This window comes from Bradyrhizobium semiaridum (assembly GCF_020329505.1).
GTDB classification, from domain to species: Bacteria; Pseudomonadota; Alphaproteobacteria; order Rhizobiales; family Xanthobacteraceae; genus Bradyrhizobium; species Bradyrhizobium semiaridum.
Map to the genome: position 1 here is coordinate 57,179 of NZ_JAGKJJ010000005.1, position 57,671 is coordinate 114,849.

General features: G+C 64.6%; 53 protein-coding genes (2 of these 53 running past the window's edge). 14 read left to right on the top strand and 39 right to left on the bottom strand.

Annotated elements, in window-relative coordinates:
* The 4 genes from J6500_RS07830 to J6500_RS07845 form a co-directional block, all read right to left on the bottom strand.
* On the bottom strand, positions 1–960 hold the 5' portion of the coding sequence (locus J6500_RS07830; RefSeq protein ID WP_225712110.1) for a DegT/DnrJ/EryC1/StrS family aminotransferase. It extends 138 nt beyond the left edge of the window; 960 of the gene's 1,098 nt are visible here — the first part of the coding sequence; the start codon lies at positions 958–960; the stop codon falls past the left edge of the window.
* A 10-nt stretch (positions 961–970) separates the two neighbouring features.
* Positions 971–1,438 carry an acyltransferase gene (locus tag J6500_RS07835; protein ID WP_225712111.1) on the bottom strand — a complete coding sequence of 156 codons (468 nt, stop codon included), beginning with the start codon at positions 1,436–1,438 and terminating at the stop codon, positions 971–973.
* The gene (locus tag J6500_RS07840; protein ID WP_225712112.1) at positions 1,435–2,496 is read right to left on the bottom strand and encodes a Gfo/Idh/MocA family protein; all 1,062 of its coding nucleotides are present in this window, start codon (positions 2,494–2,496) and stop codon (positions 1,435–1,437) included. The genes J6500_RS07835 and J6500_RS07840 overlap by 4 nt, the downstream gene beginning before the upstream one ends.
* Before the next feature lie 217 nt (positions 2,497–2,713).
* Entirely contained in the window at positions 2,714–4,141 is a 1,428-nt protein-coding gene (locus J6500_RS07845; RefSeq protein WP_225712113.1) for a hypothetical protein, read from the bottom strand.
* 437 nt (positions 4,142–4,578) lie between these two features.
* Here J6500_RS07845 and J6500_RS07850 point away from each other — a divergent pair, with 437 nt between their 5' ends.
* Entirely contained in the window at positions 4,579–5,892 is a 1,314-nt protein-coding gene (locus tag J6500_RS07850) for an aminotransferase class III-fold pyridoxal phosphate-dependent enzyme (RefSeq protein WP_225712114.1), read from the top strand.
* Here the strand turns inward: J6500_RS07850 and J6500_RS07855 are convergent, their stop codons facing one another.
* From J6500_RS07855 to neuB, 8 genes are read right to left on the bottom strand one after another with little or no spacing between them, the layout of a single operon-like run.
* Positions 5,893–6,558, bottom strand: coding sequence for an LbetaH domain-containing protein (locus J6500_RS07855; protein WP_225712115.1), 666 nt, complete (start codon positions 6,556–6,558; stop codon positions 5,893–5,895).
* A 4-nt stretch (positions 6,559–6,562) separates the two neighbouring features.
* The gene (locus J6500_RS07860) at positions 6,563–7,339 is read right to left on the bottom strand and encodes an imidazole glycerol phosphate synthase cyclase subunit (RefSeq protein WP_225712116.1); all 777 of its coding nucleotides are present in this window, start codon (positions 7,337–7,339) and stop codon (positions 6,563–6,565) included.
* Between the two features lie 13 nt (positions 7,340–7,352).
* A complete protein-coding gene (gene hisH, locus J6500_RS07865; RefSeq protein WP_225712117.1) occupies positions 7,353–7,991 on the bottom strand; it encodes an imidazole glycerol phosphate synthase subunit HisH in 639 nt (212 codons plus the stop codon).
* Positions 7,992–8,037: 46 nt separating this feature from the next.
* Positions 8,038–9,219 carry an N-acetyl sugar amidotransferase gene (locus J6500_RS07870; RefSeq protein ID WP_225712118.1) on the bottom strand — a complete coding sequence of 394 codons (1,182 nt, stop codon included), beginning with the start codon at positions 9,217–9,219 and terminating at the stop codon, positions 8,038–8,040.
* 39 nt (positions 9,220–9,258) lie between these two features.
* Positions 9,259–10,071, bottom strand: a complete 813-nt coding sequence (locus tag J6500_RS07875; protein ID WP_225712119.1) for an SDR family oxidoreductase — start codon at positions 10,069–10,071, stop codon at positions 9,259–9,261.
* Complete coding sequence (locus tag J6500_RS07880; protein ID WP_225712120.1) at positions 10,068–11,108, bottom strand: nucleotidyltransferase family protein; 1,041 nt, start codon at positions 11,106–11,108, stop codon at positions 10,068–10,070. Before J6500_RS07880 ends, J6500_RS07875 begins: the two co-directional genes overlap by 4 nt.
* Positions 11,109–11,114: 6 nt before the next feature.
* Positions 11,115–11,747 carry a NeuD/PglB/VioB family sugar acetyltransferase gene (locus J6500_RS07885; protein WP_225712121.1) on the bottom strand — a complete coding sequence of 211 codons (633 nt, stop codon included), beginning with the start codon at positions 11,745–11,747 and terminating at the stop codon, positions 11,115–11,117.
* On the bottom strand, positions 11,744–12,826 hold the full coding sequence (neuB, locus tag J6500_RS07890; RefSeq protein WP_225712122.1) for an N-acetylneuraminate synthase: 1,083 nt from the start codon (positions 12,824–12,826) through the stop codon (positions 11,744–11,746). Before neuB ends, J6500_RS07885 begins: the two co-directional genes overlap by 4 nt.
* 180 nt (positions 12,827–13,006) lie before the next feature.
* Between neuB and J6500_RS07895 the strand changes: the two genes are divergently transcribed.
* From J6500_RS07895 to J6500_RS07925, 7 genes are all read left to right on the top strand, one after another.
* The gene (locus J6500_RS07895) at positions 13,007–13,747 is read left to right on the top strand and encodes an acylneuraminate cytidylyltransferase family protein (protein WP_225712123.1); all 741 of its coding nucleotides are present in this window, start codon (positions 13,007–13,009) and stop codon (positions 13,745–13,747) included.
* Between the two features lie 2 nt (positions 13,748–13,749).
* Positions 13,750–14,943, top strand: a complete 1,194-nt coding sequence (neuC, locus tag J6500_RS07900; protein WP_225712124.1) for a UDP-N-acetylglucosamine 2-epimerase — start codon at positions 13,750–13,752, stop codon at positions 14,941–14,943.
* A 35-nt stretch (positions 14,944–14,978) separates the two neighbouring features.
* Positions 14,979–16,271 carry a lipopolysaccharide biosynthesis protein gene (locus J6500_RS07905; RefSeq protein ID WP_225712125.1) on the top strand — a complete coding sequence of 431 codons (1,293 nt, stop codon included), beginning with the start codon at positions 14,979–14,981 and terminating at the stop codon, positions 16,269–16,271.
* 116 nt (positions 16,272–16,387) lie between these two features.
* Entirely contained in the window at positions 16,388–17,284 is an 897-nt protein-coding gene (locus J6500_RS07910; protein ID WP_225712126.1) for a phytanoyl-CoA dioxygenase family protein, read from the top strand.
* A gap of 281 nt (positions 17,285–17,565) precedes the next feature.
* Entirely contained in the window at positions 17,566–19,113 is a 1,548-nt protein-coding gene (locus J6500_RS07915) for an MBOAT family O-acyltransferase (protein ID WP_225712127.1), read from the top strand.
* Entirely contained in the window at positions 19,088–20,008 is a 921-nt protein-coding gene (locus J6500_RS07920; protein ID WP_225712128.1) for an SGNH/GDSL hydrolase family protein, read from the top strand. The genes J6500_RS07915 and J6500_RS07920 overlap by 26 nt, the downstream gene beginning before the upstream one ends.
* Positions 20,009–20,066: 58 nt before the next feature.
* Positions 20,067–20,456 carry a hypothetical protein gene (locus J6500_RS07925; protein WP_225712129.1) on the top strand — a complete coding sequence of 130 codons (390 nt, stop codon included), beginning with the start codon at positions 20,067–20,069 and terminating at the stop codon, positions 20,454–20,456.
* On the opposite strand, the gene J6500_RS07930 is transcribed toward J6500_RS07925, so the two are convergent.
* The 5 genes from J6500_RS07930 to J6500_RS07950 all read right to left on the bottom strand — a co-directional run bounded on the left by J6500_RS07930 (position 20,438) and on the right by J6500_RS07950 (position 26,859).
* Complete coding sequence (locus J6500_RS07930) at positions 20,438–21,751, bottom strand: hypothetical protein (RefSeq protein WP_225712130.1); 1,314 nt, start codon at positions 21,749–21,751, stop codon at positions 20,438–20,440. The two genes, J6500_RS07925 and J6500_RS07930, sit on opposite strands and share 19 nt — an antisense overlap.
* Positions 21,744–23,063 (bottom strand): hypothetical protein, encoded by a 1,320-nt coding sequence (locus J6500_RS07935; RefSeq protein WP_225712131.1) that lies wholly within the window; start codon positions 23,061–23,063, stop codon positions 21,744–21,746. The genes J6500_RS07930 and J6500_RS07935 overlap by 8 nt, the downstream gene beginning before the upstream one ends.
* A 144-nt stretch (positions 23,064–23,207) precedes the next feature.
* Positions 23,208–24,623, bottom strand: a complete 1,416-nt coding sequence (locus J6500_RS07940; protein WP_225712132.1) for a hypothetical protein — start codon at positions 24,621–24,623, stop codon at positions 23,208–23,210.
* On the bottom strand, positions 24,623–25,855 hold the full coding sequence (locus J6500_RS07945; protein WP_225712133.1) for a LegC family aminotransferase: 1,233 nt from the start codon (positions 25,853–25,855) through the stop codon (positions 24,623–24,625). The genes J6500_RS07940 and J6500_RS07945 overlap by 1 nt, the downstream gene beginning before the upstream one ends.
* 5 nt (positions 25,856–25,860) lie before the next feature.
* The gene (locus J6500_RS07950; protein WP_225712298.1) at positions 25,861–26,859 is read right to left on the bottom strand and encodes an NAD-dependent 4,6-dehydratase LegB; all 999 of its coding nucleotides are present in this window, start codon (positions 26,857–26,859) and stop codon (positions 25,861–25,863) included.
* A gap of 465 nt (positions 26,860–27,324) precedes the next feature.
* Here J6500_RS07950 and J6500_RS07955 point away from each other — a divergent pair, with 465 nt between their 5' ends.
* Positions 27,325–28,662 carry a hypothetical protein gene (locus J6500_RS07955; protein WP_225712134.1) on the top strand — a complete coding sequence of 446 codons (1,338 nt, stop codon included), beginning with the start codon at positions 27,325–27,327 and terminating at the stop codon, positions 28,660–28,662.
* Here the strand turns inward: J6500_RS07955 and J6500_RS07960 are convergent.
* The 7 genes from J6500_RS07960 to J6500_RS07990 are packed head-to-tail and all read right to left on the bottom strand — an operon-like array spanning position 28,629 to position 36,682.
* On the bottom strand, positions 28,629–29,798 hold the full coding sequence (locus J6500_RS07960; RefSeq protein ID WP_225712135.1) for a glycosyltransferase family 4 protein: 1,170 nt from the start codon (positions 29,796–29,798) through the stop codon (positions 28,629–28,631). The two genes, J6500_RS07955 and J6500_RS07960, sit on opposite strands and share 34 nt — an antisense overlap.
* A 14-nt stretch (positions 29,799–29,812) precedes the next feature.
* Positions 29,813–30,742: an NAD-dependent epimerase/dehydratase family protein gene (locus J6500_RS07965; protein ID WP_225712136.1), complete on the bottom strand. Its 930-nt coding sequence runs from the start codon at positions 30,740–30,742 to the stop codon at positions 29,813–29,815.
* A gap of 3 nt (positions 30,743–30,745) precedes the next feature.
* Positions 30,746–31,597, bottom strand: a complete 852-nt coding sequence (locus J6500_RS07970) for a class I SAM-dependent methyltransferase (RefSeq protein ID WP_225712137.1) — start codon at positions 31,595–31,597, stop codon at positions 30,746–30,748.
* A gap of 25 nt (positions 31,598–31,622) precedes the next feature.
* Positions 31,623–32,696 carry a glycosyltransferase family protein gene (locus J6500_RS07975; RefSeq protein WP_225712138.1) on the bottom strand — a complete coding sequence of 358 codons (1,074 nt, stop codon included), beginning with the start codon at positions 32,694–32,696 and terminating at the stop codon, positions 31,623–31,625.
* Entirely contained in the window at positions 32,696–33,289 is a 594-nt protein-coding gene (locus J6500_RS07980; RefSeq protein ID WP_225712139.1) for an acyltransferase, read from the bottom strand. The genes J6500_RS07975 and J6500_RS07980 overlap by 1 nt, the downstream gene beginning before the upstream one ends.
* Before the next feature lies 1 nt (position 33,290).
* Entirely contained in the window at positions 33,291–35,126 is a 1,836-nt protein-coding gene (gene asnB / locus J6500_RS07985) for an asparagine synthase (glutamine-hydrolyzing) (protein WP_225712140.1), read from the bottom strand.
* Positions 35,127–35,128: 2 nt separating this feature from the next.
* Positions 35,129–36,682, bottom strand: coding sequence for a lipopolysaccharide biosynthesis protein (locus J6500_RS07990; protein ID WP_225712141.1), 1,554 nt, complete (start codon positions 36,680–36,682; stop codon positions 35,129–35,131).
* A 224-nt stretch (positions 36,683–36,906) separates the two neighbouring features.
* Here J6500_RS07990 and rffA point away from each other — a divergent pair, with 224 nt between their 5' ends.
* Entirely contained in the window at positions 36,907–38,049 is a 1,143-nt protein-coding gene (gene rffA, locus J6500_RS07995) for a dTDP-4-amino-4,6-dideoxygalactose transaminase (protein ID WP_225712142.1), read from the top strand.
* A gap of 18 nt (positions 38,050–38,067) precedes the next feature.
* Here the strand turns inward: rffA and J6500_RS08000 are convergent, their stop codons facing one another.
* The 10 genes from J6500_RS08000 to J6500_RS08045 form a co-directional block, all read right to left on the bottom strand.
* A complete protein-coding gene (locus J6500_RS08000) occupies positions 38,068–38,790 on the bottom strand; it encodes a hypothetical protein (RefSeq protein WP_225712143.1) in 723 nt (240 codons plus the stop codon).
* A 109-nt stretch (positions 38,791–38,899) separates the two neighbouring features.
* Positions 38,900–39,460: a type II secretion system protein GspM gene (gene gspM, locus J6500_RS08005; RefSeq protein WP_225712144.1), complete on the bottom strand. Its 561-nt coding sequence runs from the start codon at positions 39,458–39,460 to the stop codon at positions 38,900–38,902.
* Positions 39,457–40,512 (bottom strand): PilN domain-containing protein, encoded by a 1,056-nt coding sequence (locus J6500_RS08010; RefSeq protein ID WP_225712145.1) that lies wholly within the window; start codon positions 40,510–40,512, stop codon positions 39,457–39,459. The genes gspM and J6500_RS08010 overlap by 4 nt, the downstream gene beginning before the upstream one ends.
* 2 nt (positions 40,513–40,514) lie before the next feature.
* Entirely contained in the window at positions 40,515–41,444 is a 930-nt protein-coding gene (locus tag J6500_RS08015) for a type II secretion system minor pseudopilin (protein WP_225712146.1), read from the bottom strand.
* Entirely contained in the window at positions 41,441–42,163 is a 723-nt protein-coding gene (locus J6500_RS08020) for a prepilin-type N-terminal cleavage/methylation domain-containing protein (protein ID WP_225712147.1), read from the bottom strand. Before J6500_RS08020 ends, J6500_RS08015 begins: the two co-directional genes overlap by 4 nt.
* Positions 42,160–42,561: a prepilin-type N-terminal cleavage/methylation domain-containing protein gene (locus tag J6500_RS08025; RefSeq protein WP_225712148.1), complete on the bottom strand. Its 402-nt coding sequence runs from the start codon at positions 42,559–42,561 to the stop codon at positions 42,160–42,162. The genes J6500_RS08020 and J6500_RS08025 overlap by 4 nt, the downstream gene beginning before the upstream one ends.
* Positions 42,533–43,033, bottom strand: coding sequence for a prepilin-type N-terminal cleavage/methylation domain-containing protein (locus J6500_RS08030; protein ID WP_225712149.1), 501 nt, complete (start codon positions 43,031–43,033; stop codon positions 42,533–42,535). Before J6500_RS08030 ends, J6500_RS08025 begins: the two co-directional genes overlap by 29 nt.
* A complete protein-coding gene (gene gspG / locus J6500_RS08035) occupies positions 42,996–43,451 on the bottom strand; it encodes a type II secretion system major pseudopilin GspG (protein ID WP_225712150.1) in 456 nt (151 codons plus the stop codon). The genes J6500_RS08030 and gspG overlap by 38 nt, the downstream gene beginning before the upstream one ends.
* A 10-nt stretch (positions 43,452–43,461) precedes the next feature.
* Entirely contained in the window at positions 43,462–44,673 is a 1,212-nt protein-coding gene (locus J6500_RS08040; protein ID WP_225712151.1) for a type II secretion system F family protein, read from the bottom strand.
* A 4-nt stretch (positions 44,674–44,677) separates the two neighbouring features.
* The gene (locus tag J6500_RS08045) at positions 44,678–46,366 is read right to left on the bottom strand and encodes a GspE/PulE family protein (RefSeq protein WP_225712299.1); all 1,689 of its coding nucleotides are present in this window, start codon (positions 46,364–46,366) and stop codon (positions 44,678–44,680) included.
* A gap of 185 nt (positions 46,367–46,551) precedes the next feature.
* Here J6500_RS08045 and gspD point away from each other — a divergent pair, with 185 nt between their 5' ends.
* Positions 46,552–48,879, top strand: coding sequence for a type II secretion system secretin GspD (gene gspD / locus J6500_RS08050; protein ID WP_446479908.1), 2,328 nt, complete (start codon positions 46,552–46,554; stop codon positions 48,877–48,879).
* A 191-nt stretch (positions 48,880–49,070) separates the two neighbouring features.
* Here gspD and J6500_RS08055 read toward each other — a convergent pair whose 3' ends face one another.
* A complete protein-coding gene (locus J6500_RS08055; RefSeq protein WP_225712153.1) occupies positions 49,071–49,562 on the bottom strand; it encodes a tetratricopeptide repeat protein in 492 nt (163 codons plus the stop codon).
* Between the two features lie 227 nt (positions 49,563–49,789).
* Between J6500_RS08055 and J6500_RS08060 the strand changes: the two genes are divergently transcribed.
* A complete protein-coding gene (locus tag J6500_RS08060) occupies positions 49,790–50,116 on the top strand; it encodes a hypothetical protein (RefSeq protein ID WP_225712154.1) in 327 nt (108 codons plus the stop codon).
* A gap of 313 nt (positions 50,117–50,429) precedes the next feature.
* On the opposite strand, the gene J6500_RS08065 is transcribed toward J6500_RS08060, so the two are convergent.
* Entirely contained in the window at positions 50,430–50,954 is a 525-nt protein-coding gene (locus J6500_RS08065) for a DUF8737 domain-containing protein (protein ID WP_225712155.1), read from the bottom strand.
* A gap of 10 nt (positions 50,955–50,964) precedes the next feature.
* Complete coding sequence (locus tag J6500_RS08070) at positions 50,965–51,381, bottom strand: hypothetical protein (RefSeq protein ID WP_225712156.1); 417 nt, start codon at positions 51,379–51,381, stop codon at positions 50,965–50,967.
* Between the two features lie 144 nt (positions 51,382–51,525).
* On the opposite strand from J6500_RS08070, the gene J6500_RS08075 reads away from it, so the two are divergent.
* Positions 51,526–52,440: a LysR family transcriptional regulator gene (locus tag J6500_RS08075; protein WP_225712157.1), complete on the top strand. Its 915-nt coding sequence runs from the start codon at positions 51,526–51,528 to the stop codon at positions 52,438–52,440.
* Between the two features lie 115 nt (positions 52,441–52,555).
* Here J6500_RS08075 and J6500_RS08080 read toward each other — a convergent pair whose 3' ends face one another.
* Both J6500_RS08080 and J6500_RS32080 read right to left on the bottom strand, forming a co-directional pair.
* Positions 52,556–53,527: a crotonase/enoyl-CoA hydratase family protein gene (locus tag J6500_RS08080; RefSeq protein ID WP_225712158.1), complete on the bottom strand. Its 972-nt coding sequence runs from the start codon at positions 53,525–53,527 to the stop codon at positions 52,556–52,558.
* Between the two features lie 242 nt (positions 53,528–53,769).
* Positions 53,770–55,773 (bottom strand): DCC1-like thiol-disulfide oxidoreductase family protein, encoded by a 2,004-nt coding sequence (locus J6500_RS32080; protein WP_225712159.1) that lies wholly within the window; start codon positions 55,771–55,773, stop codon positions 53,770–53,772.
* Between the two features lie 366 nt (positions 55,774–56,139).
* Between J6500_RS32080 and J6500_RS08090 the strand changes: the two genes are divergently transcribed.
* Positions 56,140–57,671, top strand: partial view of a hypothetical protein gene (locus J6500_RS08090; RefSeq protein WP_225712160.1) — the 5' portion only. It continues 106 nt past the right edge of the window; 1,532 of the gene's 1,638 nt are visible here — the first part of the coding sequence; it begins with the start codon at positions 56,140–56,142; its stop codon lies off the right edge, out of view.

The following is a 57,671-nucleotide window of genomic DNA, read 5'->3' on the forward strand; positions in this document are numbered from 1 at the left end:
GGCCGCGAGGAACGGCAACGCGGTCGGATAGTTAATCGCGGTCTGCACGCCGTTGGCGGAAAGATATGCCGCCAGTGCGTCGCGGCGCGGATGTCTGATCGTGTAGAGGTGATAGACGTGGCTGCGCTGCGGGCCGACCGCGGGCACCACGACGTCCTCGATCTGGTTCAAGCCGGCGTCGTAGACCTCGGCCGCTTGCTGCCGCGCCTTGGTCCAGCCCGCAAGATGCGGCAGTTTTGCCGACAGGATCGCGGCCTGCATGCCGTCGAGCCGGCTGTTGATGCCTTCGATGCGATGCTGGTGCTTCACCAGCCCGCCGTGCCGCGCCAGCATGGTCATGTGCTCGGCAAGCGCCGCATCGTTGGTGACGACAGCGCCGGCATCGCCCATCGCGCCGAGATTCTTGCCCGGATAGAACGAATAGGTCGCGGCCTCGCCGAATGTTCCGACCATCCGGCCCTTGTAGCGCGCAAGGTGCGCCTGGGCGCAATCCTCGATCACCCAGAGCTTGTGCTTGTTCGCAATCGCCATGATCGCGTCCATGTCGGCGGGTTGCCCGTACAGATGCACCGGAATGATGCCGACCGTGCGCGGCGTGATCGCGGCCTCGATCGCCGCCGGATCGATCGTGAAGGTGGCACCGTCAGTGTCGCAGAACACGACATTGGCGCCGGCATGGGTGATCATCGCCGCGGTCGAGATCCAGGAATGCGCCGTGGTGATCACCTCGTCGCCGGGCTTGACCTTTAGCGCCCGCATCGCGAGGTAGAGCGCATCGGTGCCGTTGGCGCAGGAGACGCAATGGGCGGTCCCGGATGCCGCCGCGAACTCTCGCTCGAAATTGTCGACATAGTGGCCGCGGATGAAGGCGTTGTCGCGGATGACGCCGGCGATCGCGGCGTCGATCTCGCCCTTGATGTTCTGATACTGCAGCTGCAGGTCGGCGAACGGCACCGGCATTGAACGTCCCCTATTGGCTCGCCAGCAGCCGGCGCGCCGGATTGCCGGCATAGGTGCCGGGCGTGGTGATGTCCTTGGTCACGACCGAGCCCGCGCCGATCACGACGTCGTCGGTGATCCGAACCGGCATAATGGTCGCGTTGGAGCCGATCGAAACGCGGTTGCCGATCACGGTCTCGCGCCACAGCTCCTTGCGGCCGCGTGCCGGTCCGCCGCTGGAGAACGTATCGTTGACGAACATCACGCCGTGGCCGACGAAACAGTCCTCGCCGATGGTGACCAGCTCGCAGACGAAGGCATGCGACTGCACGCGGGTGCGAGCGCCGATCACGACGCCCTTCTGGATCTCGGTGAAGGGGCCGACGAAACAGTCGTCGCCGATGCTACATCCGTAGAGGTTGCACGGCTCGACGACCTTGACGCGCGCGCCGAACGCGACGTCGCGAACACCGGCTTGATGCACCTCCGGCCGGTTCACGACACGACGCCCAGCCGGCTCAGCCGCGGCGTGAAGCGCAGCGCGACCTCGGCGCCGGTCTCGATCGATTCATAAAGCGCCGAGATCAGCTCCAGGCTCTTGCGGCCCTCGAGCCCGTCGACCAGCGCCGCGCGCTGGTTCACCAGGCAATCGACCACGTGGTGGTAGTACGCCTGGTGGCCGAAGCCATAGACATTGGGAGGATTGACCGAGAACTTCTCGATGACGTCCTTGTCCGACGGCAATTCGTCGATGAAGCGCCAGTGCCGGATCTGGTTGACGGCGAAGCCGGAGATTTCGACCGTGCCCCGTTCACCGAGGATCGAGAGCGAGCCCTCGAGATCGGTCGGGCGCGCCGCGGTCGTCGCCTCGATGATGCCGAGCGCGCCGTTGCGGAACTTGAGCGTCGCGACGGCGGTGTCCTCGGTCTCGATCCTGGCGAGCGCGGTGGTCGCACGCGCATGGACGCTGACGACGTCGCCGAAGAACCATTCCAGCATGTCGACATGGTGGCTCGCCTGATTGGTCAGCACGCCCCCATCATAGGCCCAGGTACCGCGCCAGTCGTCCTGGTCGTAATAGGCCTGATCGCGGCACCAGCGTACGCGCACCGTGCCGAGGATCAGCTTGCCGAAGCGGCCGGCATCGAGCGCCTCGCGCGCCTTGACCACCGGCACGTTGAAGCGGTTCTGCTTGACGATGAACATCTTCACCCCGGCCTCGTCGCAGGCCCGGACCATGTCGTCGGCGTCCTGCAGCCGCAGCGCCATCGGCTTCTCGACCACGACGTGCTTGCCGGCTTTGGCGCAGGCGATCACATGCGCCGGATGCAGGCCGCTCGGGGTCAGCACCGCGACTGCGTCGAGGTCCTTGCGCGCCAGAAACTCGTCCATGTCGTAGTGGGCCGGAACGCCGAATTTGCCTGCGATCGCATCGGCACGCGCCGGGACCGGATCGCAAACTGCAATCAGCTTGGCTCCTTCGATGTGATTGCCGCCCAGCAGGTCGGAATGACGCTTGGCGATACGCCCGCAACCGAGCAGGCCAAATCTGATCATGCAAAGGCCCTGTGTTGTCTCATTCCTGCCGGGGGAACAAGCGGCCTCCCGGGCCGCGCGAATACCGTCCATTACTCGGAAAACTCGGAGCAGCGCAAGGTATATGCACCGATGGACCAGCCAGCGGTTTCCCGGCCGCAGGGCACGATCGGCGAGCCTGACCACCGAAGGGCCAGTTGCGTCGGCACCGGACCGATCTGCGCTCGGCGGCGTCGGCTCAGCCCCTGACGCACGCTTCGCCGCGCTTCGTGCGGCGATAGACCTCGATCGCCAACGGCGGCACCATCTGGTCGAACGACCGAGTCTCGATCTTTTCAAAACATTGCGCCAGTCCCCGCTGCACGAGTGGCGCGTCCGGAGCCCAGATCAGCCAAGCCGGAAACCTGTCCGGTCGCCGCTGCACAACGAGAAACTCGTATTCGTTGCGCATCCAGCCTTCGGCTGTCGAGTCCGTCCAGCCCGACAGATCTTCGAGTTCGGCCGTCGTGACCGTCCGTTGCTCTGCCGTCAGATTGTCGTTCAGCTTCCGGTAGAACGAGGTCAGTGTCAGGGCGACGGGAGGAACGCGCATGCCCGCATCAGACAGCGCCAGCGGAATCCTCGGGTCCATGCTGACCAGTCCGACCAGCGAATCCGCCGGGGCAAAACCCTTGAGGGCGTCGCCAGCCTGGCGCACTTCGGCCGAAAGGGAGGTTTCCTGATTGCGGATCGAAGGCAGCCTGTTGCTCCCCGACAAGCTCCACGATTGCAGCGACGCCAGCACAAGCGAGACCACGATCACTCCGATCGAGACCGCTCGTCCGATCTGCTTCCGCCGGACTACCTCGGACAAACCGTTCAGCGCGAGCGCGCCGGCGAGCGCCGCCAGATAGTTGAAATAGTTCGCGTAGGCCTGGATGCAGATCGGACAGTAGGATTGCGCGCCAAAGTGATGGAACAGCAGCAGGAAGGCATAGGCTGCAACAAGGACCGCGATCCATCCCCGGTTCGGCATCGCGGGAATGGCCAATGCAACGGACGCGAAGATGGCCGCAGCGATCGGCAGGCCATGGTGCGCCACGATCCAGCTCACGCCGATATCCCAGCCAAACATGTACCCGAGCAGATCGGCCAGCGAACTGTGAACCGGAATCCCTGTTGTCACCAGTTGATGGCTCAGGCTCAGCGCGTGCGGGAACGGCATGATCCCGACGCGCGACAGCCAGTCCGTCACGAAGGGAAACCACAGCGAGATATAGACGAAGCGGCTGCCCCAGATCGCGGCTAGGATCGACCACGTCAGGACAAAGATCGCCGCGGTGATCGCATAGACCCGCCAACGGTCGCGGCCGGCCCTGATACAGACGATCGCGAGACTCAGCGCAATGAACGAAACCATGTTGATTCTGACGAAGTAAAGCATCGTCAGCACGACGCCGAACGCGACGATGACGGCGTAGTCCGCGTTCCGCCGCATCGTCAGCATCAAATGCAACGCGATCAGCTGCAGACAGACTGCGAGCGCATATGGAGTAGCGCTGCTGAAGTAGAAGATGCTGTCTTCCGTCAACGCGAAGACGATGATCGCGAGGATGATCGGCCAGACGCCGCAGTTCAACCGGCGCAACAGGCTTGCCAGCAGGCCGATGTTGACCGCCGTGATCACCACGGTCAGCGAGCGCGACGCTACGACGTCGTGACCGAAGAGCCACTGCCAGGGCCCTATCACATAATAGATCAGGGGCTGATACCAGGTCGCATCCGCGGCGGAATAGGGACGGACCGTGCCGGTGATGTACCACCACGACTTCAGGATGTAGGCGACCTCATCGCCCCACGTTCCCTCTCGGAACACCGCGATCGCCGAAACGGCGAGCCACAGCAGGACGACGCCGGCAAGCGCAATCATGCCTGCCGCCCGAAAGCGCTTCTCGCCGTCCGTGGTCATCATCGATTTGGCTCGCCCCTGCCCCCGCCCTGCCGCGATGTCTTTTGCAGGTCCTGAGCGGCGATTTCAAGCTGAAGCGACAAGCGGATAGCCTTGCCCGGGGCCGGGCCATGGGGTATTCAGCCAAAGGCTTTTCGGGGGAAGGATTTGATTTGATGTCGGGAACAGGACAGGCACTTTACCGGCGCGCCCGCAAGGTGATCCCCGGCGGAACGCAGTTGCTCTCGAAGCGGCCGGAAATGTTCCTTCCCGAGCAGTGGCCGAGCTATTTCAAATCGGCGAAGGGCGCCGAGGTCACCGATCTCGACGGTGGGACCTATCTCGACATGAGCTATTGCGGGATCGGCGCCACCATCCTGGGCTTTGCCGATCCGGATGTCGATGCGGCGGTGAAGTCCGCGATCGACAAGGGCTCGATGTCGACGCTCAATTGCGCCGAAGACATCGAACTTGCCGAGCTTCTGGTCGAGCTGCACCCCTGGGCGGATATGGTCCGCTTCGGCCGCGCCGGTGGCGAGGCGATGGCGATCGCCGTCCGGATCGCGCGCGCCGCGACCGGCCGCGACATGGTGGCGTTCTGCGGCTATCACGGCTGGCACGACTGGTATCTCAGCGCCAATCTCGGCGCCACCACCGCGCTCGACGGACACCTGCTGCCCGGTCTCGACACCAAGGGCGTGCCGCGCGGCCTCGCCGGGCTGATGCAGCCGTTCCACTTCAACAAGCTCGACGAGATCGAGGCGATCGTCGCCGAACACGGCGAGCGGCTCGCCGCGATCGTGATGGAGCCGGTGCGTTCGAGCGAGCCGGAGCCGGCCTTTATCCAGGGCATCCGGGCGCTGGCCGACCGCTGCGGCGCTGCGCTGATCTTCGACGAGGTCACCTCGGGCTTCCGCATCAATTCCGGCGGCGCCCATCTCGCCTATGGCGTCGACCCCGATATCGCTGTTTTCGCCAAGGCGATCGCCAACGGCTTTCCGATGGCCGCGATCGTCGGCCGCGCCTCCGTGATGGACGCCGCGCAGGAGACCTTCGTCAGCTCGACCGCCTGGACCGAGCGCGTCGGCCCGGTCGCCGCCCTCGCCACGCTGCGCAAGCATCGCGAGCAGAACGTCGCCAGGCACTTAATGCGGATCGGCACCCGCGTGCAGAAGGGCTGGGCGGAAGCGGCGCAGGCCACCGGCCTGCCGGTGCATATCTCCGGCATCTCGCCACTCGGCCATTTCGCGTTCGAACTGCCCGAGGCGCAGGAGACCCGCACGCTGTTCACCCAGATGATGCTCGACCGCGGCATCTTCGCCACCGGCTCATTCTACGCGATGTGGGCGCACACCGACGCCCATGTCGACCGCTACCTTGAGGCGGTGAACGAGGTGTTCCGCGAGCTGCGGGCCGCGGTTGACCAGAACGCGATCAAGCAGTTGCTGCGCGGCCCGGTCGCGCATTCCGGCTTCAAGCGGCTGACCTGATCAACTGGTGACCCCGAAGATGTCGCGCACCACGTTGCGCGACGTCGCTGAGCGGCGCGCGTTCGGGTAGATGCCGTGCAGCACGCTGTCGGCGGCGAGCGGGCCGCCGTCGATGACGATTGCGCCCGTCGAGACGAAGCTGTTGTCGCCGACCGCGGTCTTGCCGATGATCCGGCTGCCGCCGTACATCACGATGCCGCGGCCGAACGACGGATAGTCGTTCTCGAGGTTCGCGCCCACCGTGCAGTTGTGATAGCAGATGAAATAATCCGAATAGCTGGCGCGGCCGAGCACGGTGCCGACCGGGTGCTGGACTGCGAACACGTCGGGCAGTTCGACCTCGTAGAAGGCGTCGAGCGCGTGCAGTGCCTTGTTCAGCGCGTAGGCCTTGTCGGCGATCGGATGCCCCGGCTTTTCGCGAAACGCGGTGTTGGCGAGGTAGTACAGGAAGATCGCATACTGGTCGCAGTGCCAGTGCGAGAACCTCGCCTCGCCGTTCGCGGTGAATCCCTTGAGCCGAACCCGGGAAAAGCAATGTTCGATGCGGTCGAGCGCCTTGTCGACGAAGGCCGGCAGGTCGCCGAGGTCGGCGCCGTCGGGGAAAAACGTCTCGAACTGCCGCTGCACATAAAGGGCGAGTTCATGGCGGCCAAGCGAGAGCTGCACGGTGCTAGTTCCTGCTGGAAGAGCTGGAGCGCACGTCGAGGCCGCGCGAGGCGAGATGGCTGCGCAGCTTGATCGGGCTGTGATCGGTGAACAGGAACATCGACGAGATCGCCACCGCCGAGGCGCCGGCCTCCAGCGCGTCGATCGCGTGCTGCAGCGAACCGCAGCCGCCGGAGACGATCAACGGCACGCTCAGCGCGCGCGAGGCCGCGTGGATCATGTCGAGGTCGTAGCCCGACATGGTGCCGTCGCGGTCGATCGAACCGAGCAGCACCTCGCCGCAATGCAGGTCCTCGCAGCGCTTCGCCCATTCGACCGGATCGAGCGCGACGTGCTCGCGGCCGCCGTCGATGAAGACGGTGGCGTGGTGCGGCGTGATCCGCTTGTAGTCGATCGACACCGTCATGCACTGGTCGCCGAAGGTGCGCGCCGCCTCGCGCAGGAACTCCGGCCGGCGTACCGCTTCCGAGTTGACCGAAACCTTGTCGGCGCCGGCACGCAGCAGCATGTTGACGTCCTCGAGCGTCTTGACGCCGCCGCCGACCGTGAACGGCATGAAGATCTCTTCCGACATCCGCTCGATGATCTCGACGACACGGCTGCGCGAGGCCGCGCTCGGCACGATGTCGAGCACGATCAACTCGTCGACGCCGTAGTCGTTGTAGACCTTCGCCGTGGTCACCGGATTGCCGGCGGCGCGCTCGTTCTCGAAGAAGCGGACGTATTTCACCAGCCTGCCGTCGCGCAGCAGGAATTTCGGGATCAGTCTCTTCTTCAGCATCGCGGGGTTGTCTTCAGGGATTCCAGCGGAGAAAATTGCTAACCAGCTCGATCCCGCTGTCCTGGCTCTTCTCGGGATGGAACTGGGTTGCTGCGATATTGTCCCGCGCGATGATCGCGGTGACCGGCTGGCCGTACTGGGCGTAGGCGACCACGTCGCTCTCCGCATTGCAGCGCATGGCGAAGGAGTGCACGAAATAGAATGCGAGGTTGCTCTCGCGGATTCCGGCGAGGATGGGATGGCTGCGCTCCTTTGCCACCATGTTCCAGCCCATATGCGGAATCTTCAGCGCGGGATCGTTCGGCAGCAGGCGCAGCACGTCGGCATCGAACCAGCCGAGCCCGCGATGCGCGACGCCGTCATCGGCGTGCTCCTCGGAGGTCTTGGCCAGCAACTGCATGCCGAGGCAGACCGCGAGGAAGGGCTTGCCCTTCTCGCGGACGTGCCGCTCCAGCATCGCATCGATGCCGCGGGCGCGGATGTTGGTCATGGCGTCGCCGAACGCGCCGACGCCGGGCAGAATCACGTGCGAGGCGTCGGCGATCGCGTCCTCGTCATGGGTGACGACGGGGTCGAAGCCGCAATATTCGACGGCGTTGCGCACCGAGCGAACATTGTTGATGCCGTAATCGACGATCGCAACGTGTGACATTGCCCCGCTCCCGCCGCGCCCATGGCGCGGTCCCGTCAAACCCCGACTATCCCTTGCCGCCGCCGATCTCGACGCCCGGATGGTTCGGCCACGGCACCGACGTGCGATCCCACTTGTCCATGTCGGGCATCCGCCGGCCCGGCTCGACCTGGTTCGGTGAGAACTGCCATGGGCTGACCTCATGCTTGATCGCGATGCCGAGGAACTGCTCCTCGGTGAGCTGCAGATAATCGAGGAACAGATCGAGGCTCGGCGGCCGCTTGCCGTCGAATTCCCGCACCAGCGCCTCGCCCTGCTCGCGGGTCATGCGCTTGTTACGGATGTCGATGTTGGCGAGGTGGTTGGTCCGGCCCATGCCACGCTTGATGTATTTCAGGTAGTCGCGCACGCCCTGGAAGAAGCACTCGACCTTTTCGTAGTCGTACTCCGGCGGAATGCCCTCGACCTCCTGGCCCTTCCAGCCGAGCTCGCGCTTGATGATCTCGACGTGCTTCTTGGTGTCCCACTTGATGTAGCTGCCGAGGCAAATCGAGCGGCACTTGATTCGCATCAGGTCCTTGCGCGGCGGATAAACGAAAGGATAGAGGTCGCGCTTGGCTACGCGGCCGCCGAGGAATTCGTACATGTCGTCGGCGGTGATGCCGAGATTCATGGCGCGATTGAAGCGCTTCTCGTCGACCTCTTCCATCTCGTCATAGGAATAGAACGACTGGTATTCGGCGAGGCTCTCGCCCCAGAACAGCAGCGGCGTCTCGTAGCGGATCGCGATCTGCATGGTGTGGGCATAGATGCCAGTGTGGCAGTGCCAGCAGAAGTCGCCGCGGCGCTTCAGCGATTCCAGCATCAGTTCGCGGACCACATGCCAGTTCGGCGTAAAGTTGAGGACGTCGACGCCGAGCTGCTTGAACACCGAGGTGTTGTTCTCCTCGATCAGCGGACGGTAGAACCAGTGGTCGAAGCGAACCACCAGCGGCTTCAGGCCGAGCTTCTTGACGACGTACCAGAGCTGGAAAACGCTGTCCTTGCCGCCGGAATACGGCACGATGCAGTCGTACAGGCCCTTGTCACGATATTGCGCGACCAGTTCCTGCATCTGCTTGTAGCGGTCGTCCCAGTCGATCTGGGTGTCACGGACCTCGATCTGGCGGCACACGCTGCACGAACCGGCCTCGTCGAACGACGTCGCCTCCGCCGTTTCAGGCAATAAGCACTTGCTACAGCTCAACATTTCTGAGATTCCCGCAATTGCATGGATTTTGTTGACGGCTTACCACGCCGTCCAGCCGCCGTCGACCGCAATGCACTGGCCGGTGACATAGGCCGACAGATCGCTCGCCAGATAGGCCACGGCGCCCTTCATGTCGTCCTCGGTCGCCATCCGGCCGAGCGGGGTGCGGGCCACGTAGCGGCTCAGGAACGGCTCGGGCGTGGCCCGGAACACGCCGCCGGGCGCCACGGCATTGACCCGGACCCGCGGCGCCAGGGTGGTGGCGAGCCAGCGGGTCATCTGCAGCAGGCCGCCCTTGCTGGCCGCATAGGCGGCCGGATTGCCGAGGCTGGTTCCCTCATAGAGCCGCCAATCCGGGCCGGCGAGCCCGTAGATCGAGGAAATATTGATCACGCTGCCATGCCCAGAGGCCGCCAGATCCTCGGCCGCGGCCTGGACCAGGACGAATGGCGCGGTCAGGTTGACCTCCAGCGCCCGCCGCCAGGTGGTATCGGACTGCTGCGCGAACGGCACCGCCCAGCCTTCGAGCCCGCTGGTGCCGACGAAGGCGGCACAATTGACGATGACGTCGATGCGGCCGAATTTCTCGCGCACCCGCCGCGGCAGGTCCCGCACCGCGGCGGCCTGCTCGAAGTCGCAGGCGAAGCCCTCGGCGCTGACCGACCAGCGCTCGGTGAGTTTCGCGGCGGCGTCAGTGCCCGCGGACGCTGCGATGTCGACCAGCGCGATGTTGGCACCGAGTTCGGCAAGGCCGTCGGCAATCGCGCGGCCGATATGGCCCGCACCGCCGGTAACCAGCGCGACGCGCCCGCCGAGCGACATCATTTCGCGCAAGGAGCGCTCGGTGCTCATCCAAAGATCCTCTGGAATTCGTCGGAGGCGCGCTGCAGGTCGTCAAGACGTCCGACATCGATCCAGTATTCGCGGAGCGGAAACACCACCGATTGCTTGCCGCCGGCGATGGTGCGCTCGATCAGCGTCGGCATGTCGACCGCCTCGTTCGCTTCGAGATGATCCAGCACGCCGGGATCGAGCAGATAGACGCCGGCATTGACGAAGAATTTCTGGGTCGGCTTCTCGCGAATGCCGACCAGGCGGTGATCGTCGAAATCGATCACGCCGAACGGCACGGTCACGGAATGCTCGCGGACGCAGACGGTGGAGAACGCCTGGTGCTGGTGATGATATTTCAGCAATTGCTCGAAATTCACCGTCGTCAGCAGGTCGCCGTTCATGACGAAGAACGCCTGCTTCGGGCGCTCGGGCAGCAGCGACAATGCGCCCGCGGTGCCGAGCCGCTCGTTCTCCTGCAGATAACTGATCTCGACGCCCCAGGCCGAGCCGTCGCCGAAATACTCGCGGATCATCTCCGCCTTGTAGTTGACCGAGATGAAGAACTTGCCGAAGCCGGCCTTGATGAAGCCGCCCAGCACAGTTTCCAGGATCGGCTTGTCGCCGACGCGGATCAGCGGCTTGGGAAGGTCGTCGGTCAGCGGCTTCAGCCGCGAGCCGAGGCCGCCCGCCATCAGCACCACCCAGTGATCGGATTGCTGCGCCAGCGCGAGGTCGTCGATCAGCTTGATCTCGACCACCCGGCCTTCGGGGTCGACGATCGGCAACTGATGGATCGAACGCTTGCGCATCATGTTGAGTGCCGCGGCATTGGAAATGCCGACCGGCGCGGTGATCGGATTCCGGTTCATCACGAGATCGACGGACGCATCGAGGCCGACGCCGCCGAGCAGCGCGCGCCGCACGTCTCCGTCGGTGACGGTACCGACGATCTTGCCGTCGCGCTCCACCACGGCGAGTTGCAAATGTCCTTGATCGATCCGCCGCAGCGTCTCGATCAAGGGAGTATCTTCACTGACAACAAATATCTCGTTCATAATAACCTAGTCCCGGCCGCCGCCGGCGAATCCGCCGGGCTCGACGTTCCTTGCAACCACAGCGCCGGCGGCAACGATCGCTCCCGCTCCGACGCTGACCCCAACCAAAACCACTGCCCCCGCGCCGATATGCGCGCCCTCGCCGACCGAGACGCCGCCGCAGAGGATGGCACCCGGAGCAACATGCGTGTGATCGCCGACCACGCAATCATGTTCCACCACCGCGCGGGTGTTCACCAGCACGTTGCGGCCGACCCGCGCCGCCGGCTGGATCACGCCGCCGGCCATCACCTGCGCGCCGTCGCCGAGCACGGCGTCCGAGGCGATCACCGCGGAGGCGTGCGCGACCACGGGAAACCTGTAGCCCAGCGCGGCGAAACGGCCAAACAGCGCGCGGCGGCCCGCCAGGCCCGAGTCTGAACGCGAGGCGCGGTTGCCGAGACCGTTGGCGAGCTCGACCGACGTGGCGTCCATCCTCAGGATGTCCTCGTCCGGTCCGGTGATCGGAATGCCGCCGACGGATTCGCCGATGCGCGCCGCGTCACGGTCGGTCACGGCCGCGGGCCGTATGCCACGGCTCAGCAACGCGTCGATGACGACCTTGGCATGGCCGCCGGCGCAGAGCACGATCACGCTCATGGCTCCAGCGCCTCGTTGGCGGCGTAATCGCGCGGCGCGGTCTTGCCGAGATAGCTCCAGTATTCGATCGGCGGAATGCCGTCGCCGGGCCGCTTGACGCCGAGATTGTCCTCGGTGAAGCGCTCGCCGCTCCTGATCGGACGGATGGCGACGAGGCTCCGGCGCGCCACGCTGCGATTCGGCACCTCTTCGGGCGCCGGAACCTTGCGGCCATCGCCGAGCGCCAGCTCGATATCGCGGATCGAGGCGATCATCGCAGCCATCTCGTCCGGTTCGATCGAGGCGCGGTGATCGGGGCCCGGCAGGTTGCGGTCGAGCGTCATGTGCTTCTCGATCACGGTCGCGCCGAGCGCCACCGCGGCGGCGGCCATATGTATGCCGCGGCTGTGGTCGGAGAAGCCGACCGCGAGGCCGAACGCATCGCGCAGCGTCGCCATCGCGCGCAGATTGATCGATTGCGGATCGGCTGGGTATTCGGTCGTGCAGTGCAGCAGCGTGACCTTGGCGCGCAGCTCGCTCCAGGCCGCTCGATCCAGCAGGACGCGCGCAAGATCGGCGGGCGTCGGATTCGGGCCGGCATCGCCGAGATAGCCGAAGGCGATGACGCCGAGCGCCTGCTCCACCTCGGCAAGTGTCGCCATGCCGGTCGACAGGATGATCGGCAGCCGAAAGCGCGCCAGGTGCAGCAGCAGCGGCGCGTTGGTAAGATCGCCGGAACCGACCTTCAGCGTCGAGACGCCGATGCGACGGACCAGATGCGTCGCGCTGTCGGCGTCGAACGGCGTCGACATATAGGTGATGCCTGCGGCGGTGCAGGCCGCGGCAATGCGTTCCTCGTCATCGCCGCTGAGCTCCAGCGCGCGCAGCATCTCGAGCTGCGACTGCTGGTTTCCGGTCGTGGCCTGCTGATAGCTTGCCTTCGCCGCCGCGTTGGTCGCCAGCTTGTCGGCGCGGAACGACTGAAACTTGACGACGTCCGCCCCCGCGCGCGCAGCCGCATCCACGAGCGCCAGCGCGCGCGCCGGGTCTCCGTTGTGGTTTACGCCAGCCTCGGCAATGATCAGGGTTCGGCGCTGCATCAGGGTTTCGTCGGGGACTGCGGTGGGTAACCGAAATCACCCTCCAATCAAGCGGTTGTCTTAGTCGAGTACACTGGTAAAAGCAACGCAAGCGGGCGGCTTGTGTGATGTTCCACAGCCGCCTGACCGAGATGGAATTTGCGCCTGTTTTCCGGCGCAATGCAGGGGGCTGTCGAGCAAATGGCTGATACGGCGCAGATCTTGTTTCTTCTGGTGGGCCGCGGCGGATCGAAGGGATTGCCGGGCAAGAACCTGCGCGAGATCGGCGGCCTCAGCCTGACCGGCTACAAGGCCAGGGCGGCGCGGCAGTCGCGCTACTGCAGCCGCCTGATCGTCTCCAGCGACAGCCCGGAGATCAGGGCCGAGGCGGTCCGCCACGGCGCCGAGATGCTGTTCGAGCGGCCGGCCGAGCTTGCGACCGACACGGCCTCGTCCAACGACGTGGTGCTGCACGCGATGGACTGGATCGAGGCCAATGAAGGCCGGCGCTACGACGCGATCATGCTGCTGGAGCCGTCGTCGCCATTCGCGCGGCCGGAACATTTCGACGCAGCGGTCGAGCTGTTCATGGCGCGCAAGGCGAGCCTCGTGGTCGGCATGCGCGAGACCGAGGTCGCCTCGGTCTTCGTCGGCACGCTCGGCGAGGACGGCTCGATCGGCGGCATCGTCGACAAGATGCTGAAGACGCCGGCGCAGCGGCGGCAGGACCAGGCGCCGGAAGTGACGATGAACGGAGCGCTCTACCTGGTCGGTTGGGACGCCATGCGCAAGCATCGCAAGATCTACGCCGACCCGGCGGCGAGCTACGGCATCATGATGGACCGCCTGCACTCGATCGAGATCGAGAGCGCCGCCGATCTCGCTTACGCATCCTATGTCATCGAGCACGGCATGCTCGACGCGTCGCCGTGGCGGACGTAACCATGACCGCCGCTCCTCGCCGTATCGCGGTCGTCACCGGATCGCGGGCCGACTACGGATTGCTGCGGGGCATCCTGACGCGGCTCAAGGCCGCAGATCACGTAGCACTCAGCGTGATCGCCTGCGGCATGCATCTGGTGCCGCGATTTGGCGAGACCTGGCGGACCATCGAGGCTGACGGCTTTCCGCTGGCCGCGAAGGTCAACCTGAAGCTCGACGACGACCGCGCCGAGACGGTCGCCCGCGGCACCGGCATCGGCGTCTCGGGCTTTGCCGACGTGCTTGCGCAGCTCAAGCCCGACATCCTCGTCGTGCTGGGCGACCGCTACGAGATCCTGGCGGCCGCGGTCGCGGCAACGCTGCTGAACATACCGATCGCGCATATCCATGGCGGCGAGGTCACCGCCGGCGCCTTCGATGACGCCATTCGTCATGCCATTACCAAGATGGCCTGCCTGCATTTCGTCGCCGCCGAACCGTACCGGCGCCGCGTCATCCAGATGGGCGAGAACCCCGACTTCGTCTTCAATGTCGGCGCGCCCGGCCTTGATCTCGCGACGACCGCGCCCGCCCTCACCTGCGCCGAGCTGTTCGCGCAGCTCGGCATCAGCGGCCCGGAGCGCTTCCTACTGATCACGCTGCACCCGACCACGGCGCAGCCGCAAGCGGATGCGGCCAACACCGCCGCGCTGCTCACCGCGCTGGCACAGGTGAAGGATCGCAGCTTCATCTTCACCGGCGTCAATGCCGATCCCGGCTACCGCGCGATCGACGATGCGATCCGCGCGTTTGTGGCGGCGCGGCCGGACCGGGCGCATCTGTTCACCTCGCTCGGCAGCGACCGCTACTGGGCCGCGCTGCGGCTCACCGATGCCGTGATCGGCAACTCCTCGAGCGGCATCCTGGAGGCGCCGGCCGTCGGCACCCCCTCGATCAACATCGGCGATCGCCAGCAGGGCCGGCTCCGCGCCGCCTCGATCATCGATTGCCCGGCGGATTCGGCCACAATTCTCGCCGCCCTCGACGACATCCTCGCCGGCCGCTTCCGGGTGGATCCGGCGGCGCCGGCTCCGCCTTATGGCCGCGGCGGTGCGTCGGAGCGGATTGCTGGAACTCTTCAAGAAATCGACCTGCGCGGGGCTTTCCCGAAGCATTTCCGGGATCTGGACGAGCCGTCGCGGACCACGGACGGCTAACGCCCGGGCGCGGCAACGAAGAGGACAGCGTCAACATGCCCGGTTCGCTCGGCCAGATGGCTCGCAGGATACTTGCCAGCGGGACCCTCGCTATTTTTGCGGCGCGAGGCGCAACGCTCGCCAGCCGTCTTCTGTTGACCGTCCTGCTAGCGCGAACGCTGAGCACGGACGACATCGGCTATTTCGGCTTGATGACCGGCGCGCTGCCGTTTGGCATCGTGCTGATTGGCCTCGAATTCCACAACTTCCTGGTCAGGGAACAGGTGGTCGCCTCGCCGCAGCAGCGGGTGGAACACATTCGCAATCAGGGCGCACTTTACTGCTGCACATATCTCGTGATATTGGCCGGCGTTGCCGTCGTCCTGATCGTCCGCCCAGATCTCATCGGTATCGTCGGCTGGTTTGTCGCGCTGCTCGCGGTCGAGCATCTCACCATCGAAGCGTCGCGAAATCTCATCGCCTTCAAGCAACCGCTTGCCGCCAATCTGGTACTCCTGGTCCGTGGCGGCCTGTGGGTTTACGTGCTGGGCATTGTGATGATGGCGGTGCCGGCGGCGCGGACCATCGAGACGGTGTTCGTCGCGTGGCTGATCGGCGGGTCGTGCGGCATCCTGCTCGCCATCGTCCTGTTTCGCAGATTGCCGTGGAGGGAAGTTCTCTGGCACGGCGTCGACTGGCGCTGGATCGCGCAGGGTCTCAGAACGTCGGTCCCGTTCATGGTGATCGTGGCGAGCGTGCTGACGAGCGCGTATTGCGATCGGTTCTTCATCGACGGCTACCTGCAGCGGCGCGACGTCGGCATCTACACGTTCTTTTCGATGCTCGCGATCGGGGTGCAGTCACTGATCACCAGCGTCTCGCAACAATATTTGCCGGTGATCATCGCGGCGAGGCACGAGAGCGCCTTCGCGCATACACGCTCGCTGGTCCGCTTCGCCAAGACTCTGGTTCTGTATTCCATGGCCGCCAACGCCGCTGCCATTGCTGCGATCTACCCGGTGCTCTGGCTGATCGGCAAGCCGGACTACTCCGACAATCTGCATATATTCCTGTTGCTGCTCGCTGCCTCTGCGTTCAGGGGATTTGCCGACATTCCGGCGCACGCGCTCTACTCGGCCGGCGCGGACCGCGAACTCTTGATGAGCAACGTTGCATCCGCCGTGACCGCCATCTGCCTCAGCGCCACGCTGACGCCCGCGATGGGCCTCCCGGGAGCGGCGCTTGGTTCGGTTTGTGCGGCAATCGCATTGCTAGCCGCTGAAGGCGGCTTTGCCGTCAGGCGCCTTCGCAGGCGGCATGAAAGCGCCGCAAGACCTCTCCGATCTTAATGGAATTCCAGCCAGCAATGCCGACCGGGCACGTTATTTGGGGGCGCCGTTGTTTGCCTATGACCTGTCTTTGTGGTACCCGGCATTGCTTGCCAGCCAAGGGACCGGACGACAAAATGGGCATCATTTCGGGTCTTCAAAATCGCGTCAAAACCCTGACGGATCCCCGCTATCGTCACTTCTATGCTCAGCGGCGCGTCACCGGCATGCAGGAACGCAATGCTGCGGCCGATCGCCTTGCGGCGACTCTGCCCCGACCGCTCCAGAGCGAGGACGCGAGCGAGGTCACACAGAAGCTGGACCAACACGGCTATGTCATGCTGCCTCCGCTGACCGCGAATCAAGTCGGGGACATGAGAGCGTACTTCACCGGTCGGATGGCCTATGACAGCTGGCTGCCCGACAACCCGATGTTCAGTGCACCGGACAACGCTCCGCCCGGCACCCATGTCGCAAATTTCCGGCATGAAGACGTCATAGGTGCACCGCACGCGCTTGCTATCGCCAACAATCCGATCATCCTGTCGGCAGTGGGACACATCCTCGGCGCAAAGCCAACCATCAGCTGCATGTCGGCGTGGTGGTCGATCGCACACGGCGAGAAGGCCAAGGAGGCCGAGCTTTTCCATCGCGATGTCGACGACTATCGCTTCGTGAAGCTATTCGTCTACCTGACAGACGTCGACGAAACCTCCGGACCGCATTCGTTCGTGGAGGGCACACATAAAATCAACAAGCTGACGGAGGTCCGCCGCTTCTCCGAGGACGAGATCGCTCGCGAGTTCGCCGGCAAGAATCTCTCCTTTACCGGTGCCGCCGGCACGATGTTCCTCGAGAACACCTACGGCATCCATCGCGGTGTGCCGCCGAAATCAAGGAATCGCTTGCTGTTCCAGGTGCTGTACTCGCTCGCCGCCTATATCGGCGGTCCCAAGAAGCCTGTCGCTCCCTACGTCACGAGCCAAGACGGCGTCAGCATCGACCGCTACGTCAACCGGATCTACTTGTCGTAACCACGGCACAATGCGCCCGCCGAGTGCGCAAGAATGCTGATGGCGCATCGGCGATGCGTTTGTTCAAGCCGCCCCCGCAGCGCTGAACGTATGGATGGAGCTCATATCCAAGGGCGGACAGATGACGCCCGGTTTGCAATACCGGCAGCCATGGTCTAGCCTGATTCTAACATAGTCAAGGTTGACCGTTGTTGCGCGGACGGACGCAGCGCTTCCGGACCGTTCGCACACAGACAGCGTCTCCGAAATCAGTCCAATTTCCTGCACTAACGACCGTCCGGATGCTATTCAACTCCCTTGAATTTCTGCTGCTGTTCCTGCCCGTCACCACGCTGGGCTTCTGGCTTTGCCGGCGCTATGGCGACGTTCGCTGGATCATTCTGTGGTTGCTGGCGTGCTCACTCGTGTTCTACGGCGCATGGGAGCCGATCTACATCCTGCTCATCCTCGTCTCGATCGCATTCAACTATGCGGCCGCGATGCTGCTGATGCGCAGGCGCTCGAAATGGATACTGGGCCTTGCGATTGCGGCCAACGTCGCTTTGCTCGGCTACTACAAGTATACGAACTTCCTCCTCCTGACCTTCAGCACCCTGACCGGCAGCGCGCTGCATCCCGTCGCGATCCTGCTGCCGCTGGGCATTTCGTTCGTCACCTTCATCCAGATCGCCTTCCTCGTCGACGTCTACAACCGTCGCACCGACGACCTCGGACTCCCGAAATACGCGCTGTTCGTTTGCTACTTTCCTCACCTGATTGCCGGCCCAATCATCCACCACAAGGAGGTAATGTCTCAGTTCACCAACGAGCGCATCCGATCGATCTCGCAGGCGGATGTCGTCATCGGACTGTCAATGATCGCCATCGGGCTGTTCAAAAAGGTCATCATGGCGGACACGCTCGCGGAACATGCCAACCTCGCTTTTCGACTCGCGAACGAGGCGCAACCCATCAGCTTTTTCGATGCTTGGGGCGGCGCGCTGGCCTTCACGTTTCAAATCTACTTCGACTTTTCCGGCTACAGCGATATTGCAATCGGATTGTCGCGCCTGTTCGGCATCAAGCTGCCAATCAACTTCAACTCTCCCTACAAGGCGGGGAGCATCATTGAGTTCTGGCGTCGCTGGCACATCACGCTTTCGCGTTTCCTGCGCGACTATCTTTACATACCATTGGGCGGCAACCGCGGCGGCAAAGTCCGAAGATATGCCAATCTACTGATTGTGATGCTGATCGGCGGTCTGTGGCACGGCGCCAGCTGGCTGTTCGTCATTTGGGGAGCCTTGCACGGCATCTATCTTATCGTGAACCACGGCTTTCGCCATATCATGCAGGCGCCAGCTGTCGTCCGAGCCGGCCTGGACAAGATGCTGGCGCCCCTGTCCTCGCTGCTCGTATTTCCGGCCGTTGTTTTTGCCTGGGTATTTTTCAGGGCGAACACCTGGGACGGCGCAATGGTCATGCTTCGGGCCATGCGAGGGTTGAACGGCATCGTCGTTCCTGAACGCTTTCAGTTCTTCGGACCCTTTCGCGAATTCGCCATGCGCCACATAGTCACCGGCAATCTCATCACTTACCAGAGCCTTCACAACATAGCTTGGCTGGTCGCTGCAGCGCTGTTCGTGTTCCTGTTGCCGAATACGCAGGAACTGCTCGCAAAGTTCAAACCGGCTCTCGACAAAGTCGAGGTGCCGGACAATGTGTTCAATCGGGTTCTGACGTGGCGCCCAACAACCGGAACAGCCATCTTAACAGCCGCCGTCACGTTGTTGGCGCTCTTCAAAATCTATGCGGGTGCTCCAGGTGAGTTCATCTACTTCCAATTTTAAGCACTGGATCGCCGTATACTTTGTGCTCGTCCTGGGAGGGGTGATCCCCTTTGTGGGTGCGTCTGAATGGCTGCTCCGAACGAGGGTTCTTGCACAGGACCCGTTTCAAGCCCTCATTGACAAGATGCAGTCCAACATTCGAAACGTCGCTCTGGGCGACTCCCATGCAGCTGCTGTCAGCGAATTTGACGCACCTGACTTTCTGAACCTTGGGATGGGCGGGACAAAGATTGGGCAGATGTCGGATCGTGCCCACTACTATTTCACGAGGGTCAAGCCAGGCGAAGTGATCGTTGAAGCAGACCCCCATCTGTTTGCGGACTATCGCCTGGATGCGCCAGGCTCTCGCATCCCGGAGTCCTATTCGGCCCGGCTTGTCGCGTTCGACGAGCGGCACCGACGATTTATGACCGCCTATTGGGAGCGGTATTTCTCCGGAGGACTGAAGCCGAAGTTTGAGGTGCAGCACCAAATCATTGCCCCCCGGACGGTGCAGGCGATAGCAGCGCTGGGGCCGCTTCCCGACATGGTGACGGACTTCAGCGGCTACATGGACTACTCCGTCCGCCTACACACGCCTGTCAGCGATTTCCGCGAGCGGGCTGAAGCACGGATCTACGTCGAGCTGATCGATTTCCTGATCGCTCGCGGTGCAACCGTGTGCTTGATGAATTACCCAGTCGATCGATACTATCGGGAGCGCGCCGATAGGATCGCGGCGTTTGCCAACGTGAAGGCCTTCTATGAGGAGATAGCGAAACAGCGAGGTATTCGCTACGTCTCGTTCTGGTCTCGATTTGAAGACCAAGACATGTTCCAAAACGCCGACCATGTGAATGAAAAAGGTTCGCGGATTCTCGCACCGGAGGCTCGGAAAGCTTGTTTTTCGGATTAACCGGTGCTGGTCTGATCCTGGCGTCCGCAAGGCACAGCGGGACGAACGGTTCGCGCAGATGAAATACGCGATGAAAATCTGGGCCTTTGGGACCCTCGTTTTCCTGTCGGTTTACTTCCCGATGGCGGTTTACGTGAGGGATCACGCCAAAGTGCCGGACCCAGCCGTGATGCAAGGTCCGTTTAAACAGTTCATGAAGACGCATTTGTACGTCTGGTATGACAGGGAACGCGATGTGCAAGGGGCAGATAGCGCGGAGGACCCGAAGCGATCGAAGCTGAGGCTATTCGAGGACCAAACGGAGCTTGGCCCGGCTCACAGCTCGGCCAACGATATCATCGCGCACGGCAGGGGCCGCTTCGTCCATTGGTCCGACACGATTCAATTTTCCACGAGCGACAACAGCGACCCAAATACGAACGGCCGGGTTTACCGGATTGAACGCTGAGCACGCCTCGTGCGCCAACAGAGCCACGCGGCGACGACTGCGAATGAGCAGAAGATCAGAAACGAATTTGCCATACCGAATGGGGCATTCAGCGGGCTGACCAGGATTGTCATGTAGACGAACACGAGCATGAGCTGGGCTGCGACCGAACCACCGCGAAGCACCGCCCGGTAAGCGGCACCGGATAGAACGCCCCAGACAATAATCGCGAATAGTCCGAAATAGTACCCGCAATCCAGCAGCCAGGCCCCCCAGGCGTTGGGAAACCAGCCGAATATGCCGGTTGAGGCAAGTTCCGCCCGCATGGTTTCCGGCAGCTTCAGCCCCGGCGCAAACACGTCAAACAGCGGAGACAGGACGCCGATCTGGTAAAGGCCGAAATAGGTCGAGAGCGACGAAGAATGCTCGACGATCCGCTGTACCGTCGTCGGGCTGTGCGTGAGATACATTGCCGTGCTGACGAAATCCATCACGGTGCCGGCAGCGATTTTTCCGGATCGCACGGCGTGATCGAGCCACGGGCTGATCGCCAGATCCCATTTCTTGTCCGCAACGCGCACGAAGCCGTCGAAATCGACGACCCGGTTCATGTCGCGGCGGAGCGTCCAGACCAGATTCGTGTAGGCGAAGAACGCGAGCGTTACAAACGCCGTCTTCGGCCAAAGGTACCAGCCGCTTGGCAGCAGCGTTTGGTGGGTGAGCTTCCTGACCATCGCACAGCCGATCGCAAGCAGGATAATGAGCAGGATCGGCATGCGGCCACCATACAGCACGGCGTAGACCGCCATCGCCAGAATGGATGCCTGCGCGAGCCAACCCGCAAGGCGTCCCACCTTCTCGCCCTTGAGCAGGAACAAACACACCGAAACACACGAAAAGGAGATCGTCAGGTAGCCGATATATACCAGTGGAGATCGCCTGATCGGCACCCCCTCGACGACCTCGACGAAACGCCGGTCACGCAGCGCCGTAATACCGATCGACCAATCCTGCCCGCTGAAGAACACCTTGTCGATCACAATGAACGCGGCGCCGGTGAGGCCCATGATCGCGCAGATGATGATGAGCGCGTCGAGGTAGCCGAAATCATCTTCGGCCGGTTGCGCCGGGCCTTGCGTCGACAGCCTGCTCAACGCAGCCCCGAGGCAGAAGGCGACGACGCCTGCCAGCATCAACCCCCAGGCGGCAAAGCCCGGCGTGTGGACATACCTGATCGGGACCGTCGCGTAGACGGTCACGAATGCAATCCACACGACGCACATCAGGATTTCAGGTCGAAAAGTGGTCTTAGCCAATGGAGCGTCTCCAGAGCCAGCCCGCGGGAGCGAGCGAAAACTCGGGAAGAAGGCGGCGAGAGATCGCACCAAGCGCCAGCCAGCACAGCGGATTCGTTGGATTAAACCCAAGCATAACGTCGAGCGCTATGCTGATCGAAAACATCGCGAGCGCGCGATCCGCGCCCTCTACCTGATCAATGCGGACAAAGATCATCAGCAGCATACCGCAGTAAAGCGCCGTGAAAACCGCCGCAAGCGGAATGCCGCTGGTCAGCGCGATATGCACCGGCGCAACATCCGCTTGGTCGCGGTCATACTGCAGGAGCTTATGCTCGGTCGGCGAGATATACTTCATAGTGAACTGGCTTCCCAATCCGCGGCCGAAAACGGCTTCGGCCGGGCCTTGCCTCGCCATCTCCCAAACAGCCTCGAACTCGATATTGCGTGCTGAAGTAAAGCGTACGATGGGATCGACCTTCGGCTTCTGCGGCGAGCTTTCCTTCCGCATAGAATTTGCCGATGTCGGCGCCTGGCTCCCCTCGGGCGCTCGCGCAGTTCCAGGCACTTCAGTCCCTTCCGTATCGCCATAGAGCGTCGACTCGACATTGAACCGCGCAACGACGGAAGAGGCCGTAGGTGCGCCGAGCAGCATACTTACCTGCAAGACGATGAACGCGAGAACAAATCCGATTGCCGGTGCAGCCATGGCGACCACGACGGTGCGCAGCTGCCAAGATGGCTTCCGTTCCAATCGCAGCGCCAGGGCAATCGCCAGCAGGAGCGCTAGCGCGAGATAGACCGCGCGTTTGTTTCCGATGATAATCAGCAGCGACCCAAGCGCCACCATGATCCACCGCCCCGCCGACGCACCATAGCTCACCGCAAGCAGCGCAAGGTTCGGCTGGTAGCTGTAACTGCCCGATTGCAGGCCCGGAGTAAGTGCGAAGGTTACCGCGGCGATCGCGTAGCCCGTCAATATGGCGATCGAGAGGAACTTGACCGCAGGCTCTCGAATCGGCCGGGTGCCGATCTCGCGGCCGACAAGATAGAAGGCAAGCAGGAAGCTGTACTGAAACGCATGCCGCAGATATGCGAACCGATCAGCGCCGCCGAACAGCCCCGATACGGCACCGACCACGATGATCGCAAGGATACAGGCGGCGAACGGGTCGAGGCAGGCGGCGAGCTTGCGCCGCAGCGCGATCAAATAGCAGCAGGCCGCGAACAGCAGCACGCAGCGCAAGAACGTCAGCATCCGCACCGAGTCGATCGGCAGGCGATAGTCCAGCGTATAGGCAACGCAGAAGATCAGGACGTAGCCGATCAACAAGATCAGGAGCCACCGGCGCAGAAGCTGTGGCCGCCAACCTCCAGCCCATCCTACGGAATCGTGTTCCAAGATACAGCCTTGATCTCTAACTGAGTTGGTTTGCGAAAGAGGTCTTGTCGAAACTATCAAAGGCGGATTGCATCATCACCGCTGGCCGATGGCGGCGGTTGGCGCCGGGGCGCTTTCACGCAATTTCATAAAGCGAGGCAAGTGCAGATTGAGCGACCGCACCAGCGGTTCGACCTGGGCACGCAGCGCGGCGTTCTCCGCATCGAAGTTGCGCCAGCCGAAATAATCGCCCTCGATGCTGATCGAAACCAGGTGCTGCATGATCGTCCGGCGCGTCGCGGCGAGATCGCCGGGGGGCTGCCAGCGCGCGAGCCGCTCCGCCAGCTCGTCGATCTCGCCGACGTCCCGTATGTGCACGAATTCATGCTCCGTGGCGTAATAGGGTTCGGACACGACGGAACACAGCCCCGCAACGGCGGCCTGGAAGCCGATCGTGCCGGTGAAGGTCACTGAGACCCCGCACTTGCTGATCAGGACGTTGGCCGGCACGTCATAGGGCACCAGCGTCACCGCGGGCAGCTTCGACAGCCGCTGGAATAGCGCGCGCTGCCGGAAACCGAATTGCAGAGGATGGTCCTTGATGAAGATGCGATAGCCGGCGCGGCCGAGCACTTCGCAATAGCGCACCACCACATCGTCATGGGCGATCATGGCTTGCGACTCGAGCCAGTAATCCATGGAGGCTTCGGGGAAAAGCTGCAGCCCGAGGAACACGCGCTTCTCGCGCGGCACATCGGCCAGCCGCTTCTCCCAATCATGGTCGATCAAGCGCAACACGGCGACGTCGGCAGGCCGTGCCCGGTGCTTGAGCCACCATAGCGCTTCGAGATAGTGGCTGTTGTAGCGGTCGCGCTTGAGGAAGCGCCGGACGTTGAAGAATACGCCGCGCAGCGCATGGTAGCCGAACACGTACCAGAACCTGGCAAGCGAAAAACGCTTGAGATTGCGGACATAGGTGGGCGCGAAATCGTCCCTGCAGACTTGCTCGACCGCCGCATCGACGTCCTTGCTCGACGGATCGTGAAGCCGGATCGGCCGGCCGCGGCGCATCAGCATCACCTGGCCGGGAATGATGGACGTGGCCATCTCCAGGAAATCGATGCCGCGCCGGTTGGCGATCCGCTCCAGCAGATCCATGACATAGCGGTCGATCGTGAAGGTCACCACCAGGTCGGGATCGAGCTTGTCATAGGCCAGCTCGATTGCCTGCGTCATCCCGCCGATCATCCGCATCGCGAGATCGCGGTCGACGCCCCTGAGCGTGCGGCAACGCAGGATGATGTCGTCGCAGCCATCGCGGCCGAACCGTGCGAGCGCAATGGCCGCGGCGTCTGGCCGGTCCATGAAGCGATAGAAGTCGTCGACCAGCGAGTGGTCGCCCTCGTCGCGGAGGTCGCTGAGCACGAAGGCTTCGGCAAATTCCATGCGCGACGCCAAATAGTGCCACCACGCCGTCGTGCTTTGTATCGTGAAGAAGACAACGCGGGACATCAGATCGTGCTCGTGCTCTCTTTGCCGTCCTCGGCGAGGAACGGGCTGCTCGGCAGGTTGATGCAGCGCGCCGACATGTCCTCGGCGACGCCAAGCGGCGAATGCGGGCAGTCGCGATACATCGGAAGCTGGTGCATCGGCGTCCACAGCGGCCGGGCGCGGATGCCGTGGCCGTGCAGCGCCGCCAGCAGGCGGTCGCGCTCGCCGGCATGTTCGGCGTCGAGCACCAGCAAATTCAGCCAGTAATTGCTTCGCGCCCCTGCCGGCTCGCGATAGATGCGCGCCCAGGGAAACGCGCTGAACGCCTCGAGGTAACGCTCGGCCAGCCGCCGCTTGGCGGCGATCATCGCCGGCAGGCGTTCCATCTGCGCGCAGCCGAGCGCCGCGTTGATGTTCGGCAGGCGGTAATTGTAGGCCACCTCGTCATGATCGAACGCCCAGGCGTGCGACTTCTTCGCGGTCGAAGTGAAATGCCGCGCGCGGCGGGCGTGCTCGTCGTCGTCGGTCAGGATCATGCCGCCGCCGCCGGTGGTGACGATCTTGTTGCCGTTGAAGCTCAGCACCGCGGAATGGCCGAAGGTGCCGCATCCCTGCCCGTTCCAGGTCGAGCCCAGCGATTCGGTCGCGTCCTCGACCACCACGAGGCCGTATTTCGCGGCCACCGCGCCGAGCGCGGCCATGTCGACCGGATGGCCGAAGATATGGACCGGAACCACGGCGCGCAGCCGGCGGCCGGTCTTCCGGTTCACCCATCCGCCATCCCGCTGCACGGCGATTGCGGCAAGATGCCTGTCGAGCGCCGCGGGATCGATCCCGAGCGTATCCCAGGTCGAATCGACGAAATGCGGAACGGCGCCGGCATGGCTCACCGCATTCGCGGTGGCGACGAAGGTGATCGCCGGCAGCAGCACCTCGTCGTTCGGCCGCACGCCTTCGAGCACCAGCGCCGCATGCAGCGCGGCGGTGCCGTTGACGATCGCCACCGCATGGCGGGCGCCGGTCGCCTCCGCGGTCATCTGCTCGAACCGGGTCACATACGCCCCGGCGGAGGACACCCAGTTGGTGTCGATGCAATCCAGCACGAACTCGCGCTCGCGCGCTCCGAACCTCGGTTCATGCAGCTCGACCGGACGCCGATGCGCGCCGAGCACGGTGTCGACCGCGTCGAGAAGGGGTTTGGGGTCGAGTGCGGTCGGACCGAGGTCGCTGGCCGGTGCGGACAAGGCGCTCATCGAACTCACAGCGTGTAGGCGTTGGCGCGATAGCGGGAGAGGTTCTCCTGCTTGGTGAACCAGGCGATGGTCTGCTCGAGGCCCTTGCGCAGCCCTTCGACGCCGCCGAAACGCGGCGACCAGCCGAGCAGCTTCGCGGCCTTGGCGTTGCTCGCCCACAGCCGTTCGACCTCGCTGCGGTCGGGACGGACGCGGATGTCGTCCTGCTCGATCTCGATCTCGGCCCCCATCACCTCGGCGATCAGGCGTGCGGTGTCGCCGATCGAAATCTCGAAGCCGCTGCCAATATTGACGACCTCGCCGATGCCGGCCCGCTTCTCCAGCGCCGCCACGAAGCCGCCGACCGTGTCGGCGACATAGTTGAAGTCGCGGGTCGGATGAACGCTGCCGAGCTTGATGCGGCGCGCCCCGGCCGCGATCTGGGTGATGATGGTCGGAATCACCGCGCGGGTGGACTGCCGCGGGCCGTAGGTGTTGAACGGCCGCACCACGGTCACCGGAGTGCCGAACGACTTCTCGAACGACAGCGCGATCTGGTCCGCCCCGATCTTGGTCGCCGAATAGGGTGACTGCCCCTGCAACGGGTGCTCCTCGGTGATCGGAACGAATTGCGCGGTGCCGTAGACTTCGCTGGTCGAGGTGTGCACCACATGGCCGACATCGAGATCGCGCGCGGCCTGCAGCACGTTCAGCGTGCCGCGGATGTTCGTATCGAGGTAGGTATCGGGCGAATGGTACGAATAGGGTATGGCAATGAGGGCGGCGAGATGCAGCACGGCATCGCATCCCTTCATCGCGGTACGTAGCCCATTTGGGTCACAGACGTTGCCGGCGAACACGTCGATCTCGCCGAGCACATCGCCGGGCAGCGTATCGAGCCAGCCATACGATCCCATGCTGTTGTAGTGCACGAAGGCGCGCACGCCGAACTGCCGGCGGACCAGTTCTTCAGCAAGATGGGAGCCGATGAATCCACCCGCGCCCGTCAGCAATATCTTTCGCAAGCCCCAGGTCTCCTTGAACGCCGGCGCCTCCGGCATTACCGCCGCCTTCTAGCCACTCCGGTGCCGCGAGGCCAGATGGAAAGTGCCGAAACCCGAATGGATCCCGTCGCGGGATCGCAGGATGGCAAGCCGGACAACCCAAGGCGCGGTTATAAGCTATTGAATTTACTGCAATTACCAGCAAGGCCCCCGGGGACGGGATTTGGAACCTGCCATAACGACGGGCGCCCCGGAGACAATTGGCGAGAATTCAAGTTTCTTCGTCGATTCCAAGCCGCGAGCAAAGAGGCCGCGACCGATGATTTCGGAAGCATCTGACCGCGACGGACGGCAGATGCGGTCCAGAACGCGGGGGTCTCGCCGGCATGGCGGCCGCAAGGACGCCCATCGCGACAGTCGTTGTGTGCGCGTTTTGAATAAGGTATCGGACGGCCTTGCTGCCAAGCCTTGCTGGAGAGAAACTAGGTGAATGGGATCGGTCGCGGCCTGATGCCGGAAAGCTACAGGCTGCCGCTGCTGGTTCTCGTTCATATCGTGATGACCTGCGTATCGCTTGCCTGCGTCGCGCACCTCTATTCGGATTATCACATTTTCTTCCGGTCCAGCGGCCTGCTTCCGGCGATTGCCGTCGTCGCCGCGTTCTCCACCGTGGCGATCGCGTTCATCTATGCCGAATTCAGCTTCGGCTACTTCGTCGGATTTTACCTCTTCACGATGATCGCCGGCTATCTGTGGCTCAATCAATTCTCGGAATTCATCTATAATCACGCACTCAGTGGCTTGTCCGCGATCGCATCGGGCGTCGCCTTCCTGTTGCCCGTGCTGTTCATTCGATCGCCGCTGCCGCAGTACTGGACGCTTTCACCGAAAGCCCTGGATCGGCTGGTCGACGCCATTCTCGTGTTCAGCGCCGTGGTGGTGTCGATTGGCGCGACCTATGGCTTCCGGCTGGTTTCAATCGATCAGATCTACGACTACCGTTTGACGCTCAGCACACCCACCGCCCTCAACTATCTGATCGGGATAGCGATCGGCGCCTTGCTGCCGTTCGCCTTTGCCTGCTGCATCGAGCTGAAGAAAATATGGCGCGCCGCGGCGGCGCTGCTCATCCTGCTCGTATTCTATCCGGTCACCGTGAGCAAGATAGCGCTGCTCGCATCGGCCTGGCTGGTGGTGATGGCGGTCCTTTCGAGGATTTTCGAACTCAGGATCGCGGTCATCGTCTCGCTGCTGGTGCCGCTTGCGATCGGGCTCGTGATGTTCACGCTGTTCAAGTTCGAGCTGGTGCCTTATTCGGCGTCCATCCCCTATTTCGGACTGGTCAATTTCCGGATGGTCGCGATCCCGTCGCTGGCGATGGACTATTACAACGATTTCTTCTTCAAGCATGATCTGACCTACTATTGTCAGATCGGGGTGTTGAAGCGGGTGATGCCGTGCGCCTATGACGAGCCGCTCTCGGCAGTCATCTACAAGGCGTTCGGCATCGGGGGATATTTCAACGCGTCGCTGTTCGCGACCGAGGGCGTTGCATCGATCGGACCTTTGTTCGCACCCATCCCGGCTTTCGTCTGCGGACTGGTGGTCGCGCTGGGCAATCGGGCGTCGGCAAATCTGCCGCCGCGCTTCGTGCTCGTCTCCGGAGCCGTCCTGGTCCAGCTAATCCTCAACGTTCCCTTCACGACCGTGCTGGTGACCCACGGCGCGCTGCTGCTGTTCCTGCTCTGGTACATCACGCCGCTATCGGCCAAACGCGAGGCGGATGAGAGCTATTCCTCGGCCGTCTTGCGAGCCGCCCGCTGAACGGTCTGCCGCACGGTTGCGGCAAAGCTTGCCGCGAAAGCGCTGACGCTCTCGTCTTGATGCGGGACGATGTTGCGAATGACGGGGCCCTTGGCTTGCGTTAAGGCCTCCGCGAGGAGATCCGCCAGGGCGACCGGATCATCGATGCCGAAATAGCGTGCGGCGCCCGCGGTCTGCTCGCGGTGCACGTCGATGTCGGACAGGATCATGGGAACGCCGAACGATTTCGCCTCCTCCACCGTCGTGCTCCATCCCTCGAAACGCGACGGGTTGATCAGCGCGGTCGAAGCCCGCAGCAGCGCGTAGACATGGGACAACGGAATGATACCGACGTGGCGGAACTGGGCAGCGAGACCGCGCTTTCGGACCTCCGCATCGACGCGTTCGAAATAGCCCGGCTCGCGCGGGTCCTCGGTGCTGCCGGACGCGCATACGACCACGTCGACGCCGCGGTCCTTCAGGATCGACAGGGCGTCGACGACAAGCTGATGGTTTTTGTGGCGATAGAACTGGTTGGGCAGATAAAAGTAGTTCTCCGGCAGATTGTAGCCGGCCAAGACCTCCGAGGCATCCGTATCCAGCAGCGCGGACGGCGGCTGCGTTGCGAAGCGAACCACGCAGATCCGGTTCCTGGCGTGCGGATAATACGCCTTGAAATCGCGCAGCGCGCTTTCGCTGCTCAGCATGATGGTTCGGCCGGAGCCGATCTGCATCCGAAAACCCAGTTCGCGGCGCCAGCGCCCGGCCCGCGAGAACAGATGAGGCAAGGATCGGTGTTGCAGATCGGGTATCCAGGCGACCGCCGGAATCGGCAGTCGCCAGCCGTAGAAGCGCGCCGATTCGACCACCGCATCGATCCGCGCGGCCTGAAACGAGGCGGCCGCGCCGCGGGCCAGACCAAGCGCCAGCGCCGCGGGCAATTCCCGCTGCCCGTCGAAGGCCGCCGACCGCACGATCTCGACACCCTGTATCTCGGCGATCCCGGCCACCTCGCTCTCATCGCTCCGGTTGCCGGCAAAGACGACCGGAGCGAACTCGCCGGGCCGGAAGCGGGCCAGAGCCGCGAACAGATTGGCCTGATAATTGTACCCGCCGGCCCACAACCGGCGCGAAATGAAGTTGAACGCGATGCGCATCGGAGGCGATACCGTCATGAGGCCTGCTGCCTGAACCAGGCCACATAGTCCGCAAGGCCCCGGTCGAGCGGAATCGTCCATGCGAATCCGGTGCGGCGCAGGCTCGCGTCGTCGGCCAGCAGGCTGACGGGATCACCAGGCCGGCCGATTCCGGAGTAGCGCACGGCGGTCGTGCCGCCCCACTGCCTGATCAGGCCGTCTGCGATGTCGGCGACGCAGGTCCCGCGGCCCGAGCCGCCATTGACGATGCGGAACGTCTCCTGCGGCGGCTGCTCGGCGACAACGGCCAGCAAGCGGACAACGTCGCGCACGTCGGTCCAGTCACGGATCTCGCGGCCCGTTCCGCCGAGATCGAGCCGCTGCTGCTCGCCCTTGAGCCGCGAGCAGATGTCCCAGAGCAACTGCTTGCGCAGGTCGGGTCCGTACACCGAGAACAGCCGCACGATGGTGCAGCGAATGCCGAAGCTTCGCGCATAGCTCCGGCACATCTGCTCCATCATCAGCTTGTGCTCGCCGTAGGGCGACATCGGCGCCGGCACCGCGGTTTCGGGGATCGGACCGACATGATCGGCGCCGTAGACCGCCGCGCTCGACGCCGCGATCAGCGCACAGTCCGGCGCGGAGCCGCGCAGCCATTCGAGCAGCCGCGCGGTGCTCGCCACGGTGCGGGAGAAATCCTCGAAGGGGCGCTCGATCGATACGCCGACCGACGATCCGCCGGCAAGATGGAACACCCGCACCGGCGTGCCGTGCGCGGCCGCCAATGCGTTCAGGTTGGCCGCATCGATCTCGCCATTGGTCCAGCTCTTCAGTCCGAGCCGGCGCGCTTCCGTGGCATCGAGCGCACCATGGCCGACGCCGTGCACCGCATGGCCGGCGGCAGCCAATGCGCGGACGAGATGGCGGCCGATGAACCCGTTCGCGCCGGTGATCCAGATCGACATGGCTCAGCCCTTCTGACAGACGAAGGAATAGAGCCGGCCCGGCCGGTTGTCGAAGCGTCCGGCAATCGACAGCAGCGCAGCAAAGACGGATCCCGACGCCAGTGCCGCCCGCCACAGCGGTCCTATCGGAATCCTGCCCGTCAGCTTGGCGACGATCGCATCGCGCAGCGTCTCCTGCGTGTAGGGAAACAGGTTGATCGGGCTTTGCAGCGGCGTCAGCGTCTCGATCGTGGAAAACCCGGCGCCGCTCAGCGCGCCGGTGTAGCGATCAAGCAGGAAAGCGTGCTCGCCCCCGTAAAGATGATGCAGCGGATGCTGCGCGAGGAATTCCGGCAGATCGGCCTCCGTGCTGATCACGTGCTCGCGCGCGGCGATCAGCAATCCGCCGGGCCGCAGCACGCGGAACATCTCCCGGCAGGCGCCCTCGAGATCGCGCGTGTGATGCAGCACGGCGCGAGCGAACACCACGTCGAACGTCGCATCTGAGAATGGCAGTCGCTCGGAGAATTCTTCCACCACCTGGATCGGCAGTTGCGCCTGCGCGGCAAGGCCGCGGATTGCCGCAGCTCCCACGATTGCGCTCGGATCCGGCTCGAGCGCGGTCACGGCAAATCCGCTGCGGGCGAGCGCGTAGCTCGCGATGCCCCGCCCGGCCCCGACGTCGAGCGCCGCGCCCGAGCGTCCGGCCAGCCGCGCAGCGATCGCCTGCCATTCCGTGCTTTGAAAGTAACGCTCGGCGGCCTCACTCAGGGGATCGTCGTAGAACGCGTCGAGCACAAGCTGGCGCCGGTCTGGCTGATTGCGCAGCCAGACCACGGCATCTTCCCAGGTCGCGAACGCTTTCTTATCCAACATGCAAACCCGCCAGCTTGGTGCCCGCTCAGACCAGTTCCTTGAATTTCGTCCACTGCAGCGTCTTGCTGTAACGCTCCTTCACCATCGCATACCCTGCCTTGGCGATCGAACTAGCCAGTTCCTCGTCCCTCATCAGCTTGCCGATCAGTTCTGGTATTTGCTCGACTGACGAATACTCCAGCATGGTTTCGCCATCAACGAAACCCTCGGGATAGCGCCCGGCGTCCGTCAGTAGAACCGCTCCACAACCAGGCGCTTCGAAGCATCGCATGTTGCCGCGATCGTCGCCGGCCATGTCGATCGCGCCATTGAACACGATCCGGCTTTTCGCAGTCGCCGCATACGCATCCCGGCCGTACACCGGATCGGCGCGAATTCCGCGGATCTCGTCCGGGTGCCGATGCGAGCGAAGAACTGGCAGCGGAGCAAGCGCATTCGCCAGCCGCGTGAGGCGCGAGTCCTCGAGATAAAAGCGGGCGCGAACGCCGGCCGCAGACGCCGCGGCCGTGAGAGCCTGGCTGCGCTTGACGTGATGCCGCGTGTAGCCGCCTATGAAGATCAGATCGAACTCGTCGCTGCGGGCGCTGGCGTAGCTATCCATCACCGGATCGTGCGCCGGAGAGAAGTATGCGACCTTGCAACCCTTCTGGCGCCAGCTCTCAAGGATCGAGGGAAAGTTGCAGACGACGAGGTCGTATCCGCTCAGATCGACATTTCCGGACGGCGCGGCCCGCCAGGCCACCGACGTCTTCACGCACCCCGGCAATTTCGCAACGAACCTGCTGCAATAGCGGATCGGGTCGAGATTGTAGAACACCTCCGTGCGATGCTGTTCGATCTGCGCCAGCAGAATCTGCTCCAGATCGGAGGTACCAAGACCGTTCTCTTTCGCCCACAGCAATTGCAGGTTCTCGTCGTCTCCGTTGGTGTAGAATGCATCGGGACTGCCGTCGAGCACCGGCATCAGGATGTGGGATGCGGTGAAGCGCGTATCGAGGAATTGCGCGCGCCCGGCGGCGAAGTCTTGATAACGCCCCTCGCGGCGATGCATCCGGAAGCCCCGCGAGAGCCCGTTGTTCTGAAAAATGCGCATCGCCATCAACCTTCGGGGCTTTGATCCGGCAGATGATCGAGCGACCGGATCACCTTCGCGGGATTGCCGACGGCCAGCGTGTAGGGTGGAATGTCCCGCGTCACGACCGAACACGCTCCGATGACCGCGCCTTTCCCGATCGAGACGCCCTTCAGGACACTCACATTGAAGCCGATCCAGGCCCGATCATCGATCCGGACCGGCGCATGTCCAATCTTGTCCCAGTTCTTGCGGCCGGCGGCCCATTCCCGAACATCATTCCGACGCTCCATCCAGTCGATGCTGTGCGAATCGTGATCCACGACCGTGATACCCCAGGACATGATGACGTCGTCGCCGATGGTGAGGCTGCGGTAACAGACGAGATGGCTTCGTCCGATGAAGGTGCGGCTCCCGATCTGAATTCGGCCGCCGGTGGCCTCGAAGCTGAGGTCGGCGTGGATAATCGAGTCCTCTCCGATCGACAGGTGGTTGCCCGCCGCGCCCCGGATGCGGCGCCATGCGATGGTTGACCGGCGCCCGACATGCACCGCCCCGGAAAGCCGGCTCCTCCACCCAAGGACTGCATCGACCCCTGTTATCATGGCGCGCTTGAGCATCCTAAGACCTTGCCAGCATCCATTTCATGTTCAGATAGGGCCAGATCCGGCCGACGCTCTCCCAATCCCAGCCTTGCCGTGCCGTCAAGCGGCCGACTGCCTCGCGAAGCGCGGTTTCATCGACGAGATCGGCAAATGCCGGGACCTTGCGCTGGAGCAGTTCGCGGGTCCAGCCGGCCAGCGGACCGTTCAGCCATTCCGGCATCGGCGAGTTGAAGCCGACCTTGCGGCGCGCGGTGCGGATGCTCTCGGGCATCAGGTTGGCCATTGCCCGCCGCGCCACCACCTTGGTGATGCCGTCGGCCGATTTGCTGGTCTCCGGCAGCGCCATCGTGTAGGTCACCAGCCGCCAGTCCATGAAGGGCATGCGAACCTCGATACCGTGCGCCATCGAGAGCCGGTCGAAGTTGCGCAGGATGGTCGGCAGCGTGGTCGAATGGAACATGCGGTAGAGCCGCCGATTCAATGCGCCCCAATGGCGCGGCAGCTCGTCGTCCTCGGCGACCAGCGGCAACGGCGCTGGAACGCCGGCGAGGCCGCCGCGCAGGAAATAGTGGCCCTGGCGCCGGATCATCTGCGCCCGCAGCAGGTCGACGCCGCGCCGCGCGAGCGGGACGCGGGAGGTGAGCGCGGCCGCCGCGTTGCGGATCCGGAATGCGGTCGATTGGCCCTCTTGCAGATAGGCGCCCATCAATTCGTCGGCACCGTGGCCGTCGAGCGACACCGTGACGTTCTGGCGGCGCAGCTCGCGATAGATCAGCCAGGCCGCGCTCGGCAGCCCGATATAGACGTCGTCATTGTCGTCGAGGATGCGGTCGATATCGGTGAGCGCATCGTTACGGCCGATCTCGAGGAAGGTCGGCTTGACCTCGGCCCAAGCTGCGGCCTCTTCCGCCGCCGGCCGCTCGTCGTTGCTGGCGCCGGGAAATGTCGCAACGAAGGCGTGGCGCCAGGCCGTCGAGTCGCGCGGCCCCATCCCTGCCTTCTCATGCGTCGCCATCGCGCAGATCACCGCCGATGAATCGAAACCGCCGGACAGGCAGGTCCCGATCGGAACGTCGCTGCGCATGCGCAGGGCCACGGCATCGTGGAACAGCTCGCGGAAGCGCGCCACGCGGTCCTCTTCATCGCGCGGGACATCGGGCAGCCGGTCCACGGTTCGCCACCAGCGGCGCACCGCGACGCGTCCGTTGCGCAGCCACATGCAGTGGCCGCCCTGCAGCCGGCGGACCCGACGGAACAGGCTGCGTTCGCTGCCTTCGATCCCGAACGGATCGAGCAGCAGGCGCCGCGCCACCTCGACGTCAACCGTCGCATCGATCAGTCCGCTGCGCACCAGCGCGCGCTGCTCGGAGGCGAACACGAAGCGCTCCGATGACAGCGCATAGTGCAGCGGCTTGATGCCGAAGTGATCCCGGGCAAGGAACAATTCGTCGGTGCCGGTGTCGTAGATCGCCAGCGCCCACTCGCCGTTGAAGCGTGGCAGCATCCCCTCGGCCCAGGCCTGCCAGGCGGCAAGGATGACCTCGGTATCGGACTGGCTATGGAACGTCGCGCCCTTCGCCTCGAGCTCGCGGCGCAGCTCGAGGAAATTGTAGATCTCGCCATTGTAGACGATGACGTGGCGACCATCGCCGGACAGCATCGGCTGCCGGCCACCGTCGGTGGGATCGATCACCGCAAGCCGGCGGTGGCCGAAGGCGAGATTGCGGCGGGCATTGAACCAGCTGCCCTCGCCGAACGGACCGCGATGCGCGATCAGGCCGCGCAGCCGCTCAATCTCGGTCGGCTCCACGGGATTGCCGCGAAGATTGACGATGCCTGCGATCCCGCACATGTCTAGACGGCCCTCAACGGCAAGAAGCGGCTAACGATGGCGCTGAGATCGCGCCAGCAGACGGCACGATAGGGGCCAAGTTGCGAGGCGGCGACCGCTGCAACGAAGATGGCCGCCGCCGACATCGTATAGAGCGAGATCACATACCACCACGAGGGCACGTGGTCGAATACAGCGTTGCCGAATTGGACACGCAGTGTCAGCGCGACCGCGATCCCGGCACCGAGCGGCACCAGAACAAAATGCAGCATGCGCGGCCACAGGCCCGACAGCTTGAAGGTCCGCCGCAGCAGGACCACCGTTGTGACCATCTGCGCGATCATGCCGACGGAGGAGCTCCAGCCGGCTGCCTGCCAGCCGAAATAGGGCAGCGCGATGGCGCTGGTCGCCAGCGTGAAGATTCCGGTCATCAGCGATATCAGCGCGTTGGAACTGGAGCGGCCCTGCGACAGCAGATAGAAGGCAAACACGTTGGCGCTCGACCCGAGGATACCGCTGATCGCCAGAACGACCAGCACCAGTTCGGCTTCTGCCGCCACCTCGGCGCCGGTCCAGCGATACAGCAGCGCACCGGCAACAGGAATCAGCCCGCCCAGCGCGCTCGCGGCGAGCACGTTGAGGACCCAGGACGAGCGCAGCAGCAGGTCGAGCTTGCGATCGTCGTCCCCCTTCTGCAGCGTGCTGAAGAACGGGAACAGGATCTCGCCGACCTTCAGCACGCCGATATAGACCGCCTCCTCCAGCCGCTGCGCGACGCCGTAGAAGCCGACGAATTGCGGCTGCAACAGCGCGCCGAGCAAGTAACGGTCCGCCTGTCCGGCGAGCAGCGCGCCGCTCTGCGCCGCGAACTGCCAGCCGCCAAGCCTGGCCAGCGCATGCAGCGCGCCGCGGTCGAGTGCAGGCCGCGCCAGCCACTCGCCGATCGTCCGCCGCGACCAGCCGAACGCCAAGAGGAAGTTGGTTGCAAAGCCGAGCGCCTGGCAGCCGAGGAAGGTCGAGGCGCGGGGCGCGAGCGGGATCAGCAGCAGCATCGACATCGTGGTCACCAGCGTGCCGATGATGCTGATCGACGCGATCCGGCGATAATCCTGCCGCGCGGTGAACAGCGACAGGAACACCGCGAACAGGCATTGCATCAGCCAGCCGGCGCCGGCCAGCGCGAACGCGAGGTTGAGGTCGTCGGCAGCCGCGCCGCCCAGATGAAATCCAAGCCGCGCCAACGGCGCTCCGATCAGGCACAGCGCGAGCGCAATCACTCCGCCGGCGATCATGGCAAGGGCAAGCGCGGTCGCGAAGAAGCGCCGCGCCTCGTCGCGATCGGACGGCGCAAGGCGCTGCGCGAGCTCGCGCGCCGTCGACAGACCGAGCGAATTGCTGAACATCAGCGCTGGCGCCACGCAGGCGGTCACCAGGCCCGCGACCCCGAAGGCGGCAAGGCCGAGCCGGAAGATCACGAACGGCAGGATCGCGAGGTTGAGCAGCACCGCGACCGCAAAGGCGATCGCATTCCATGCCGAGTTACCGAGCAGATCGGACGGTCCCTTCTTCAACGCCATGCCAGCTTTCAGGTCACCGTTTCGACGCGCTTCAAGTGCTTCTGCCATCAAGGCAAAACCCTACAGCCCGGGGACGGGCTAGCAGCCGGCGCGGGGATTGTCGAGAGTTGCCCACGCCCCTCCTGTGGGTGCCAATTGGCCGTTGATTCTGCGCGCCGAAACCGCCTATCTGGCGTCCACCGCAGGCAATTCCGCCGCCGTCCCCTGGGCTTGAAAGCAGTACCGTGGCCAACGATCCCATTCCGTTCAACCGGCCGTACATGACCGGGAACGAGCTCGAACACATGGCCGAGGCGCAGCGCGCGCTGCACCTGTCCGGCGACGGCGGCTTCACGGCACGGTGCCATCGCTGGATCGAGCAGCAGACCGGCTGCGCGAGGGCGTTGCTGACCCATTCCTGCTCCTCCGCACTCGACATGACGGCGCTGCTGCTCGACATCGAGGCCGGCGACGAGATCATCATGCCGTCCTTCACCTTCGTCTCGACGGCCAATGCATTCGTTCTGCGTGGCGGCGTTCCCGTGTTCGTCGACATCCGCGAGGATACGCTCAACCTCGACGAACGCCTGATCGAACAGGCGATCACGCCGCGCACCCGCGCGATCGCGCCGGTGCATTATGCCGGCGTGGGCTGCGAAATGGACACCATCATGGCGGTCGCACGGCGACACGGGCTCGCCGTCGTCGAGGACGCGGCGCAGGGTGTTGCGGCCGCCTATAAGGACCGCGCGCTGGGCGCGATCGGCGATCTCGGCAGCTTCAGCTTCCACGAGACCAAGAACGTGATCTCGGGCGAAGGCGGCGCGCTCCTGGTCAACGATCCCGCGCTGGTGCAGCGCGCCGAGATCCTCCGCGAGAAGGGCACCGATCGCGCCCGCTTCTATCGCGGTGAGGTCGACAAATACACCTGGCAGGATATCGGCTCGTCCTATCTGCCGGGCGAGATCACCGCGGCCTTCCTGTGGGCGCAGCTCGAGGCGGCCGAGCGCATCACCCGCGAGCGGCTCACGCTGTGGCATCGCTATCACGCGGGACTCGAGGCGCTCGAGCAGCGCGGGCTGCTGCGCCGGCCGATCGTGCCCGCGGACTGCCGGCACAACGGCCATCTCTATTACGTACTGCTGGCGGCGGGCATCGAACGCCAGGCGGTGCTGCGGAAACTGAAGGACAACGGCATCGGCTCGGTGTTCCACTATGTGCCGCTGCACTCCTCGCCGGCCGGACTGCGCTTCGGACGCGCCGATGGCGAGCTGGCGCTGACGACGCAGCTGGCCGAACGGCTGATCAGGCTGCCGATGTGGATCGGGCTGACCGAAAGCCAGCAGCAGCGCGTGTGTGACGTCCTCGGCACGATCCTCGCGGCGTGAGCGCCGCACGGGCCGCGCTCAGAGCCCGTCCGACTCGCCGTTCTTCGGTGTCGAACGCGGGACGAACGGCGCGTAGGAGCCAACCGTGCCAGCCACCGGCTGCGGCGGCAGCGGTGGCATCGGGGGGAGACCGCCGACGGACGGCGGCAGACCGCCAGCGGACGGCGCGGCCGCGGCCTCCGGGCGCTGCAGTGCCAGAACCTCGCTGCGGCCGGCCTTCCTGAAGGTGACTTCCCGGCCCTGCACGGTGCTGAGCTGCCAGCCTTCGTGGGTGTCGCCCTGGCGCAGGCGAATCGTCTTTTGCGTCGTATTGTCGAGAAACACCGCGATCGCATCGCCGTCGCCGACCACCGCGCCAATCAGCGCAAGCCCTGGACGCTCCGGTTCCATCGGGGCCGGCGGCGGAGCGGCAGCGGGCTCGGCCGGCAGTCCGACCACGGCGCGCTGCGGCGGCCGCCGCGAGGCCGAGAACAACGGCCGTGCCACCGTCGCTGATAGCGCCGACAGCGGCACCGACCACAGCGGGTTGCCGCTGGGCAGTGTCTTGACCGGTTCCCTGCTCGGCGGCGGCGCCAATGGCTTCAGACCGCCGACATCGACGGAATCGGAGCCGTCGGTGGCCCGGTCGGCCGGCAGCACATCCAGCGACGACGTCGCGGCCCTGAGCTGCGCCGACACGCCCATCGACAGCATGGCGCCCGCCAGCAGCACAAGACGCGAGAATTTGGGCCACCTGAGCATTCTGATCCAGACACCTATGCGGCGACATCGCAACGCCGGCCAGCAGCCTATCCGCCGCGGCCCGTTCCATCAACCGGACGCAGCGCGCTCTGCATCGGCCGCAGGCGATTCACTTCCCGCCCTGCCACTGGCCCGAAACGCCGAGCACAACGCGGATGCGGCCGGTGCCGGTTTCGCTGGCCGCGGTGAGCTGCGGCACCTGCACGTCGAGCTGATCGACGAACAGATAGGGCATGCCGACCTCGAGATCATAGAGCAGCTTCTGCAGCGACGGCTGCTCCATCTCGCAGCTGACGACGAGCCCGACGAAGCCGTCCTTCGCCTGCGTGCCGAGCACGTCGACCTGCGAGGACTGCACGGTGCCGCCGACATTGCCGATCGCGCTTGCGACCCGCTGCAGCAGCGCGGCACCGGCGACCGTCACGGTCGGTCCCTCGAGGAACGGCGTCCCCGGATGTTCCGCAGACAGCGCCGCGCCGCGCGGCTTGCGCCCGCGCAACTGCTCGAGCAGATCGGAGCTCTGCGCCAGCGTGCGCTGATGGTCGAGGATGTCGCCGATCGAAAGCGCGCTCGTGGTCACGAGCAGGCCGAGCGCGGCGAGATAGAGCACCACCGCGATCAGCGGCGACTGCGCCAGCGTGCGTGTCACGATATTGCCGCTGGCGCTCATGGCGCCACCGCGCCAAGGGTATTCTTCGGCTCCACCCGCGCCTCGATATGGAAGCGCTCGCCGGGATCGGACGGCGCCCGCGTGGTCGGCGCGTAGAATGTCGCGCGGGTGAAGTGCTGCGACTGCTCGATCAGCGGAATCAGCGACGGCGCATCGCTGGTGATGCCGGAGATTTGCAGCTTGTTGCCGGCGAGGCGCAGCTCGGTGACATAGGTGTGGTCGGGCAGCACCCGGCTCAGCGTCTCCAGCACGATGACGCTCGCCGGCGTCTCGTATTTGCGCCGCTCCAGCGCCGCCACCGGCGAGCGGTCGCCGCCATCGGCGCCGGCGCGGATCGCCGCGCGCCGTGCCGAGATCTGCCGCGCCACCTCCTCCTCCTGCCCGCCGAGGCTGCTGGCAACATAGGCGGAGGCTGCGGCCGACAGCACCGCGGCCACGGCGGTAATGCCGAGCACCAGTTGCAGCCCCCGGCCGAGCCTCGCCGCGTCGAGATGGCCGCGCGCGCTCTGCTCGAACACCTTGACGCGCGCCGCATGGCCCTCGACGTCGGTCAGGATCGCAACCTCCGACGGGTGGAACGCGGCGATCGCCTGGGCGTAGGTCGTCGCGACCTTGCGCGTGGTCGCGGCGATCATGGTGCTGATGGCATCGCTGCCGGCGGCGACCGGCGCGGTGCAGCCGAACACCGCATCAGCCGCGCTCCACGGCGTCAGGCGGTCGATCTGCGCGCGCACGATGCCCTCGAGGAAGTCAGCCGCGCGGGCCGGCAACTCCAGCGGCCGAAACAGGAAGCGCTTCGGCTGCAGCACGATCTCGACGCGCTTGCCGCGGAACAGCGGACCGAGGTCGGGCCCCGACAGCGCGCCGTCGGCATAGGCGATGCGCGACGGCGCGTTGTCGGTCTTGCCCGCCGCCTCGACCGCAAAGCCGCCGTCGTCGGCCTCGACCAGGCGGATCACGCGCGGCGAGACCAGGCGGCCGGCACCCGCGATAATCGCCTGCGCGACGCTGCCGGTCCACGCGCTCAGAATCGCTCGGAGGGTCGAAACCATGGTCATCGCCTGGAAGCCCTTTGCGGTGCCGTGCTGCCGTCGGAAGTGTTGCGCCACGACAATACACGATAGGGCTCGTCGCCGCTTTCGAGAAGCAGGATCACCGCCTCGCTGCTGCGCCGGCGTCCGTCGCCGAGCTCGGCATCGACGCTGACGCGATAGGCCCGCGCGGAGGCCAGCGTCGTGCCCTCGCCGCCGGTCATGCCGATCAGACTGCGCGGGTCGAGCGCGGGATCGCCGCGCTGCGTCAGCACCGCCTGCAACGCTTCGGGCGTCATGTTCGGCAGCGCCGCCAGCACCTGCGGCGCGGCATCGCGGACGTTGACCTCGGCGACATTGCTGAACACCGTCACGAAGGGCAGCATGCGCTCGATCACCGCCGACGGGATGCCGCGGACCAACCACAGCTCCTCGGGCGCGGGGAACGGTGCGTGGCGCGGTGCATAGGGACTGCCGGAGGTCTTGTAGAACACCGTCTCGGGGTCGCTGTCGCCGAGCTCGGTCGGCGCCCGCCACGCCAGGATGCGGTCGGCATAGGCGGCGGCATTGTCCGCGCTGACGCCGAGTCCAGCCATCAGGCCCGCCAACAGCCCCTTCGAGGCGACATTGAGGTCGACGCGGGCCGCCTCCGAGCGGAAGGTCACGAACACCCGGCCCGGCCCGACCTTGGCATTGAAGGTTCCGCTGCTCGGGCGCGCGGCCTCGCTATAGCCGGAGAGCTGCAAGGCAGTGAGCTCCAGGCCGGCGGTCACCATCGCCTCGGCTTGGACCCGGTCGGTGCTGCCGGCGATCACGATCGCGGTGTTGGTGACATAGGTCAGATAGATCAGCACGAGGCCCGCGAGCGCGGCGAGGATCCACAGCACCGCGATCACGATGAAGCCGCGCTGCGATGTCTCGATCCGGACTGTCTCGCGCGGTGCCGCCGTCACAGCTGCTCTTCCTTCTTGCCGGCCGCCGGATTGGCCCGTGCCGCGAGGCAGGCCACGGCGTTCTTGGCACGCGCACATTCGGCCGGCGCATTGACATGCACGATCGCGGCGCTCGACACCGCAAGCACCTGCCCCGTGCCGGCGTCGCGCACGGAGACGCGCACCATGTTCGGCAATTGCACCTGGTCGCGCCAAGTCGGCTGCCAGACCTGGTCGGGCCCGGCATAGGCGAAGCTGACGCGGAACGGCGCGCGGACCAGCACCACCTGGTCGACGAAGCGGATCTGCGCATCTGCCGGCATCGGCGCGAACGGCGCGCGCTCGCGCACCAGCGCTAGCCCGTCGGCGTCGGCCTTCTCGATCAGTCGGATGATCTCGAGGCCGGGGCGCGTATTGGGCCCGACCGCGGTGCGCACGAAGGTGACCGCGAGCTCGTTGCCCTCGAACAGCGGCCGCTTGCCGTCGCCGCTCATCGGCACCATCTCGGCGACCGACAGATCGGCCAGTGCGCGCTCCATCCCAATTGCCAGCTTCTCGGCGCGCTGGACGCGGGCCATGCCCCGGTTCCAGTTCGGCAGCCATTGCGCGGTCACGGTGGCGAGCGCGGCGAGGATCACCGTCATCAGCAGCGTCGCCAGCAGCACCTCGAGCAGCGTGAAGCCGGACTCATCGCGCCACCGGGCCCGTTGCGACTGACGCCGTGACCGCCGCGCGCTCATTCGGGAGCCCTCGGCACCAGCCGCACCGTCGTGACCTGGATCTGCGCCCCGCCCGGTCCCTGCATGCGCAGGTTGACCGCGAGCGGCACGAACCGGCTCGGCGGCGCATCCGCCGCGGCATTGATCGGCGCGACGTCGATGCGCCAGCGATGGCCGGCGAGCGTGCCGGTCTGCCGTCCCACCTTCAGCGCGCCGCGCGGCGGCAGCCCGGCCAGCACCGTCTCGGCGGCGCCGCTCAGCGCCAGCTTCTGGTCGATCGCGCGGGTGCCCTGCACCGTGGTGCCGATCACCGCGCCGATCGCGCCGAGCACGGCCGCGATTATCGCCAGCGCCACCAGCGCCTCGATCAGCGTAAAACCGCGCTCGCCGTCAGAGCAGCTTTTGCTTGCGGGCGACAATATCGACCCCTCCGGTCAGCCAGTTGACGCGAATTTCGTAGCCCATGCCGGGCCGCGCCAGCGCGATGGTGCCGCCGCAAGACATCCCCGACGGAAAGAAATCGATCGACCGGCCGGCCGGCCGGTCCGCGCAGCGCGAGGCCAGCGTGGTGTCGACGGTGACGTCGCCGGGGAAGCGAACGACGCGCCCGGTGGCGCCGGAGCGGATCGCGCGCTGCTCCGCATCCACCAGCGTCGCGATCTGGACGTTCCTGCGCAGCGCGGCGCTGCGGTCGGCCTTGAGCAGGGCCGCGGTCGCGACCGCATAGCTCTCCAGCCGCGCCCGCGTGGTGGCGCGCGGCAGCGACGGCAGGATGATCGCGGCGAGCAGCCCGATGATCGCGAGCACGCAGAGGATCTCGATCAGCGCGAAGCCGGCCTCGCGCCGCCCGGCGTCAGCGCGCGGCGCTGGTGATGTCAGCTGCCGTGCCACTGCCGCCTTCCTGGCCGTCCGATCCCAGCGAGATGATGTCGTAGGGCGCGCGTTCGCCCGGCGTGCGGTAGATGTAGCTGTGACCCCAGGGATCGTTCGGGACGACGCCGCCGCGCAGATACGGCCCGTTCCAGCCGGGCGCATTGTTGCTGCGGGTCAGCGCGGCGAGGCCCTCATTGCTGCTCGGATAGCGCCCGAGGTCGAGATAATACAGATCGAGCGCGCTGGAGAAGCTCTCGATCTGGATCTTCGCCGCCTTCGACTTAGACTCGCCGAGATAGTTCAGCACCCGCGGCCCGACCAGCGCCATGATCAGGCCGATGATGGTGATGACGACGAGCATCTCGACCAGCGTGAAGCCGGCCTCGGAGTTGCGCCGGCGCGGCGCCGGCCGTCTGATCCGCAAATGTTTCCTCATGGCAACAACCTCAACCAACAATCTGGCTGACCGACATCAGCGCAGTCATCACAGACACGATCAATCCGCCGACCACGACGCTGATCACGATGATCGCCGCGGGGCCGGCGATGCCGACCACCCGGTCCAGCGTGCGCTGCAGCTTGGCCTCGTAGAATTCCGCGACCCGGCCGGCCAGCATCGGCAATTGGCCGGTCTCGTCGCCGAGCCGCAGCATGCGCACCGCCATCGACGGGAGTGCATCGGTGTCGCCCAGCGCCTCCGACAGTTTCGCGCCGTGCCGGACGCGGTCGGTGGCGTCGGTCCACACCGTGGTCGATCCGACCGACGCCATCATGTCGATCAGGATGCGCAGCGTCGTCGTCAGGTTCACACCGCTGCCGAGCAGCAGGCCGAGATTACGACAGAACAGCGCGGTCCGGTAATATTTCATCACCTCGCGGATCGCCGGCAGCCGGGTCAGCGCCGACAGCAGCGTGTGCCGCACCCGCTGCTGCCGCAGCAGCAGCCACGCGGCCGCGATGACGGCGGCAAGACCCGCCATCACCGCATCCGAATTGGCCCGCAGCAGGGTCGAGAGCGTGAGGAAGCCCGCGATGAACGGATCGACCTTGGCGCCGAAATCCTGCAGCACGCTGGCAAATTGCGGCAGCACGAAGGTGAGGAAGAACAGCAATACGCAGCTTGCGGCGCCCAGCACGAACAGCGGATAGCGCACGGCATCGCCGAGCCGGCGCTTCAGCGCCTCGGTGCGGGTGCGCTCGTCGGCCAGCACCTCGAGCACGTGATCGAGCGAGCCGGAGGCCTCGCCGACCCGGATCAGCGCGACATACATCGGCGGGAACAGGCCCTGGTGCCGGATCAGCGCGTCGGCGAAGCTTTCGCCGGCCATCACGCGCGAGCGGACGTCGGCGACTACCGGCCGCAGCCGGCCGAAATCGCGGTCGGCAGCCAGCAGCTCGAGCGCGTCGTTGATCCGCGCCCCGGCGCGCAGCAACAGCGCGAGGTCGCGGGTGAAGATGGTGACGTCCTCGGCCCGTGGCGCGTTGAACAGGCTGAAGGCGCGCCGCGCGGTGCCGCCCTCTTCCAGCGTGACGTTGTCGACCAGCACGAGGCCGAGCCGCTCGATCCTGGCCGCGACATCGCCGGGCGCGGGCGCGGCAATCGCGCCCGAGACCAGCTCGCCGTCGGAATTCATCGCGCGGTAGCGATAGTTCGGCATCACATCACCGGATCGTCGTGACGCGGAACACCTCGGGCACGGTGGTCACGCCGGCGCGGCATTTGGCGACCGCGTCGGCCAGCATCGTGGTCATGCCACCGGCGATCGCCGCCTGGTCGATCGCATGCGAATCGGTCTGCGGTCCGACCAGCTTGCGCACGTCGTCGGTCATCTCGAGGATCTCGAACACGCCGTTGCGGCCGCGATAACCGGTGCCGCCGCAGCGCTCGCAGCCGCCGGCCTCGTGCACCACCTCACCGGCCGCAAAGCCGATCACCGCAAAGCGCGGATCGTTGTCGAGATCGGCGGTGGACAGCGTATGTGGCACCTTGCAGCGGTCGCACAGCACGCGCACCAGCCGCTGCGCCAGCACCGCGCGCAGCACTGAGCGCAGCAAAAATCCTTCGACGCCGAGATCGATCAGCCGCGGCACCGCGGCGGCCGCCGTCTCGGTGTGCAGCGTGGTCAGCACGAGATGGCCGGTCAGCGCCGCATGGACCGCGATATGCGCGGTCTCGGCGTCGCGGATTTCGCCGACCATGATCACGTCGGGATCCTGGCGGACGAAGGAGCGCATCGCCGAGGCGAAGGTCAGCCCGATCGACGGCTTGACTTGCGACTGGTTGATGCCGGGAATCTCGTATTCGACCGGGTCCTCGATGGTCAGGATCTTGCGGGTCGGCTCGTTGAGGATCGAGAGCATCGTCGCCAGCGTCGTGGTCTTGCCGCTGCCGGTCGGGCCGGTCACCACGATCATGCCGTGCGGCAGCGTCAAGAGCCGCGACATGGTCTTCTCGTCGCGTGCGAAGAACCCGAGCTTGCTCATCTCGAGCAAGCCGCGGTCGCGCGGCAGCAGGCGGATCACCGCGCTCTCGCCGGCCTGGGTCGGCATGGTCGCGACGCGGACGTCGAGCTCGGCGCGGCTGACGCGGACGCGCGCCGCGCCGTCCTGCGGCAACCGCCGCTCCGCGATGTTGAGGCCGGCGAGAATCTTGACCCGCGAGATCAGCGCCTGCGGCGGCACACCCGACGGCGACGGGACTGCACGCAGCAACCCGTCGACGCGCATGCGCACGACGAGGCCGGTGCGGAACGGCTCGATGTGAATGTCGCTGGCGCGCAGCTCGACGGCGCGCTCGAGCAGATCGTTGAGTGCGCGCACCACCGGCGCGCCGCTGGCGAGATCGCGCAGGCTCTCGATGTCATCGTCGGATTGCAGGCTCGCCGCCTTCGCGCCCTCATCCGCGCCGGCGCCGTCGGCCTCCATGCGCTGGTCGAGCACGGTGGTGATGTCCTCGAACGACGCCACCGCCAGTTCGACCGGCTCGCCGAACACGATCTCGGCGGCGCGAATGGCGGCGGTGTCGGAGGGATCGGCGACCGCGATGCGATAGCCACCGTTCGGCGCACGGAACGGAAAGATCGTGGACTCCCGCAGGAAGCGCCGCGAGAAGCCGTCGAGACAAGGTGTCGCAGCGAGCAGCTGTGGCAGACCGAGCCGCACCACGCCGAAATAGTCGGAAACCTCGTCGGCGAACTCGGCGGCGGAAAGATCGCTCGCTTCCCACAATTCCCGCAGCGCACGCGTCAGGGTTGAGTTCGCCGGATGTTCGACGCGATTACGCACACGTGCCGGCATGGCGTATTTGTCGAGGAGATGCTGCCGGAAGGTCTCTGCGGACAGCTCGCGCATCGGAGTCCAGCCGCTCACCTTGTCACCTGGGATGCAACAGCCTTTGCGTGCAGCAACACGGCGCTTGACTCTTCTAGTAGCAAAAACATAATCGTGACGCAAATTTAGCAGGCGTTCGAGCCGAGGGGTCGGACGTTTTTTCAGTATCAACTGTAGTACTGGGTAGGCGTCTTTTGTTCAAAGTGGTGCACCCGCTTTCGCGCCTGCGTTCAGGGTTGACTGGAACGCTCGTTCTGTTTTTGTCCGCGTTCGGTCTGACCGCCTGCATCGTCACCGCCGACCAATCGATCGAGACCAATCCGAAGGATCCTCGCGCGCAGGATATCGCCGAGAAAGTGAATTCGATCGATTTGTTGCCCCGGCAAACTACGGATACGCCGGCGAGCGGCCTGCGCCAGCAGAACGCCTCACGCTCCGCCATCTATCTCAGCGATGGAACCACGCCCGCCGGCGGCGCAGCGGCCGAGCGCGAAGGCGGCGGTAACGGCTACGACCTCAACTTCGAGAACGCTCCAGTCGCGACGGTCGCAAAGGTCATCCTTGGTGACGTATTGAACGTCGGCTACACGATCGATCCGCGGGTGCAGGGCACGGTGACGCTGGCCTCGGTCCGCCCGGTGCCGAAGGCCGACGCGATCTATGTGCTGGAGAACGCGCTCAAGATGTCCGGCGTCGCGCTGGTGCGCGACCGCGGCGGCTATCGCCTGCTGCCCGCGGCAGAGGCCGGCCCGGGCAGCGTCGACCGCAACGGCACCGCCGAAGCCGGCCAGGGCATCAGCGTGGTGCCGCTGCGCTACGTCTCGGCGCAGACCATGTTCAAGCTGCTCGACGGCTTCGGCGTCAAGGCGACCACGCTGCGGCCTGACAACGGGCGCAACACGCTGATCGTCACCGGCAGTGGGTCTGAGCGTGCCTCGGCGATCGACACCATCCTCAGCTTCGACGCCGACTGGATGCGCGGACAGTCGGTCGGCATCTTCCCGGTGCGCAACTCCTCGCCCGAGCCGCTGATATCAGAGCTCGAGAAGATCATGGACACCGGCGAGGGCGGGCTCAGCTCCAGCGTCGTCAAGTTCCAGGCGATCGGCCGCCTCAACGCGATCCTCGTGGTCAGCCAGAAGCCGGAATATCTCAAGCGCGCCGGCACCTGGATCACGCGGCTCGACCGCTCGGACACCGAGGCGGTCAACCTGAAATCCTATCCGCTGCGCTACGGCAATTCGCGCGTCGTGGTGGCGATGCTGAACGAGATGCTGGTGGCGCCGTCGAGCGGCGCCTCGTCCGGCCTGTTCGATAATGGCACAACCCAGATCGCGCCGGGTTCGGGCGTCTCGCTGTCCTCGTCGGGCACCAGCCCGATCGCCTCGCTCAGCGCGATGCCGACGGCGGCGTCCGGCGCGTCGACGCCGGTCACCGGCCCAGGCGGCACGCCGCTGAATGCGCGCCCCGCTCCGGCGACGGCGGGCACCGATCAGCAGTCGGGCAGCGCGGCGACGACGTCGGGCGCCAAGTCGCCGAGCGGGCCGAGCTTCCTGCCCAATGTCCGCATCACCGCTGACGTTACCAACAACGCCGTGCTGGTCTATGCCAACGCGGAGTCGCAGCGCATCGTCGAGCAGACCATCCGCCAGATCGACCGGCCGCAGCGCCAGATCGCGATCGAGGCGACGATCGCCGAGGTCACGCTGAACAACGATCTGAACTACGGCGTGCAGTTCTTCCTGGCGAGCAAGCAGGGCTCGATGGTCAACACCCTCTCGAACGGGTCCAGCACCGGCACGAACTCGGTCGAGCCGCCGAACAATGCGGTGAACGCCGCGGCCGGCGCCCTGATGGGACGCGTGCTGCCCGGCTTCAATCTGCTGGTCGGCGCCGAGAACTCGCCGCGCGTCATCCTCGACGCGCTGCACGGCGTCACCGACGTCAAGGTGCTGTCCAATCCGTCGCTGGTCGTGCTCGACAACCAGCCGGCCACCCTGCAGGTCGGTGACCAGGTGCCCTATTCGACCGGCACCGCGACAGTGCTGACCGCCAACAACACCGTGGTCAATACCATCGACTACAAGAACACCGGCATCATCCTGCGCGTGCTGCCGCGCGCCAACGCCAACGGCAACATCGTGCTCGACATCGAGCAGGAAATCTCCAGCGTCGCCAATGCCGGCCTCAACGGCCTGACGCCGACCATCTCGCAGCGGCGCGTCAAGAGCTCGATCGCGGTGACCTCGGGCCAGACCGTGCTGCTCGCCGGCCTGATCAGCGAGAGCGAGACCAAGGGGCGGCAGGGCATTCCGGTGCTCGACCAGATCCCCGGCGTCGGCGACGCCTTCTCGCACCAGACCAACAACCGCAAGCGGACCGAGCTCATCCTGTTCATCCGCCCGACACTGGTCAGGGACAGCGTCGATGCGCATGTGATCGCCGAGCAGATGCGTAGCAAGATGAACAGCCGCCTGGTCGGGACCAGCAGTCCCGTCGTCGTGGTGCCCCCGCCCGGCGCCCCGCTGCGCTAGTTGAGTCCGGGCCAAGCGACTTCACCGCAGACTGGGTACACCTCTCCCGCTTGCGCGGGTCGAGACAAAGGAAGTTTGCCGTCTTCCGCGGCCGCAACGGCCTCGGCATGGTCGACGTCAAGCTCTCTGGCGTCGCCGCGGCCTGGTTGATAGCCGGCGATCTGGCTCGGCTGAGCCAAAAGCGCTGACGCTCAGTGCTCCCGGATCGGCGCCCATTCCAGCGCCCGCAGCCGCGCCTGGGCGATCTCGCCGCGCGACATCTTGCTGGTGACGGCATCGCGGATCAGCTGGCGCGCCTGGCGTGTCCGCGGCGGTGCGGCGGCCACCGAGAGATTGAGCCATTTGCTGGCTTCCACGACATCGCGCGGCACGCCCTGCCCGCGATCGTAGAGCAGGCCGAGGGAATATTGGGCGAGGCTGTCGCCCTGCTCGGCGGCGCGGCGATACCACATCGCGGCTTCGGTGTAATTCTGCGGCACGCCGCGGCCGTTCTCGAACAGGAAGCCGAGATAGGTCTGCGCGATCGGGTTGCCGCGTTCGGCCTGCGGAATGAAGATGCGCGACGCGCGCTGGTAGTCCTGCCGGTTGAACGCCGCGACACCCTGGCGCATCGACTGCGCCGATGCCGGCGTCACGGTCAGCAGCATCAGCACGACTGCAGCGAAGGCAGACCAGGCTCGCAACCGGGCGCAATCCGGCACAGGCGGAACCGGGTCATGTCCGCACTTGCTGCTCTCGGTATTTGTCATGCTGCCTGCCCGCCCGTTGTGTGGTGCGAGATTATTCCGCCGCAGGCCGGGAATCCATAGCCGAACGCATCGTCATCATCGCGCGATGTCCCATGGTGGCGGCAGGAACCAGTGCATCGGTGAACCGTTGTCGCAAATTCCTCATACAGCTGGAGAACAGCATGACCGTGAGAACCATGGCAACGAGCTGCGCAGCACTCATCCTGAGCGCCGGCATCGCGCAGGCCGGTCCGTGCAATATGGCCGACAAGGACGCCGGGTCCGGCCCCACACCCGGGCACACCGGCCAGACCGTCGGCAGCACGGCATCGCGCACTGGCGAGCATCCGCCGACGAGCACAATGGATCGCACCACCGGCGACGCCGCGGCATCGTCCCAGGATGCCCAGAAGCAGATGCAGGGACAGCCGACGGCCGCGCAGCAGGCCCAAGGCATGCAAGGCACCCAAAGCGCGCCACCCCAGCAGGGCGCCGGCAACGATTGTTGAGAGAGGCCTGGGCCGTAGACGGGGAAGCTGAGATCTAAACGCCAGCTGTCCCAGCGCTTGCCGTGCGCGCCAGTCGTCCCACAACCCCTCTCCGTCGCTCCGGGGGCGCGCCACTTGGCGCGAGCCCGGAATGACGTGGGGATTGCGGCGCAATTAGCGTGAGGACGACGAGACTAGGCCGTGTACCTATTAACTTGGCAGCCCATGTGACTGGTGACTGCGTCCGCTTTGCTCCTATAGCGACCAAGTTCGTGCGGCAGCGCAATATGTCGCGATGGCCACAAACCTGAAGTCACACGGGACCCCAAGATACTTAGGTACGAGCCCGCCCAGGGGCCATTGAACCTTGTTCAGTTTGTTTGATTTTCAACAGAAGGAGAAAACTCAGAACGTGACTGACAAGCAGCAAGGGGACGTAAAGTGCGGGGACATAGATCCCGGCACCCATGAGACCCGGATCTCTGAGCTGCGTGGCTCCCATGTAGTACGCGTTCAAAAGATCGATCGTGCCCCAGATATTGAACAGCCAGACGACTGGAATGGCGATTGACCAACGCCAAGAGAGAGCTGCCATCGAAAGAACTGCAAGGACCGCAGCAATGAAATCACCCCATGCGACTTTGCTGGCGAAATCGAAACTTACTTCCGGAGACACAAATCCAGTCACCAAGAAGTTCATTCCAAGAAATCTGAACGCGTGAAAGGCCGCAATTAATCGTAAAGCTTCGAACTGCGGCAACGTGCGCATAAACGGCCAGACATAGATGTAGGCGACTGCTGAACTCGCCAGGAAGGCGCCGACAACGCTTAGGACGAAAGGCAGATTGATGGCTGGCATCCTTGGCTCCTTATTGTTGCGGGCGCTCCGGACCGGCCAGGAGCAACCGAAGTGGCAACAGGGGCCCGATTGCGATGTACTCGTGGTCGACGAGGCGCTGTTTGGCTAACGGGAGATCCTCCATGATCGCGTGCGCTTCCGCGACATCTTTGGTATCGAGCAGGAAGACAGCACCGCGGCCATCGGCACGCGAGAACCATTCACGGATTTTTCCACCGACGTAGAGCTGCACGGTCTGTCGGACTTCGGTCGGCATGACGGCCATCACTTGTTCGCGCGTAACGTCGGCCTTAGCCGTGAGGATGACCATGACCCCGGTTGTTAAGGGAGAGGCGCTTTGTGTTTGGGCAATGGATGCTTCCGTCATGGCAAGGGCACCTATGAAAGTGAGGGTGAGTGCGAGGGCGGCGTTCAAGACTGGCTTCATCGGCTCTCGGGCTCCGACTGTGGCGGGCTGCCTCAGTACAGTTGTAAGCACGACAAGCCGGCATTGGATTCAGCTGCCTGCGTGCGTCTGCGAAACCTAAGACACCTTTCCGTCTTTCACTATCCGCTATAATCTCTACAGGGCATGAAGCAGAACTTCACAATCAAGCAGAGCGCGCTGGATGGCGTGGAGGCATTCCTCAGCGTCGCCCAGCACCGGAGCTTCCGAAGGGCGGCCGCGGAGCTGGGTATCACCCCATCAGCGATAAGTCAGGCGGTGCGTGCACTGGAGGCGCGAATGGGCGTTGCGCTCTTCGTTCGCACGACCCGCAGTGTAGGTCTCACTCAAGCTGGCGAGCGATTCCTATCGCGGGCCAAACCGGCTTTCGAAGAGCTCGCCGCCGCCGGAGCCTCCGTCCGTGAACTCGGCGAACGTCCCACCGGTCTTTTGCGACTCGCCGTCCCCAGAGCGGTCGTTCCGCTAATCCTTCAGTCGGTAATCATGTCTTTCTGCAAAGCTTATCCGGAAATCGAAGTCGGGATCGCCGCAAGCGAGGAGCTAGTTGATCTCGCCGCCGGAGGATTTGACGCAGGCATCCGTATGGGTCAGTTCATCGATGCTGATATGATTGTTGTCAGGCTCTCTCAGCCGTTCCCGCTCGTGGTAGTCGGGAGTCCCGATTATCTGCGTTCGCGGACACGGCCCAAGCTTATCGATGATCTACGTGGCCATTCCTGCCTGCGCATGCGCCGGCCGAATGGATCGATCGTGCCGTGGTCATTTCTCGATGGCAACAGGACCATTGAAGCCGTCGTCTCAGGTCCGCTGATCGCACACGATTATCCGACACTCATCGAAGCGGCAATGGACGGTTTGGGACTTGCGCAGGTGCCCAGCCCACCTGTGAAGGCTCGTATTGCGGAGGGTCGATTGCAGGCGGTGTTGACGCCCTTTGCTCCGACAACGCCGGGCCTTTTTCTTTACTATCCAAGCAAGCGTCAGATAATGCCCAAGCTGCGCGCTTTCATCGACCACCAGAGCAAAGCGCGACGCCGATGACGCTTGCAGTTGTTCGCAGCCTCCTCCTGATAAGGACCGAACGCGCCAGGCAACCCTCAGCGACATGCATCATCGAGACTATCCAGCAGTCCGACGAATCTAAAAAAGTCACCGATCAGCGACCACGAAAAGCGGGAGGACGCTTTTCCCGGATCGCGCGGAAATATTCTTCGTGATCGTCGCTCTGCGCCAACCGCGCGAGTTCAGGGAAAAGCGCCGCGAACGCAGCTTCCTGGCCGTCACTTAGCGCACGATGGGCCGACGCGATTGTAGCTCGAATGCCGAGCGGAGCTGCTGCCGATATTTTGCGGGCGACCTCGATCGCCCGGTCAAGCTGCTTTCCGGGCGGGGTCACGTATTGAACGAGTCCCATTCGATAGGCCTCATCGGCACCCCATTCGTCGCCTGTTAACATGTAGCGCATCGCATTCGCCCAACCCGCCTCCCGAACGAATGTGATTGGTGCACCGCCGGCAGGAAAGTGGCCTCTGGTGACTTCTGGCTGGGCGAACACGGTGTCGCTCGATGCAACTCGGACATCCGCCGCTAAAAAAAGCTCGTGGCCCGCACCTTGGCACTTGCCCTGGACAGCGACGACGAGTGGCTTCTCTCTGCGGGGTGGTATCGTACCGACTGGATTCACGAACTGGAAGACTTCCGGGAACCTACCGGTACGCAAGACTGGCGCCCAGCTTTCAGGATCGAGGACACCTCCGACGAAGTCAGAGCCCTGGGAGTAGAGAACCGCCACGCGCAGTGCTTCATCGTGGTCGAGCATATAGAGCAGACGGCCCAAGCCGATGACGCTTGACAGCTCAACGCGATCGGTCTCCTGCCGAAGGCCAATCAGCAGAATTGAGCCATCTACTCGTTCCACTCTGACGTTGTTTGGCATGGCGCCTGAACCCGCAGAAGCGGAGGTAACGGAGGATTGGACCTGAGCGGAACTCGGGCCTCCAACCAGAACTGCGGCGCCTGCCAAAAAAGCTCGACGATGTAATCCGCCCGCGTTCGGCTCAGAAAGCTGCCGAGAAGGCTGTACCTCTCCTTGGTGTAGTTCGTAGCGCTTTCCGGAAATGTCGTTCATCGCAGTCTCTCCCTAAGAGCTTTCGGAATTTGTGGGAGAGATACGAGGCCTGCGCGACAGAGGCTATCCAGGACAAAACTTATAGGGTGTGAAGGACAACTTCACAGTCAGATGGGGTTCGCCCGGCCGGTATCTGATCGTTCGAAGTTCGAGGTTTCCGCAGCTCTACTGCCGTCAACTATCGCCTTCGTCCAACTCGCATTTACCCGGCTATGGTTGGCCGCGCGTTATGAGTCCGCGCCCTAGTTGGTGTCGGGGATATTCACCGGCCCGAATTCGGTTCTGCTCTTGACTGTCAGATCCTCGCCCAGCGTGATCTCGCAGACCTTGTACGGCACAAACGACTTGTGCGCAGGATCGCGTATTTGCGCGTAATCCCACCGCGGAATGCTGTAATAGGTGACCTTGTAGGGCGCGACGTAACCCTGCGCCGCGGCCAGTTTGAGCAGCGGCCGAAAGATCCGGAGGTGACGGTCCGCATCGAGGAAACAGTAGTTGTGATACTCGATCATCGAGCGTCGCAGCAGCACCGAGTTGCCGAAGTAGAACCGGTCCGACCGATTCCAGCCCAGACGGCGTCCGTTCCGATCCAGATACGGCAGCAGGACCTCCTCGTTGGGCGCATCAGCCCGTCGAGCCTCGATGGTCACAAAGTTGTTCTCCATCGCGAGATCTTGCTTGTTGAACACGTTGATCGGCACCAGCCCGTAATTGTACGAGGCGGCGTAGATCACCGACGTCGACGGATGCTTTAGCCAGAGCGACTGGCCGTACGGCAGGGTTCCCACGACGTAACAGATCAGCAAGAACAGGTAAGCGAGCGCGAATGCCGAAGGCCAAAGCAGACGAGGCGGAATCGCGACGATGTCCGCGGCATGGACCGGACGGAAGTCGTCCGCCGTTATCATCGACGGGCTGCATGTTCCGAAGATCCGGCGGCGCCGTGCGGCGATCGTCCGATAGATGAGCGGCCCTAGCCCGGTGAGCTTGCCGATCAAAAGCAGCGGCCAGGCCGGCAGCAGAAGCAGCACGCGGCGCGTCAGTTCGAGATAGAGGTCGTAGCCGCGGTAAAGCTTTCCGTCACCGGCGCGGCCGCAGAGGTCCTCCATGACCTCGGCTTCGGTCAATCCGGCGGCGGCAACTTGCTCCCTGCTCCGGCTCAGCCCCGACGGCGAGACGATGCCGAACAGATCGACCTTGGACAGGAACCGCATCGTGCCGTCGCACAGCCGGCATCGGTCGTCAAAGAAGACGGTCAGCGATCGTCGCCCGCCGACGTTGAGCCACCAGTCCTGCCAGAACACCAGGGTGAAGAAGACCACCTCGACCCACGGCAGGTAGCTCAACTGCAGGACGAATCCGGAGATGCACAGGAAGATGGCGCCGATCCACAACACGTAATAGCGGGTGAACCTGCCGAACAGGAAGACGCTGAAGAACATCTCCCAGATCATCATCATGTAGATCGACGCCTGCGACAGCGCGATCGCTATAGGCGGGTGGGCGTGATACAGCCACTGGAAAAAATCCGGGTAGCGCGACAGGTAGAATCCCGACAGCACCTGCAGATTGGCGTAGCCCTTCAGCCATGCGGGATCGTCGAGGTGCCAGAGGATCGAGTAGAGGCAGAGACAGCAGTAGGAGATCACCGCGAACAGGCGACCAATCCGCGAACGGGCCATCGAGGGCGTGCCGACGAGGCCATACAGGCCCCGGACCATCGACCCGAGCATGCCGCGCGATCGCATCAGCCTGGCGTCCAGCGACAGTGCGGTCCCGGCGGGGAACAGCAGCAGCGGGAGGTTTGCCATCAGCAGCACGTGCGTTCCCAGCGTGCCGGCAGAGAAGCCAAGATCGAACGAGAAGATCGCCCCGAGCAGCAGCGCCATTGATGCGACGGGCGTGAAGAAGCCGACGGTGAGGCACACGCCGGTCAGCACGGCGAGGAATGCGGTGACGTAGGAGACGAGATCGTCCTGGACCATCAGCGCCAGCGGCAGCAGGTTCGACCAGCGCCAGAGGAAGACCAGGCCGAGCGCGATCCTCAGGAGGTTGATGCGGCGCGCCTCGCGCGGCAGGTCGATGTCCTCCTTGAGATTTGCAGCCAGCGCGATGCGATCCAGCCGCACCAGAATGCGCGCGGAGAAGTCTGCGACCGGCGGCAGGCCGGCAACGAGGAGCAGACCGCAAATCAGGATGCCGCCGGTGAAGACGTTGACCACCGGATATTGCGCGCCCGCGGTCACGAGCAGGACGATCAGCCCGGCGATGACAGCTGCCAGCTTGAGCGCGGCGGAAAATCGAACGGGCGTGCTGGGAGCGTGCATCTGAAAAACCGAACGGACCTTGGTGCCGGCGCGAACACGGTCGATGCAGACACGGCCTGTCGGGCCCGCCCGCCTACATGCCCGAGAATTCCGGCCGACGCAACCGGACAGCGCGCCACCTGCCCGTCGCAGGAGCAGGCGCCGACTGCAGCCGGCGCTACTGGACTCGCAGGCCGGGAGACTCTACACCTGTCGCGCCCCCGGCGCTTTCATCGTAGTTCCAGCGAGACATTATCAGCAAGCCAACGCCGCTCACGATCCACAGCATGCAGTTCGGCAATTCTCATGCAGTTCGGCAATTCTGAAGGGCGGAATCCGAAGTTTCGAGCCCTGCTCGCAAGCCTCGTGCTTGCCGGCACGTTCGTCGCGCTGCTCTGCACCTTCTTCACGCCGCGATGGGAGACCAATGACGACCTCGCCATGTCGATGGTCGCCCATGGCTACGGCATCGCCGCGTATGGCTCGCCGCGCCTGGTCTTTTCCAACGTGCTGTGGGGCGGCATCGTGCGCAGCCTGCCGTCCATTGACGGCCTGCTCGGCTACTCGCTGGGCATGCTGCTGGCATTGACACTCGCTGCAGCCGCGACGCTGTACTACCTGCTTCGGGCCGGCGCCGGATACGTGGTGAGCGTGCTCGTTCTGGTGTTCGTCTTCGCCCGCCCCGTCCTGTTTCCGCAGTTCACCATCACGGCCGGATTGGTCGCGGCAGGCGCGGTGCTCGCTGTGCACGCCTTCGCCCGCGACGGATTGCTGATCGATCTGATCGCGGCTTGCTGCCTCGGCTTGCTGGCCTTTCTGATCCGGGTGCCGGAACTGATGCTGGTGTTCTGGATCGGGTTGCTGCTGCTGCCGTGGCCGAAGCTGGTTCGATCCCGCGCGGCATGGTGGGCGGCACTGGGATTCGCGCTGTGCATCGCGGCCGCCACCGCCATCGACATTGCGGCATACTCCGGGCCGGAATGGCAGGCGTTCTGGCAGCGCAACCTCGCGCGGGCGCCATTCACCGATTTCGGCGCGGTCAATCGCGTCTTGCAGCATCCGGATGTCATGCAGCGGGTCGGCTTTTCCGCAAATGACGTCCGGCTTGTCGGCAGCTTCTTCTTCGCGGACCCCAAGCTGACCGATCCGGTCTCGCTCGCGACCCTGCTCGGCGACAGTCCGGCGAGTGTGGCAGCGACGCTGAGCTTCGCCTCCGGATACGCCTCCGTTCTTGCGGTTTTCGGTCCCAAGCTGCTCCTGCTGGCGCTGACAAGTTTGGTGCTGGCCGTTCTCTCGGTCAGGGCGAGCCAGATGTTTGCCTGGATCATGTGCCTGTTGATCATGTTCGCGCTGGGAGCCGTCGGCCGTCCCGACACGGCCCGCGTCTACATTCCGCTGTTCAGCTTGGTAATCGCCATCTCGTGCGCGACGGGATATGCCCGGTCGCACTGGCGCTACGCGGCCAGCGTCTGCATCCTGCTTGCCGCCGCACTGCTTAACGCCCGTGAGCTGGCCGCCGAGACTGCCGAGAGCGACAGGATGGTCCAGTTATCCGCCGGGAAATTCGTCTCGCCGCAATCGACCGTGGTCTGGGGCGCGAGCCTTCCGTATCAGTTCGTCTTCCCGGTACTGACACGAGCCTCGGAGTTGCGGGACGCCCGGATCTATGGCCTCGGTGTCTTGACGTCCGCCCCGTTCTCGGTGCCGGTCGCGGATGAACGGGCCGGCAACGGCATGCTGATCCGGTTGCGGTCGGAAGCCGGAATTCCGTTGATCGCCAGCGAAGGCGAGCGGTCGATGCTCAATACCTATTGCGTGGAGCATTTTGGAAGCCCGTT

Bases quoted from the DNA above. Each gene is read 5' to 3' on its own strand.
- J6500_RS07840 (WP_225712112.1), bottom strand. From the start codon at position 2,496: ATGATCAGATTTGGCCTGCTCGGTTGCGGGCGTATCGCCAAGCGTCAT.
- J6500_RS07850 (WP_225712114.1), top strand. From the start codon at position 4,579: ATGTCGGGAACAGGACAGGCACTTTACCGGCGCGCCCGCAAGGTGATC.
- J6500_RS07860 (WP_225712116.1), bottom strand. From the start codon at position 7,339: ATGCTGAAGAAGAGACTGATCCCGAAATTCCTGCTGCGCGACGGCAGG.
- hisH (WP_225712117.1), bottom strand. From the start codon at position 7,991: ATGTCACACGTTGCGATCGTCGATTACGGCATCAACAATGTTCGCTCG.
- J6500_RS07870 (WP_225712118.1), bottom strand. From the start codon at position 9,219: ATGTTGAGCTGTAGCAAGTGCTTATTGCCTGAAACGGCGGAGGCGACG.
- J6500_RS07875 (WP_225712119.1), bottom strand. From the start codon at position 10,071: ATGAGCACCGAGCGCTCCTTGCGCGAAATGATGTCGCTCGGCGGGCGC.
- J6500_RS07880 (WP_225712120.1), bottom strand. From the start codon at position 11,108: ATGAACGAGATATTTGTTGTCAGTGAAGATACTCCCTTGATCGAGACG.
- J6500_RS07885 (WP_225712121.1), bottom strand. From the start codon at position 11,747: ATGAGCGTGATCGTGCTCTGCGCCGGCGGCCATGCCAAGGTCGTCATC.
- neuB (WP_225712122.1), bottom strand. From the start codon at position 12,826: ATGCAGCGCCGAACCCTGATCATTGCCGAGGCTGGCGTAAACCACAAC.
- J6500_RS07895 (WP_225712123.1), top strand. From the start codon at position 13,007: ATGGCTGATACGGCGCAGATCTTGTTTCTTCTGGTGGGCCGCGGCGGA.
- neuC (WP_225712124.1), top strand. From the start codon at position 13,750: ATGACCGCCGCTCCTCGCCGTATCGCGGTCGTCACCGGATCGCGGGCC.
- J6500_RS07905 (WP_225712125.1), top strand. From the start codon at position 14,979: ATGCCCGGTTCGCTCGGCCAGATGGCTCGCAGGATACTTGCCAGCGGG.
- J6500_RS07910 (WP_225712126.1), top strand. From the start codon at position 16,388: ATGGGCATCATTTCGGGTCTTCAAAATCGCGTCAAAACCCTGACGGAT.
- J6500_RS07915 (WP_225712127.1), top strand. From the start codon at position 17,566: ATGCTATTCAACTCCCTTGAATTTCTGCTGCTGTTCCTGCCCGTCACC.
- J6500_RS07925 (WP_225712129.1), top strand. From the start codon at position 20,067: ATGAAATACGCGATGAAAATCTGGGCCTTTGGGACCCTCGTTTTCCTG.
- J6500_RS07940 (WP_225712132.1), bottom strand. From the start codon at position 24,623: ATGTCCCGCGTTGTCTTCTTCACGATACAAAGCACGACGGCGTGGTGG.
- J6500_RS07945 (WP_225712133.1), bottom strand. From the start codon at position 25,855: ATGAGCGCCTTGTCCGCACCGGCCAGCGACCTCGGTCCGACCGCACTC.
- J6500_RS07960 (WP_225712135.1), bottom strand. From the start codon at position 29,798: ATGCGCATCGCGTTCAACTTCATTTCGCGCCGGTTGTGGGCCGGCGGG.
- J6500_RS07965 (WP_225712136.1), bottom strand. From the start codon at position 30,742: ATGTCGATCTGGATCACCGGCGCGAACGGGTTCATCGGCCGCCATCTC.
- J6500_RS07970 (WP_225712137.1), bottom strand. From the start codon at position 31,597: ATGTTGGATAAGAAAGCGTTCGCGACCTGGGAAGATGCCGTGGTCTGG.
- J6500_RS07975 (WP_225712138.1), bottom strand. From the start codon at position 32,696: ATGGCGATGCGCATTTTTCAGAACAACGGGCTCTCGCGGGGCTTCCGG.
- J6500_RS07980 (WP_225712139.1), bottom strand. From the start codon at position 33,289: ATGCTCAAGCGCGCCATGATAACAGGGGTCGATGCAGTCCTTGGGTGG.
- asnB (WP_225712140.1), bottom strand. From the start codon at position 35,126: ATGTGCGGGATCGCAGGCATCGTCAATCTTCGCGGCAATCCCGTGGAG.
- J6500_RS07990 (WP_225712141.1), bottom strand. From the start codon at position 36,682: ATGGCGTTGAAGAAGGGACCGTCCGATCTGCTCGGTAACTCGGCATGG.
- J6500_RS08000 (WP_225712143.1), bottom strand. From the start codon at position 38,790: ATGCTCAGGTGGCCCAAATTCTCGCGTCTTGTGCTGCTGGCGGGCGCC.
- gspM (WP_225712144.1), bottom strand. From the start codon at position 39,460: ATGAGCGCCAGCGGCAATATCGTGACACGCACGCTGGCGCAGTCGCCG.
- J6500_RS08010 (WP_225712145.1), bottom strand. From the start codon at position 40,512: ATGGTTTCGACCCTCCGAGCGATTCTGAGCGCGTGGACCGGCAGCGTC.
- J6500_RS08020 (WP_225712147.1), bottom strand. From the start codon at position 42,163: ATGAGCGCGCGGCGGTCACGGCGTCAGTCGCAACGGGCCCGGTGGCGC.
- gspG (WP_225712150.1), bottom strand. From the start codon at position 43,451: ATGAGGAAACATTTGCGGATCAGACGGCCGGCGCCGCGCCGGCGCAAC.
- J6500_RS08040 (WP_225712151.1), bottom strand. From the start codon at position 44,673: ATGCCGAACTATCGCTACCGCGCGATGAATTCCGACGGCGAGCTGGTC.
- J6500_RS08045 (WP_225712299.1), bottom strand. From the start codon at position 46,366: ATGCGCGAGCTGTCCGCAGAGACCTTCCGGCAGCATCTCCTCGACAAA.
- J6500_RS08060 (WP_225712154.1), top strand. From the start codon at position 49,790: ATGACCGTGAGAACCATGGCAACGAGCTGCGCAGCACTCATCCTGAGC.
- J6500_RS08065 (WP_225712155.1), bottom strand. From the start codon at position 50,954: ATGCCAGCCATCAATCTGCCTTTCGTCCTAAGCGTTGTCGGCGCCTTC.
- J6500_RS08070 (WP_225712156.1), bottom strand. From the start codon at position 51,381: ATGAAGCCAGTCTTGAACGCCGCCCTCGCACTCACCCTCACTTTCATA.
- J6500_RS08075 (WP_225712157.1), top strand. From the start codon at position 51,526: ATGAAGCAGAACTTCACAATCAAGCAGAGCGCGCTGGATGGCGTGGAG.
- J6500_RS08080 (WP_225712158.1), bottom strand. From the start codon at position 53,527: ATGAACGACATTTCCGGAAAGCGCTACGAACTACACCAAGGAGAGGTA.